Origin of the sequence: Streptomyces sp. NPDC004435, assembly GCF_042873895.1 — a bacterium.
Lineage (GTDB): Bacteria > Actinomycetota > Actinomycetes > Streptomycetales > Streptomycetaceae > Streptomyces.
Map to the genome: position 1 here is coordinate 229,698 of NZ_JBIAMB010000007.1, position 57,671 is coordinate 287,368.

Below are 57,671 nucleotides of genomic sequence, written 5' to 3' on the forward strand. Positions count from 1 at the left end.
TCCTCCGCCTGCCAGGGTTCCAGGGGCCTCAGCTCGGCTCCGTCGTCACCCAGCGATATCGCGAACATCCTCGTGCTCCTCCGTCGTCGGTGCCGTCAGGCGCTGCCCGGGGATCTTCGCACGGACGTCCGCGGCGGCACGGGATTCCGGCGGCTCAATGCTGATCCGGGGCAGGATCCGGTCGAGGCTCCGGGGCAGCCACCAGTTGGCGCCGCCGAGCATGTGCATGAGGGCGGGGACGAGGAGGGTGCGCAGGACGAAGGCGTCGAGGGCGACGGCGGCGGCGAGGGCGATGCCGAACATCGCGATGACCCGGTCGCCGGAGAGGACGAAGGCGAGGAAGACCGCGATCATGATCACCGCGGCGGAGTTGATCACCCGGCTGGTCTCGGCGAGGCCGACCCGGACCGCCCGCCGGTTGTCGCCCGTCTCCAGCCATTCCTCGTACATCCGGCTGACCAGGAAGACCTGGTAGTCCATGGAGAGGCCGAAGAGGACCGAGACCATGATCACGGGCAGGAAGGGCTCGATCGGCCCCGCGCTGCCGAGGCCGAGGAGCTCGGCGCCCCAGCCCCACTGGAAGATCGCCACGACGATGCCGAAGGCCGCGGCGACGGCGGCGATGTTCATGGCGGCGGCCTTGAGCGGGATGCCGATGGAGCGGAAGGCGAGCAGCAGGAGCAGGCAACCGAGGGCGACGACGACTCCGACGAAGAGCGGCAGCTTGCCGACGATGATCTCGGCGAAGTCGTCGTACGAGGCGGTGATGCCGCCGACGTGGACATCGAGGGAGGTGCCGCTCTCCGCGGCCGGGATCACGTCGTGGCGGAGCCGGTCGACGAGCTCGCTGGTGGCCTCGGACTGCGGGGAGGAGTCGGGCACGACGGTGAGGACCGCGGTGTCCCCGGAGCCGTTGTAGGTGACCGGGGAGACGGAGGCGACCCCCTTGGTGGCGGCCAGCGCGTCCGGGAGCTGGTCGAGGGCGACCCGGTCGTCGGCGCCGTCGAGCCCGGCGACGAGGGTCAGCGGGCCGTTGACGCCCGGCCCGAAGCCGTCGGCGAGCAGGTCGTACGCCTGCCGGGTGGTGGCGGAGGCCGGGTTGTTGCCCTGGTCGGAGGTGCCGAGGTGGAGCGAGAGGGTGGGCAGCGCGAGGACCGTCATCACGACGGCGGCGACCGCGCCGAGGAGCTTGGGGTGGCGCTCGACGAAGGCCGACCAGCGGGCGGCGAAGCCCGTGGGCAGCTCGGGCTGCGGCCCGTGCTCCGCGAGCGCCCGGCGCTCGCGCCGGGAGAGGGCGCGCATGCCGATGAGGGAGAGCAGCGCGGGCAGCAGGGTGACCGAGGCGGCGACGGTGAGGACGACGGTGAGGGAGGCCGCCAGGGCGACTCCGTTGAGGAAGCTGAGCCGGAGGATGAGCATGCCGAGCAGGGCGATGCAGACGGTGGCGCCGGCGAAGACGACGGCCCTGCCGGTCGTGGCGACGGCGGTCTCGGCGGCCTCCGCGACGCCCAGACCGCGTTTCAGTCCCTTGCGGTGCCGGGTGACGATGAAGAGCGCGTAGTCGATGCCGACGCCGAGGCCGATGAGCATGCCGAGCATGGGCGCGAAGTCGGCGACGGTCATCACGTGCCCGAGGAGCACGATCCCGGAGTAGGCGATGCCGACGCTGACCAGGGCGGTCGCGATGGGCAGCAGGGAGGCGGCGAGGGAGCCGAAGGCGAGGAAGAGGACCACGGCGGCGACGGCCACCCCGACGGCCTCGGCGATGTGCCCGCCGGGCGCCTCGGTGAGGGCGACGGCGCTGCCGCCGAGCTCCACCTGAAGCCCGTCGGCCCCGGCGGCCTTCGCGGTGTCGACGAGGGCCTGCGCCTGGGAGACGGGGATGTCGTCGGCCTGCTCGTGGAAGGTCACGGTGGCGTAGGCGGTGTGCCCGTCCTCGCTCACCTGGCCGCGCGCGGCGCCGTCCCCGTACGGGGAGGTGACGGCGGCGACGCCGGGAAGCCCGGCGACCTTCTCCAGCATCGGCCCGACCCGCTCCTGGACGGCGTCGGCGCGGACGCTGCCGCGCTCGGTGTGCCAGACGATGGTGTCCGTGTCGCCGCCGAGCCCCTCGAAGCCGCGGTCGAGGAGTGCGGTGGCCCGCCCGGACTCGGTGCCGGGCACCTCGTAGTCGTTGGAGTACGCGCTGCCGGCGAAGGCGGCGGCGCCGCCGACTCCGACGAGGGCGAGGACCCACAGGAGGACGGCGACGAGGCGGTGCCGGATGAACCACCGTGCGATGGCTGCCAAAGGACGTGCTCCCTGCCTGGATCGGTGCTCGCGGCCCACTGTCGCAGCCAAACGTGATCGTTTGCCCGTTTCGTGTCGATCCTCACAGATCGCGTGGGGTCGCTCCCGCTGGTGAAGGTGCCGTCCACAAGGACGATCGACGTATCGAAGGACGACGGCCGGTTCGCAGAAGCGATGGTCGGCCTCTGTCGCCCACCGCCCGGTCCCCGCCACGGCAGCAACGCGGGCGTCCCCTCCCTACGCGCCTCGCGCCCGTCCGTCCGGCGCGGCGGAGGCGATCCGGAAGACGGTTCGGCTGCGCTTCCGCGAACATTCGTGGACTTCCGTGCGAGTGCGGGATCCGCCTCTGTCGGGCGGGGTTTCTCCGGTTGACCACGGTGGTGGCCGGACGGCAAGCTGACTTCCTGTCATTCACTGTGCCTTGGGGGAAAGTTGAGCAAGTCGGCACACCACATCGGGCCTGACTCCGCACCGGACCGCTATCGGTTGCTGCGTTCCATCGGACGCGGTGGGGAGGCGGTGCTCTATCTCGCCGAGATCGAGCTCGCGGGCGGTACCGAACCTGTCGTCGTCAAGGTCCTGGACTCCAAGACGACGATCACGCCGGAGATCTTCGAGCGGGTCAGCCGCAAGTGGAACGAGCAGGCCGAGCTGCTGCGGTTCGTCAGCCGTCCCGGCGTCGTCGGCGTGCGGGAGCACTTCCAGGGCTCGCCCATCCACGCGCCCGGCGAGTCCGCCACCCTCACCGGCCGGGCCCTCGTCCTCGTCATGAACCACGTCGACGGCCTCGATCTGCGCGACTGGCGCGCCGAGCGGACCCTGGCGACCCCCGCCGAGCGGCGCGAGGTCATGCGGACGCTCGAACAGCTCGCGGACGTCCTCGACTGGCTGCACTCCGGCAAGGCCACGCCGTCGGGGCGGACCGTCGTCCACGGCGACCTCTCGCCGGGCAACGTGATGGTCGACGAGCACGGCCAGGCCACCCTCGTCGACTTCGGCCTCAGCAAGCTGACCGCCGACCACCAGACCGCCGAGGTCTGGTTCACGCCCGGGTACGCGGCACCGGAGATCTTCGAGGGCAAGCGGACGCCGGCCACCGACCGGTACGCCTTCGGCGCCATCGCCTACTTCCTGCTGAGCGGCCAGTCCCCGCCGGCGACGCCCGAGCAGCTCGCGGCCGCCTTCGCCGGCGTCCCGCAGATCGCCGGGCTCCCCGCCGACCAGCGGAGGAAGGTCCTGGCCATCACGGCGGCCGACGCGGACAAGCGCCCGCTGTCGCTGTCGTCGTGGGTCAAGGAGGTCCGGCACGGGGTGGTCTCCACCACGACCACCTCCCGCCCGGCGACACCGCAGGACGCGGTCCCGCCCCGCCCGGCCGGCGCCCCGGCCGTGCCGCCGGTCCCGAAGGCCCCGCCGGTGGGGCCCCCGCCGACCGAGGCGCCGTCCGTGGCGCCCCAGGACGCCGCACCACAGGACTCCGCACCACAGGACGTCACGCCTCAGGACGCGGCACCCCAGGACTCCGCGCCGCAGCCCCCGGCGTCCCAGCCGCCGGCCCCCGCGCCCGCCCCGGTTCCGGCTCCCGCTCCCGCTCCCGCGGCTCCGGTGCCCGCCGACACCGCCCCGACGGGCTTCGGCGCGCCCGCGCCCGTCCCGGCCGCCCCGGCGGGCTACGACGCCGGGCAGGGCGCGTACGGGCCGCCGACCGCCGGCGTACCGACGTACGGCGGACCGGGCCACGGCGGCCAGGGGTACGGGCCGCCGACGGCCGGGATGTCCACCGTCGGCGGTCCGGGCGGGCCGACCGGCCCCCGGCCGCAGCGGTCGCCCGCACCGCGCAAGCGCCGCAAGGGCCCGCTGATCGGCGCCGTCGCCGGAGTCCTCCTGATCGCCGTCCTCGCGGTGGTCGGGATCCAGCTGCTCGGCGACCGCGACGCGAAGGACACGAAGAACAACCAGGCGGCCGGCGCGAGCTCCTCCGCCCCGGCCACCTCCGAGACGCCCACCGAGGAACCCACCACGGAGGCGCCCACGGAGGAACCGACGACGGAGCCGACCACCGAGTCGCCGAGCCCGGAACCGACCCCGGAGGAGCCGACCGCGAGCGGCACCCCGACCGTCGACCCCGGCTCCGTGCCGGACGCGACCGAGGCCGACCTGACCACCCTCGCCTCGGTCAGCGAGCCCGACAACTTCGAGGTCGGCAGCGCCAAGATCAACACCAAGGAGCACGGCTCCGCGCTGATCGGCGACTGCTACTACGGCGCCTATGTCGAGTACGACCTCAACCGGGAGTGGAAGACCTTCGAGTTCACGGCGGGCGTCGACGACGGCTCCAAGGTCGAGACCGCGCGGGTCGTGATCTCCGTCGACGACAAGCCGGCCCTCTTCAACGAGACCGTCCGGCTGGGCAAGCCGATCACCGAGACCCTGGACATCAGCGGTGCCCTGCGGCTGCGCCTGAAGATCGAGGAGACCTGCACGGACTCAGGCAACGGTGTGATCGCGGCCCCGATGCTGAAGCGCTGACCCGGATCGGGAACGGGAAGGGCCCCGCACCGGAATTCCGGTGCGGGGCCCTTCCCGTGCTCGTTCCCGAGACCGGGGTCAGCCCTCGCTGACGCCCAGCTTCTCCAGGATGAGGTCCTTGACCTTCGCCGCGTCGGCCTGGCCACGGGTGGCCTTCATGACCGCGCCGACCAGGGCGCCGACCGCCGCGACCTTGCCGCCGCGGATCTTGTCCGCGATGGCCGCGTTGCCCGCGATGGCCTCGTCGACGGCCGTGCCGAGCGCGCCGTCGTCGGAGACGACCTTCAGACCGCGCTTCTCGACGACCGCGTCCGGGGTGCCCTCGCCGGCGAGGACGCCCTCGATGACCTGGCGGGCCAGCTTGTCGTTCAGGTCGCCGCCGGCGACCAGGGCCGAGACCCGGGCCACGTCCGCCGGGGTGATGGGCAGCTCCTCCAGGGAGACGCCCTTCTCGTTGGCGTTGCGGGCCAGCTCGCCCATCCACCACTTACGGGCAGAGGCCGCGTCGGCACCCGCCTCGACGGTGGCGACGATCGCGTCGACCGCGCCCGCGTTGAGGATGGACTGCATCTCCTGCTCGGAGACGCCCCACTCCTCGCGCAGCCGGTTGCGGCGCACGCGCGGCAGCTCGGGCAGGCCCTTCCGCAGCTCCTCGACCCACGCGCGGGCCGGGGCGACCGGGACCAGGTCCGGCTCCGGGAAGTAGCGGTAGTCCTCGGCGTTGTCCTTGATGCGGCCGGAGGTGGTGGAGCCGTCGTCCTCGTGGAAGTGACGGGTCTCCTGCACGATCGTGCCGCCGGACTCCAGGACCGCCGCGTGGCGCTGGATCTCGAAGCGCGCCGCCCGCTCGACCGAGCGGAGCGAGTTCACGTTCTTCGTCTCCGAGCGGGTGCCGAAGGTCTCGGAACCCTTCGGCATCAGCGACAGGTTGACGTCGCAGCGCATCTGGCCCTTGTCCATGCGCGCCTCGGAGACGCCCAGGGCACGGATCAGCTCACGCAGCTCGGCCACGTACGCCTTGGCGACCTCGGGGGCCCGCTCTCCGGCGCCGACGATCGGCTTGGTGACGATCTCGATGAGGGGGATGCCGGCCCGGTTGTAGTCGAGCAGCGAGTGCGAGGCGCCGTGGATGCGGCCGGTCGCGCCACCGATGTGGGTGGACTTGCCGGTGTCCTCCTCCATATGGGCGCGCTCGATCTCCACGCGGAAGACCTCGCCGTCCTCCAGCTGGACGTCCAGGTAGCCGTTGAAGGCGATCGGCTCGTCGTACTGGGAGGTCTGGAAGTTCTTCGGCATGTCCGGATAGAAGTAGTTCTTCCGGGCGAAGCGGCACCACTCGGCGATCTCGCAGTGCAGCGCGAGACCGATCTTGATGGCGGACTCGACGCCGATCTCGTTCACGACCGGCAGCGCGCCGGGCAGGCCGAGGCAGGTCGGGCAGGTCTGCGCGTTGGGCTCGGCGCCCAGCTCGGTCGAGCAGCCGCAGAACATCTTGGTCCGCGTGCCGAGCTCGACATGGACCTCCAGGCCCATGACGGGGTCGAACGAGGCCAGTGCGGCCTCGTACGACAGCAGTTCAGTGACAGTCACGGTGGAACTTTCCCTCTCAGCCCAGCAGGACGTCGTCGTCGCCGAGGCGCTTCAGCTCGCGGTACAGGATCGCGAGGCCGGTGACGATGGCGGCGGCGGACACCACGGCGTCGACGAGCTTCAGCGTGTCGTGGTCGGCGCGGGCCTTCTTGATCTGCTTCGTCACGGCGACGGCGCCGAACGCGGTGGTGCCCATGGACAGGTACGTGCCGGTCCTGGACTTCTTGAAGCCCTTGGCCTTCTGCAGTGCACTGGTACTCACAGCGACGGAGCCTCCTCGATCAGCGGGTGGCCCCACTTTTCCACGAAGGCGGCCTCGACGGCGGCACCGACCTTGTAGAGCCGGTCGTCCTGCATGGCGGGGGCGATGATCTGCAGCCCGACCGGGAGACCGTCCTCCGGTGCCAGGCCGCAGGGCAGCGACATGGCGGCGTTTCCGGCCAGGTTGGTCGGGATGGTGCACAGGTCCGCGAGGTACATCGCCATCGGGTCGTCGGCGCGCTCGCCGATCGGGAAGGCGGTGGTCGGGGTCGTCGGGGAGACGATCACGTCGACCTGCTCGAAAGCCTTCTCGAACTCGCGGGTGATGAGGGTGCGGACCTTCTGGGCCGAGCCGAACCACGCGTCGTAGTAGCCGGAGCTGAGCGCGTAGGTGCCGAGGATGATGCGGCGCTTCACCTCGGGGCCGAAGCCGGCCTCGCGGGTCAGGGCGGTGACGTCCTCGGCGGAGCGGGTGCCGTCGTCGCCGGCCCGCAGGCCGTAGCGCAGGCCGTCGAAGCGGGCCAGGTTGGACGAGCACTCGGACGGCGCGATCAGGTAGTACGCCGACAGGGCCAGGTCGAAGCTGGGGCAGTCCAGCTCCACGATCTCGGCGCCCAGCTCCTTCAGCAGCTCGACGGACTCGTCGAAGCGCTGCATGACGCCGGCCTGGTAGCCCTCGCCGCGGAACTGCTTGACGACGCCGACGCGCATCCCGGCCACCGAGCCGTTGCGCGCGGCCTCGACCACGGGCGGGACCGGCAGGTCGGCGGAGGTGGAGTCGAGCGGGTCGTGGCCGGCGATCGCCTCGTGCAGCAGGGCCGCGTCCAGGACCGTGCGGGCACAGGGGCCGCCCTGGTCGAGGGAGGAGGAGAAGGCCACCATGCCGTAGCGGGAGACCGCGCCGTAGGTCGGCTTGACGCCGACGGTGCCGGTGACGGCTGCGGGCTGGCGGATCGAGCCGCCGGTGTCCGTGCCGATGGCGAGCGGGGCCTGGAAGGCGGCGAGCGCGGCCGAGGAGCCGCCGCCGGAGCCGCCGGGGATCCGCGTGAGGTCCCAGGGGTTGCCGGTCGGGCCGTAGGCGCTGTTCTCGGTGGAGGACCCCATGGCGAACTCGTCCATGTTGGTCTTGCCGAGGATGACCACGTCGGCCGCCTTGAGGCGCTTGACCAGGGTCGCGTCGTACGGCGGGATCCAGCCTTCGAGCATCTTCGAGCCGACCGTGGTGGGCACGCCCCGGGTCGTGAAGATGTCCTTGAGGGCCAGCGGGACGCCGGCCAGCGGGCCGAGCTTCTCGCCGCGGGCGCGCTTCTCGTCGACGGCGCGGGCCTGCTCCAGGGCGCCCTCGCGGTCGACGTGGAGGAAGGCGTGGACCTTCTCGTCCACGGCCTCGATGCGGGCCAGGTGGGCCTCGGTGACCTCGACCGCGGTGAGCTCGCCCGAGGCGATCCTCGCGGCGATCTCGGCGGCGGTGAGCTTGATGATGTCCGTCATGGTCAGTCCTCCCCCAGGATCTGCGGCACCTTGAAACGCTGCTGTTCCTGGGCGGGGGCGCCGGAGAGCGCCTGCGCGGGGGTGAGCGAAGGACGGACCTCGTCCGCGCGCATGACGTTCGTCAGCGGCAGCGGGTGGGAGGTCGGCGGTACGTCCTGCTCGGCGACCTCGGAGACGCGGGCGACCGCGCCGATGATGTCGTCGAGCTGACCGGCGAAGTGGTCGAGTTCCTCTTCGGCGAGTTCCAGACGCGCCAGCCGAGCGAGGTGTGCGACCTCCTCGCGCGTGATGCCAGGCATGCAGCGATCCTCTGGGGTGAGTCTGATGATGTGGGCCCAATCCTATGGGGCCCGCACCGCTCCCCGTGAAACGGTCGGCCCGGGCCGGCCCCGGGACCGCCCGCCGCCGCCCCGCACCGGTCACTGCACGACGTGTCCGGGGGCCGGGTCCAGCTCGATCACGGGGGCGGTCTCGGCGGCCCTGCGCCAGCCGTGCTCGCCGCGGGCGAGCAGCCAGGCGGTGGTCTCGGCGGGCGGCATCGCGGCGGAGACCAGCCAGCCCTGGACGGCGTCGCAGCCCAGGTCGCGCAGCCTCTCCCAGGTCTCGTCGTCCTCGACGCCCTCGGCGACGACCAGCAGGCCGAGGGAGTGGGCCAGGTCGACGGTGCAGCGGACGATCTCGGCGTCCTCGGTGTCGACGGCGAGCCGGGCGACGAAGGAGCGGTCGATCTTCAGCTCGCTGACCGGGAGCCGGCGGAGGTGGACGAGGGAGGAGTAGCCGGTGCCGAAGTCGTCCAGGGACATCTTGACGCCGTGGCCGGTGAGGCCGTTGAGGGTGTCGGCGGCGCGCTGGGGGTCCTCCAGGAGGACGTGCTCCGTTATCTCCAGCTGGAGCGAGCCCGCCGGTACGCCGTGCCGGGCGAGCCGGGCGGCGACGGCGCCGGCGAAGCCGGGGGTGTGGACGTCGCGCGGCGAGACGTTGACGGCGACGGGCACCTCCAGTCCCTGGGCGCGCCAGCGGGCGACCTGGGCGAGGGCGGTCTCCAGGACGTACTCGGTGAGGTGCGGCATCAGGCCCGAGGACTCGGCGATGGCGATGAACTCGTCCGGTGGAACCTTTCCGCGCTCGGGGTGGACCCAGCGGACGAGGGCCTCCAGGCCGGCGACCTGGCCGTCGAAGCGGACCTTCGGCTGGTAGTGGAGCTCGACCTCGCCGGCGTCGAGGGCGCGGCGCAGGTCGCCCAGGAGGCCGAGCCGGTCGGGGGTGTTGGAGTCGCGCTTGGACTCGTACACCTCCACGCCGGTGCGGTCCCGCTTGGCCTGGTACATGGCGACGTCGGCGCGGCGCAGCAGGCCCTCGGCGTCGCCGGCGTGGTCGGGGTAGACGGCGACGCCCGCGCTGGCCTCCAGGACGAGGGTGAGCCCGTCGAGGTCGAGCGGGGAGGAGAGGGCGGCGACGAGGTGGCGGGCGACCCGCTGGGCGCTGGTGGTGGAGTCGGCGACGGGGAGCAGGACGGCGAACTCGTCGCCGCCGAGCCGGGCGGCCTCGGCGCCGCGGGGCAGGGCGAGCCGGAGCCGTTCGGCGATCTGGAGGAGGAGCCGGTCGCCGGCGAGGTGGCCGAGGGTGTCGTTGACCGAGCGGAAGCGGTCGAGGTCGATGAGGACGAGGGCGGCGCGCGCCTGCTCGCCCTCGGCGTCCTCCAGGGCGGTCCAGGTGCGCTCCAGCAGCCACTGGCGGTTGGGGAGGCCGGTGAGCGGGTCGCGGAGCTGTTCCTCGGCGCGGGCGCGGGCGATCCAGAGGGTGGAGTCGAGGGCGATCAGGGGGATCGCGAAGAGGGGCAGGAGGATCGGGAAGGCCGCGGCGACGACGCAGATCAGCGGCGCGATGCCGAGCAGGGCGACGGCGACCAGGCCCTGCCTCAGGAGGGCGGTGCGGGCGACGGTGGGCAGGCCGCGACCGGGCGGGGCGAGGGTGTACCACAGCAGCAGCCGGGTCGCGAGGAGGTAGACGCCGGCGGCGAGGACGACCTCCGGGACGTCGGCGATCCCCCAGTCGAGCGGGTGCCACGGGTCGGTGACGCTGGGGACGTCGTCGAAGACGGCGAGGACGAGCGCGGCGGCGCCGACGCCGAGGATGTCGGCGGCGCCGTGCAGCAGGCCCTGCCGCCAGCGGTGCCGGCGGGCGGCGCTGACGAGGACGACGACGGTGAGCGAGACGAGCCCGGCGGGCACCCAGCCGTACAGCAGGAGGACGGCGAGGGTGAGGGCGGCGCCGGAGCCGGTGCCGCCCCACCAGCGCTCGCGGCCGAGGGCCACGAGGTGGCCGACGATGAGGCCGGTGAGGACGGCGAGGGACCAGCCGGGGACCCCGCCCGGGAAGAGCGGGTCGCCGGTGCTCAGGGCGCGCTGGAGCCCGGTGACGAGCACGGCGGCGGCGGTGCCCACCACGGCGGCGGGCAGTCCGGTGAAGCCCGCGGGGAGCACCCGGCCGCGCGGCCGTGGCACCGGGGCGGCACTCTCGGGCGGTTCCATTCCCGTCCCTCTCACAGGCGGCGGTGCCGTCGCTGTCCGATGGGCCGCGGCGAGGCGGCCCGGGTGGCGTCCGGCTTCCGCTGGTGCGCCCCGCCGGTTTCGAGGGGCGGGGCGCAGGGCGCGGGGCCGTTCGTCCTGGCGCACGGCCGCGCAGAACCCTCGCGCGGCGGTGCGGGACGAGACGCACGGTCACCACACTAGGCCGCCGAGGGCGCCGAGGGGCAGCGCTCTCCCTCTCTTGCCCGAATGCGACCTGGCCACCCGTAACGATCTGGTATGCGCCGAACGGGTGAGCTTCCGGGGGCCGGAGAGGGGTGACCGGCGGTTACTCCTCGATCGGCTGTGCGGCTTCGCGGGCGGCCTCGGGACCCTGTTCGAGCAGGATCCTGAAGCCGTCCTCGTCCAGAACCGGAACCTTCAGCTGCATGGCCTTGTCGTACTTGGAGCCCGGGTTCTCCCCCACGACGACGAAGCTCGTCTTCTTCGAAACGGAACCGGTGACCTTCGCTCCGCGGCTCTGGAGGGATTCTTTTGCGCCATCCCGGGTGAACTGCTCCAGGGTGCCGGTCACGACGACCGTGAGGCCCTCCAGCGGGCGCGGTCCCTCGTCCTCCCCGGCGCCCTCGTCCTCCAGGGTGATGCCGGCGGCGCGCCACTTCCGCACGATCTCGCGGTGCCACTCCTCGGAGAACCACTGCTTCACGGCGGCGGCGATGATCCCGCCGACGCCGTCGACGGCGGCCAGCTCCTCCTCGGTGGCCTGCTCGATCCGCTCCAGGGAGCGGAACTCGCGGGCCAGCGCCTCGGCGGCGACGGGGCCGACGTGGCGGATGGAGAGGCCGTTGATGAACCGGGCGAGCGGGCGGGTCTTGGCGGCCTCGATGTTCGCCAGCATCGCGAGCGCGTTCTTCCTCGGCTCGCCCTTCTGGTTGGCGAAGACCGTGACGATCTTCTCCTCACCGGTCTTCGGATCCCGCTTGGGCAGCCCGGAGTCGGCGTCGAGGACGTACGCCTTGATGGGCAGCAGCCGCTCGATGGTGAGGTCGAAGAGGTCGCCCTCGTCCGTGAGCGGCGGCTCGGCCGGCTCCAGGGGCCGGGTGAGGGCGGCGGCGGCGACGGCGCCGAAGTTCTCGATGTCCAGGCACTGGCGGCCGGCGAGGAAGAAGAGCCGCTCGCGGAGCTGGGCGGGGCAGGTCCGGGCGTTCGGGCAGCGGAGGTCGATGTCGCCCTCCTTCATCGGCTTCAGCGCCGTGCCGCACTCGGGGCACTCGGCCGGCATCACGAACTCCCGCTCGGTGCCGTCCCGCAGGTCGACGACCGGGCCGAGGATCTCCGGGATGACGTCGCCGGCCTTGCGGAGCACCACGGTGTCGCCGATGAGGACGCCCTTGGCCTTCACCACCTCCTGGTTGTGGAGGGTGGCGAACTCGACCTCGGAGCCGGCCACGGTGACGGGCTCCACCTGCGCGTACGGGGTGACGCGGCCGGTGCGGCCGACGCCGACCTTGATGTCGACCAGCTTGGTGTTGACCTCCTCCGGCGCGTACTTCCACGCGATCGCCCAGCGCGGGGCGCGCGCGGTGGAGCCGAGCCGGCCCTGGAGGGGGATCTCGTCGAGCTTGACGACGACGCCGTCGATCTCGTGGGCGACGGAGTGCCGGTTCTCGCCGTAGTACGCGATGAACTCGCGGACCTCGGGCAGGGAGCCGACGACCTTGTTGTGCGTGGAGGTGGGCAGGCCCCACTCGCGCAGCAGCCCGTACGCCTCCGAGAGGCGGGCGATGTCGAAGCCCTCGCGGGCGCCGATGCCGTGGACCACCATGTGGAGCGGGCGGGTGGCGGTGACCTTGGGGTCCTTCTGGCGCAGCGAGCCCGCGGCCGCGTTGCGCGGGTTGGCGAAGGGCTTGTCGCCGGCCTCGACCAGGCGGGCGTTGAGCGCCTCGAACGCCTCCATGGGGAAGTAGACCTCGCCCCGGATCTCGACGAGATCCGGGATCCGGTCGCCGCGGAGGCGCTCGGGGATGTCGGCGATCGTGCGCACGTTGGGCGTGATGTCCTCGCCGGTGCGGCCGTCGCCGCGGGTGGCGGCGCGGGTGAGCCGGCCGTGCTCGTAGGTGAGGTTGACGGCGAGGCCGTCGACCTTGAGCTCGCACAGGAAGTGGAAGTCGGGGGTGCCGACGTCCCGGGCGACGCGCTCGGCCCAGGTGGCCAGCTCCTCGTCGTCGAAGGCGTTGTCCAGCGAGAGCATGCGCTCGCGGTGCTCGACGGCGGTGAACTCGGTCTCGTACTGCCCGGCCACCTTCTGGGTCGGCGAGTCGGGCGTGCGCAGCTCCGGGTACTCCTCCTCCAGCGCCTCCAGGGCGCGCAGGAGCCGGTCGAAGTCCGCGTCGCTGACGACCGGCTGGTCCTTCACGTAGTACCGGAAGCGGTGCTCCTCGACCTGCTCGGCCAGTTCGGCGTGCTTCTCGCGTGCCTCGGAGGGCACGACCGCCTCTTCACCGGGCAGGGCCCCCTGTTCGACTGCCACCTTCGTCCGTCCTCCCGTGCCTTCAGAACCCGGTCACTCTGGGTTGTCCGCGAGCGATCTCGCCGCCCGGGCGCAGTGGGCGAGCGCCGCCCGGGCGTAGGCGGGCGAGGCGCCCGCGAGCCCGCACGTGGGGGTGATGACCACGGACTCGGCGAGAGTCCCCGGATTCAGCCCCAGCCTGCGCCACAGCGTCCTGACACCCATGACGCTACCGCCCGGGTCCGACAATGCCGTGTCGGTGGAGGGCACCACACCGGCGAAGAGCTTCGTCCCGGCTTCCACGGCCTCGCCGATGGGCTCCTCGTCACGTTCGGTGAGCAGCCCGAAGTCGAACGAGACGCCGGCGGCTCCGGCCCTGCGGAGCAGGGCGAAGGGCACGCCGGGGGCGCAGGAGTGGACGGTCACGGGGCCGTCGTGGGCGGCGATCACGTCCCGCAGGGCGGCCTCGACGACCTGCCGGTCGACGGCCCGGTGGGTGCGGTAGCCGCTGGCGGTGCGGATCTGTCCGAGGAGGACGGCGGTGAGCGAGGGCTCGTCGAGCTGGAGCACGATCCGGGCGCCGGGGACGCGCTTGGCGACGTCGGCGAGGTGCTCGCGCAGGCCCTCGGCGAGGGAGGCGGCGAGGTCGCGGCAGGCTCCGGGGTCGCCGAGGGCGGCCTCGCCGCCGCGGAGTTCGAGGGCGGCGGCGAGGGTCCACGGGCCGACGGCCTGGACCTTGAGCGGGCCCTCGTAGCCCTGGGTGAACTCCTCCAGGGCGTCGAGGTCCTCGCCGAGCCAGGAGCGGGCGCGGCGGGTGTCGCGGCCGGGCCGGTCGCTGATCCGCCAGCCGCTGGGCTCCACGTGCGCGTACAGGTCGACGAGCATCCCGAGGGTGCGGCCGATCATGTCGGCGCCGGGCCCGCGGGCGGGGAGTTCGGCGAGGAAGGGGAAGTCCTCGAAGGAGCCGGTGACGGTCCTGGCGGCCTCGCGGGCGTCGCCGCCGGGCAGCGAGCCGACGCCGGTGGCGGGGCCCCACTGGGCGCTGTCGTTCATCGTCATCGCCCCGGACGGACCGTCAGGTCGTTGACCTCGGCGTCGCGCGGCAGGTCGAGGGCCATCACGATCGTGGTCGCGACGGACTCGGGGTCGATCCACTTCGCCGGGTCGTACTCCTTGCCCTCCTGCTGGTGCACCTTGGCCTGCATGGGGCTGGCCGTGCGGCCCGGGTAGACGGAGGTGACCCGGACGCCGTGGGCGTGCTCCTCGTGGCGCAGCGAGTCGGCGAGCGCCTTCAGCCCGTGCTTGGAGGCGGCGTACGCGCTCCACTCGGCGTGCGCGTTCAGTCCGGCGCCGGAGTTCACGAAGAGGACGTGGCCCTGGGTGAGGCGGAGCTGCGGCAGGAAGTGCCGGGTCAGCTCGGCTGGGGCGATCAGGTTGACGTTCAGCTGGTGGTGCCATGCCTTGGGGGTCAGCTCCCCCACGGTGCCGAGGTCGACGACGCCGGCGATGTGCAGCAGCGAGTCGACGCGGTCGGGCAGGCTCTGGTGCGAGAACGCCCAGGAGAGCCGGTCCGGGTCGCCGAGGTCTCCCACGAGGGTGCGGGCGCCGGGGAACCCGGCCGCCAGTTCCTTGGCGCGCCCCGCGTCGCGCGCGTGCAGCACGAGCTCGTCCCCGCGCGCGTGCAGCCGCCGCGCGACGGCGGCGCCGATGCCGGAGCCGGCCCCGGTGATCACATGAGTAGCCATGGTCACCATGGTCCCATCAGCGGGCGGCGATCTCGCTCTCCAGGTGGGCGAGGGCCGTCGCCCCGTCCTCGGCGAAGAAGGCGAGTTCGGTGAGGGGGCGGGGGAGGAAGCCTTCGGTCTCCATGCGCTGGAACTGGGCCCTGAGGCCGTCGTAGAAGCCGGCGGTGTTGAGGATGACGACGGGCTTGGTGTGCTTCGCGTGCTTCTTCAGTTCCAGGATCTCGGTGGCCTCGTCGAGGGTGCCGGTGCCGCCGACCATGACGACGATCGCGTCGGACTTGGCGAGGAGGAGGGCCTTCCGCTCGGCGAGGTCCCGGGTGACGGTCATCTCGTCGGCGTTCGTGCGGGCCTTGGCGGCGAGGAAGTCGACGGAGACGCCGATGAGCCGGCCCCCGGCCTCCTGCACGCCGTCCGCGACGACCTTCATCAGTCCGGTGTCGGAGCCGCCCCAGACGAGGGTGTGGCCGGCCTTGCCGAGGAGGCCGGCGAACTCGCGGGCGGGGGCGGTGTACCGCTCGTCGAGGTCGGCGGCGGAGAGGAAGACGCAGATGTTCATGCCGCCACCGTAGGCCACGAGCCTTTTCGGACTTCCCTGACCTGCGGTTTCCAAGATTCTTCGGGAAATCCCCGGGTGCGGCGATGAGTTCCGGCCCAGGCGCGGGTCTGCCCTGCCATGGACGAGGTGAGGACGGTCGTGTCGCGGGACGGGACGACGATCGCGTACGGGCGGTACGGGGCCGGGGACGGGCCCGCGGTGGTGCTGGTGAGCGGGGCGCCGGGGGCGGGGGCCGGGGAGGCGCCGCTGGCGCGGCTGCTGGCCCGGGACCTCCGCGTGCTGGTGTACGACCGCCGGGGGCGCGGCCACGCGCCCGAGCGGGAGTGGGAGGACCTGGCGGCGGTGCTGGCGGCGGCGGGGCCCGGCGCGGCGGTGCACGGCAGCGGGGCGGGCGGCGCGCTGGCGCTGGCGGCCGCGGCGGCGGGGCTGCCGGTGGCGGCGGTGTCGGTCTTCGAGCCGTCGTGCGACGCTCTCGGGGCCCTTCCGGAGGTCCACGCGCGCGTGCTGGTGGTCGACGGGGGCGCGAGCCCCGCGCCGGTGCGGCGGGCGGCCCGGGAGCTGTCGGCGCTGCTGCCCCGGGCCCGGCACCGGACGCTCACGGGCCAGACCCACGAAGTGGCGCCGCACGTGCTGGCGCCGGTGCTCGCGGAGTTCGTGGCGGAGTCGTCCGAGGCGGTGTGAGCCGGACCGCTCCCCCGCCCACGCCCGCTCCCCCGCCCGCTCCCGCTAGGCGGTGGCGGGGGCGGCGCGGCGTACCGTCGTCGCGATCGTCGCCGAGCCGACCACGCGGGTGCCGTCGTAGAGGACGATCGCCTGGCCGGGGGCGACGCCGCGGACGGGCTCGTCGAAGGTGACCTTCAGTTCGCCGTCCTCCAGGGCCGCGTCGACCGGCGTCTCGCCGCCGTGGGCGCGGAGCTGCGCCGTGTAGCGGCCGGGGCCCTCGGGGGCGGTGCCGCACCAGCGGGGCTTGATGGCGGTGAGGGCGGTGACGTCGAGGGCCTCGGCGGGGCCGACGGTGACCGTGTTGTTCACGGGCGAGATGTCGAGGACGTAGCGGGGCTTGCCGTCGGCGGCCGGGTGGCCGATCCGGAGGCCCTTGCGCTGGCCGATGGTGAAGCCGTAGGCGCCCTCGTGGGTGCCCAGCTTGGTGCCGGACTCGTCGACGATGTCGCCCTCCGCCTTGCCCAGGCGGGTGGCGAGGAAGCCCTGGGTGTCGCCGTCGGCGATGAAGCAGATGTCGTGGCTGTCGGGCTTCTTGGCGACGGCGAGGCCACGCCGCTCGGCCTCGGCCCGGATCTCGTCCTTGGTGGTGAGGGTGTCGCCGAGCGGGAACAGCGCGTGGGCGAGCTGCTGCTCGTCGAGGACGCCGAGCACGTACGACTGGTCCTTGGCCATGTCGGAGGCGCGGTGCAGCTCGCGGCTGCCGTCCTCGGTCAGCACCACGGTGGCGTAGTGGCCGGTGCAGACGGCGTCGAAGCCGAGGGCGAGCGCCTTGTCGAGCAGGGCGGCGAACTTGATCTTCTCGTTGCAGCGCAGGCAGGGGTTGGGCGTGCGGCCGGCCTCGTACTCCGCGACGAAGTCGTCGACGACGTCGGCGCGGAAGCGCTCGGCGAGGTCCCACACGTAGAAGGGGATGCCGATGACGTCGGCGGCCCTGCGCGCGTCGCGCGAGTCCTCGATCGTGCAGCAGCCGCGGGCTCCGGTGCGGAAGGACTGCGGGTTCGCGGAGAGCGCGAGGTGCACGCCGGTGACGTCGTGCCCGGCCTCGACGGCTCGGGCGGCGGCGACGGCGGAGTCCACTCCGCCGGACATGGCGGCGAGGACACGGAGGGGGCGCGGAGTCTGAGTCATAGCCCTACCAGGGTACGGGTCGGCGGGAACCGTGCGGCCGGGACCGGCGTTCTGGGGTGCATGGGGAGCGAGAACGGGAAGAAGCGGGGCGTCGGCCGGCGCGCCGTGCTGATCGGCGGCGGGGTCGCGGTCGTGGGTACGGGTGTGCTGGCGCGCGAGGAGCTGGCGCGGGCCTGGTGGCGGCTGCCGTGGATGGAGAAGCCGCGGGTGGACGGGGAGCTGGACTACCGGGCGGCCGCGTGGACGGCGGCGCACCAGGCGAACTCGCGGCGGGCGGACCGGCCGGACGACTACCGGATCGACCGGGTGGTGATCCACGTGGTGCAGGGCAGCTACGCCACCGCCCTGAAGGTCTTCAGGAACCCGCTGCACGAGGCCGCCACGCACTACGTGGTCGGCAAGGACGGGCGGGTGGCGCAGATGGTGCGGGAGCTCGACGTGGCCTACCACGCGGGCAACAGGGACATGAACGAGCGGAGCGTCGGCATCGAGCACGAGGGCTTCGTGGACCGGCCGAAGGACTTCACGAAGGCCATGTACGAGGCGTCGGCGCGGCTGACGGCGGACATCTGCGCGCGGCACGGGATACCGGTCGACCGGGAGCACATCATCGAGCACGCGGAGGTCGAGGGCACCGACCACACCGATCCCGGCCCGCACTGGGACTGGGACCGGTACATGGAGCTGGTCCGCCGGGAGCGGGCGAAGCTCCCGGCCTGATCCGCGGCGGCGGTCCGGGCCGGTCCTTTCGGACCGGGCGGGATCAGGAAGAAAGGCTCAGCTGAGGCCGGCGGTCCTGGCGCGTTCCACGGCGGGGGCGATGGCGTCCGCGACGGCTCGCACGTCCTCCTCGGTGGAGGTGTGGCCGAGGGAGAAGCGGAGGGTGCCGCGGGCGAGGTCGGGGTCGGTGCCGGTGGCGAGGAGGACGTGGCTGGGCTGGGCGATGCCGGCGGTGCAGGCGGAGCCGGTGGAGCAGGCGATGCCGGCGGCGTCCAGGAGGAGGAGCAGGGAGTCGCCCTCGCAGCCGGGGAAGGTGAAGTGGGCGTTGGCGGGGAGCCGGTCGACCGGGTCGCCGCCGAGGATCGCGTCGGGGACGGCCGTACGGACGGCGGTGACGAGGGCGTCGCGCAGGGCGCCGATCTCGCGGGCGAAGGCCTCCTGCCCGTCGGCCGCGGCGCGGGCGGCGGTGGCGAAGGCGGCGACGGCGGGGACGTCGAGGGTGCCGGAGCGGACGTGCCGCTCCTGGCCGCCGCCGTGCAGCACGGGGACGGGGGTGTGCTCGCGGCCCAGCAGCAGGGCGCCGATGCCGTAGGGGCCGCCGATCTTGTGGCCGGAGACGGTCATGGCGGCGAGCCCGGAGGCGGCGAAGTCGACCGGGAGCTGGCCGACGGCCTGGACGGCGTCGGCGTGCAGCGGGACGCCGAACTCGGCGGCGGTGTCGGCGAGGGCGCGGACCGGCATGACGGTGCCGATCTCGTTGTTGGCCCACATCACGGTGGCGAGGGCGACGGACTCCGGGTCGCGGGCGATCGCCTCGCGCAGCGCGTCCGGGTGGACGCGGCCGTGGGTGTCGACCGGCAGGTACTCGACCGTGGCGCCCTCGTGGCCGGCGAGCCAGTCGACGGCGTCGAGGACGGCGTGGTGCTCGACGGGGCTGGCGAGGACGCGGGTACGGCGGGGTTCGGCGTCGCGGCGGGACCAGTAGAGGCCCTTCACCGCGAGGTTGTCGGCCTCGGTGCCGCCGGAGGTGAACACCACCTCGCTGGGCCGGGCGCCGAGCGCGGCGGCGAGGGTCTCGCGCCCCTCCTCGACGGTCCGCCGGGCCCGTCGGCCGGCGGCGTGCAGGGAGGAGGCGTTGCCCGTGACGGCGAGCTGGGCGGTCATCGCCTCGATCGCCTCGGGAAGCATGGGCGTGGTCGCGGCGTGGTCGAGGTAAGCCATGGTGGGTCGATTCTACGAGCCCGGCCGGCGGCTCCCTCGACGAGCCCGGCCGACGGCCCGCGCGACCGGCCCGGGCGGGTCCGCGGCGTCCGGTGTCCCGTACGGACGCCTGATCCGTACCGCCCTGCGTCCCGTACGGCCGCCGGTCCGTGGCGCCCGCCGTCCCCGTACGGCCGCCGGGTCCGTACCGCCCGGTGACCCGCGTTCACCGGGTCCGTACCGCCCGGCGACCGTACGGCCGCCGGAGACGTGGCGTGCCGGCGATCAGCCGCGCGGGGCGCGGGCGAGCTGGCGGGACTGGGCGACGAGCCGGCCGGCGCCGTCCCAGACCTCGGCGTCCTCCTCCAGGAAGCCGCCGGCGAGGTTGCGGGTGGTGATGGAGACCCGCAGCGGGCCCGGGGCGGGGCGGCAGCGGACGTGGGCGGTGAGCTCCACGGTCGGGGTCCAGCCCTTGAGGCCCAGCTCGAAGGCGGTCGGCGGCAGGGCGTCGACGGCGAGGAGGAGGGAGAGCGCGTCGGGCTCACGGCCGTCGGCGAGGCCGAACCAGGCGCGCATCTCGCCCTTACCGGAGGGGGCGCCGATCGCCCAGCCGACGCAGGCGGGGTCGAGACGGAGGTCGAGGCGGTCGGTGATGGCGGAGGAGCCGGGGATCGGCGGGGCCGGGCCGTCGGAGGCGCTGAAGCACTGGTCGATCGGCGCGAGGGCGGGCGGGACCGCGCTGGTGCGGACGTCGTCCGCGAGGGCGTCGAGGTCGCCGTAGGAGGCGAGGACGCGGATCCGCTCGACCTCGGTGCCGTCCTCGGCGAACTGGTAGAGCGAGGCGGTGCCGGTGGACAGGGTCCGGCCGGTGCGGACGGTCTCGGTCCTGATGACCGCGGGTCCGGGCGCCGACGGCGTGAGGTAGTGCGCCGAGATGGTGAACGGATCGGAGTGCGGCAGGTGGTCGCCGAGGGCGCGGCCGAGCAGGGCGAGCAGATAGCCGCCGTTGACGGCGTGGATGATCGTCCAGCCGGCCGAGAGCTCCGCGTCGTAGACACCCGGCTCGCGGAGGGTGACGGCGGTGTCCCGGTCGAACTCGCTGAGCACCGCGGCGTCGGCGGCGGGGCTCGTCTCGGTGCTCGTGCTCATACGGCCGACGGTACCGCAGGAAACTACTGAGCGGTAGCTTTTTCGGGCTCCTCGCGGGCCGACGAGCGGCGGTTCCAGGCGCGCGGCGCCCGCCAGTGGTAGCGCATCGCGAGCAGCCGCAGCAGAAAGGCGGTGAGCACCGCCGCACCGCTGGTGTAGGCGTTCAGGACGTCGAAGCGGATGCACAGGACGACCATGGCCGAGCCGACGATCGCGGGCACGGCGTACAGGTCGCGGTCCCAGCGGAGCAGCGAGGGCACCTCGTTCGCGAGCACGTCGCGCAGCACGCCGCCGCCGACGGCGGTGGCGAGGCCGAGCGCCGCGGACGACGTGAGGCCGAGTCCGTAGTCGTACGCCTTCGTCGTCCCGGTCACACAGAAGAGACCGAGGCCGGCCGCGTCGAAGACGTTCACGGCGGTCTGGGTGCGCTCCACCTCGGGGTGGAGGAAGAAGACGAGGACGGTGGCGACCAGCGGCATCAGGAAGTAGCCGAGGTCGGTGAATGCGGCCGGGGGTACGGCCCCGATGATGAGGTCGCGCAGCAGCCCGCCGCCGAGGGCGGTGACCTCGGCGAGCACGGCCATGCCGAAGACGTCGAAGTTCTTCCGGACGCCGAGGAGGGCGCCGGAGATGGCGAAGACGAAGATGCCGACGAGGTCGAGCGTGTGTTGGACCGACGGGCTGAACAGATCGTGGAGCACCGGCCAATTGTGCCGTGTGTTCGGAAAGGGCCCGGCCGCCACACGGCGGCCGGACCCTCTCCGGGTGCGCTACTTGCCCTCGGGCGCGTCCTCGGCCTCCGGAGCCTTCTTCACGTCGGAAGCCACGTCGGAGGCCGCGTCGGGAGCCACCTCCGGAGCCGCGCCCGGCGCCTCCGCCTGGGCCGGGATCACCACGACGGCCGACCCGCCCGCCGGGGCGAGCGTGCCGTCCTGGATCTCCCGGGTGAAGTGGCAGGCCACCTTGTGGCCGCCGCCCACGTCGCTCAGTTCCGGGCGCTCCTCGGAGCACTTCGGCTGCGCCCACGGGCAGCGGGTGTGGAAGCGGCAGCCCGCCGGCGGGTTGGCCGGGGAGGGCAGGTCGCCGTGGAGGAGGATCCGCTCGCGCCGCTCCTCGACCTCCGGGTCGGGCACCGGCACGGCCGACATGAGCGCGCGGGTGTACGGGTGCAGCGGCTCCTCGTACAGCGTGTCGCTCGGCGCCTCCTCGACGAGGGAGCCGAGGTACATCACGCCGATGACGTCCGAGATGTGCCGGACGACGGCGAGGTCGTGGGCGATGACCAGGTAGGTCAGGCCCATCGACTCCTGGAGCTCTTCGAGCAGGTTGATGACCTGGGCCTGGATCGAGACGTCGAGCGCGGAGACCGGCTCGTCGCAGATGATCAGGTCGGGCTCCAGGACCAGCGCGCGGGCGATGCCGATGCGCTGGCGCTGGCCGCCGGAGAACTCGTGCGGGTAGCGGGAGAGGGCGTTGGCGGGCAGGCCCACCTTGGCGAGGATCTCCCGGATCCGCTCCCGGCGCTCGTCCTGGTTCGCGCCGATCCCGTGCGCGGCCATGCCCTCGCTGAGGATCGACTCGATGTTCTGGCGCGGGTTGAGGCTGCCCAGCGGGTCCTGGAAGACCATCTGGAGCCGGCGGCGGAAGGAGCGGAGCTCCCGCTCCGGCAGCTTGGCCACGTCGGTGCCGTCGAGGACGACGGAGCCGTCGGTGACGTCGACGAGCCGCAGCACGGCCCGCCCGAGCGTGGTCTTGCCGCAGCCCGACTCGCCGACCAGGCCGTACGTCTGGCCCGCCTCGACCTTCAGCGAGATGCCGTCCACGGCGTAGACGTGGCCGACCGTGCGGTCGAAGAGGATGCCCTTCTTGACGGGGAAGTGGACCTTCACCCCGTCGAGTTCGAGCAGGCTCATGCCGGTACCTCCGTCGTGGCGAGGACCGGGTTCGCGCAGCGGGCACCGTGGCCGGCCGCGCGCGGTTCGGTCAGTTCGGGCGTGCCGGTGAGGCACTCCATCTCGTACCGGTCGCAGCGGGGGGCGAAGGCGCAGCCGTCGGCCCAGGCGATCTGGTCGTTGATGGACCCGCGGATCGGGTGGAGCGGTTCGCCGCGCGGGGCGTCGAGCCGGGGGATGGAGCCGAGCAGGCCGTGGGTGTACGGGTGCGTCGGGTGGGCGAACAGCTCGCGGCGGCCCGCCGATTCGACGACCTTGCCGGCGTAGAGGACGTTCACCTGGTCGCAGAGGCCGGCGACGACACCCAGGTCGTGGGTGATCATCAGCAGCGCGGTGCCCTCCTGGTCGACCAGTTCCTTGAGGAGTTCGAGGATCTGGGCCTGGATGGTGACGTCGAGCGCGGTGGTCGGCTCGTCGGCGATGAGCAGGCGGGGGGCGCAGGCCACCGCCATGGCGATGAGCGCGCGCTGCCGCATGCCGCCGGAGAGCTGGTGCGGGTACTCCTTGAGCCGCCGGTCCGGGTCGGGGATGCCGACCCGGTCGAGCAGGTGCACGGCCTCCTTGCGGGCGGCCTCGCCCTTCAGGCCGCGGTGGCGCTGGAGGATCTCGGTGACCTGGACTCCGATGGGGATGACCGGGTTCAGCGAGGAGAGCGGGTCCTGGAAGATCATCGCCATGTCGCGTCCGCGCAGGTCGCGCATCTTCGACGGGGAGAGCGACAGGAGGTCCGTGCCGTCGAGGTCGGCGCGGCCGCCGAGGGTGACGCCCTTGCGGGGCAGCAGTCCCATGAGGGCGAGCGAGGTCACGGACTTGCCGCACCCCGACTCGCCGACGAGGCCGACGACCTGGCCCTGGTCGACGCTGAAGGAGACTCCGTTGACCGCCCGGACGTCCTTGCGGCCGCGGCCGCCGAAGGTGACGGTGAGTTCGTCCACGGTGAGCAGTGGCATGGTCAGCCTCGCAGCTTCGGGTCGAGGGCTTCGCGCATGGCCTCGCCGAGCAGGGTGAAGCCGAGGGCGGTGATGACGATGCCGACCGCGGGGTACATCGACATCATCGGCGCGTTGTCGAAGAAGCGCTGGGCCGCGGAGAGCATGACGCCCCACTCCGGGACGGACGGGTCGGGGTTGCCGAGTCCGAGGTAGGAGAGGGCGGCGGCCTCGATGATGGCGGTGGCGAGGCTGAGCGTCGCCTGGACGATCACCGGGCTCAGCGAGTTCGGCAGGATCTGGGTGAGCACGATCCGCCGCTTGCGGATGCCGAGCGAGCGGGCGGCGAGCACGTAGTCGCTGCCGCCCTGGGCGAGCATCGAGCCGCGCAGCAGCCGGGCGAAGACCGGGATCTGCACGACGCCGACGGCGATCATCACCGTGGTGAGCGACTGGCCCATCACGGCGGCGACGGAGACGGCGAGGAGCAGCGACGGCAGCGCCAGCAGGATGTCGGTGACGCGCATGATCGCGTCGTCGATCCGGCGGCCGGCCTTCCCGCCGAGGGTCGCGCAGGCGCCGGACAGGATGCCGACGACGGCGCCGATCAGCAGGCCGATGAGCATGGAGACGACACCGACGAGCAGCGTCTGGCGGGCGCCCACGAGCATCCGGGAGAACATGTCCCGGCCGAGGTGGTCGAGGCCGAACCAGTTCTCGCCGCGCGCGCCGACGAACTCGCCGCGGTTGGAGAACACCTCTCCGCGCCAGGTCTGTTCGGAGGGGCCGTGCGGGGCGATCCAGGGGCCGATGATCGCCAGCAGGACGAACCCGGCGATGATGACGCCGCCGATGATGGCCATCTTGCTGGCGCGCAGCCGGCGCAGCGCCTCGCGCCAGAGGCTGGCGCCGCTGGCGGTCTCGGTCTTCGCCGTGAGCTGGGCGAGCCGGTCGATCTTCGACGTGGTGGTGATCAGACTCATCAGTGCACCCGCACCCTCGGGTCGATGACGCTGTAGGCGAGGTCGACGAGCATGTTGATCAGCACGTAGATCATGGCGATGAACATGATGAAGCCGACGAGCACCGGGTAGTCGCGGGCGTCGATGGCGGTCCGGATGAAGGAGCCGATGCCACCGAAGGTGAAGACGGACTCGGTGAGCACCGCGCCGGAGAGCAGGCTTCCGGTGAGCAGGCCGATGGCGGTGACGACGGGGAGCAGCGCGTTGCGCAGGACGTGCCGGACGCGGACGACCCGGCGCTCCAGGCCCTTGGACTCGGCGGTGCGGATGTAGTCCTCGCCGAGCACTTCCAGGACGCTGGCGCGGGTCATGCGGACGATGACCGCGAGCGGGATGGTGGCCAGGGCGATGCCGGGCAGCACCAGGTGCATGAGGGCGTCCCAGGCGGCGTCGAGTTCGCCGGTGAGCACGCCGTCGAGGACGGCGAAGCCGGTGACGCTGGTGGCGTCGATGCCGGTGGACTGGCGGCCGAAGGTGCCGAAGATCCCGCCGAACGCGCCCTTGAGGAGCTGCGCCAGGAAGAAGACCGGGATGCAGATGCCGATGAGGGAGCCGGAGACGGAGGCCACGTCGATCCAGCCGCCGCGCTTGCGGGCGGCGATGTAGCCGAGCGGGATGCCCACGACGGTGGCGATGAGCATGGCCGCGAGGCTGAGTTCGACCGTGGCGGGGAAGCGCAGGACGAACTCGTCCCAGACGGGCTGGCCGGTCTGCACCGAGGTGCCCAGGTCGAGGTCGAGGAGCCGCTTGAGGAAGCGTCCGTACTGGACGTAGAGCGGCTGGTCGAGGCCCAGCGCGCGGTTGATGCGCGCCACGTCGGCTTCGGTCGCCCGCTCGCCCAGGATCGCTGAGGCGGGTCCGCCGGGCAGTCGGTTCAGCCAGATGAAGAGCAGAACCGACAGGCCGAGCAGGGTGGGTATGAGCTGGAGAAGTCGTCGTACGACGAGTCGCAACACCCCGCGTGCCCCTTTCTTGCGTGTGGAGGGTGGATGCGCGGACGCCCGGTCACGGCAGGAGCGCGTGACCGGGCGGACCGCTTACGGGGGTGTTACTTGAAGGAGACCTCGGCGAAGTTCTCCTGCGTCAGCGGGGAGACCTTCGGCGGGACCACGTTCTTGCCGAAGGCGATGGCCGGCGGGGAGGAGGTCAGCGGGAGACCCGGCAGGTACGCCATGATCGCCTCGTTGGCGGCCTTGTAGAGGTCCGTGCGCTTGGTCGGGTCGCCCTGGAGCGAGCCGGCCTTCACCGCGTTGAAGACCTTGTCGTCCTTGAAGCCCCACTGCTTGTCGTACCCGGCGAACCAGGTGCCGATGAAGTTGTAGCCGTCGTTGAAGTCACCGGTCCAGCCGAGCATGTGGAGGGCGCAGCCGCCCTTCTCCACGGCGTCGACGTAGTCCGGGTTCCACTTCTTCGGCTTCGGGGTGACCTTGATGCCGGCCTTCTCCAGGTCGGCCTTGACCAGCTCGAAGATGTCCTGCGGGGCAGGCATGTACGGGCGGGTGACCTCGGTCGGGTAGCAGAAGTCGACCGCGAGGTTGCTCGCGCCGGCGCCGGCGAGGAGCTGCTTGGCCTTGGCGGTGTCGAACGCGTACTTCTTCACGTTCTCCGAGTAGCCGGCGACGGTGTCGGGCATGAACTGGGTCGCGACCTTGCCGCCCTCGGGCAGCTGGGTCTTGACGATGTTCTCGCGGTCGACGGCGTGCGCGATGGCCTGGCGGACCTCGGGCTTCTTCAGTGCCGGGTTGGCCTCCTGCGTCATACCGAGGTAGAGCAGGTTGAAGACGTCACGGGTCGGGACCTGGAAGCCCGCGCCCTCGAGGGTCTTGATGTCGGCGGGGGCGACGAGGTCGTAGCCGTCGATGTCGCCGGCCTGGAGCGCCTGGCGGCGGCCGTCCTCGGTGTCGATCGTGCGGAAGACCAGGTTCTTCACCTTGGCCTTCTCGCCCCAGTAGTCGTCGAAGCGCTCCAGGGCGACTTCCTTGTTGCCCTTGTTCCACTTCGTGATCTTGTACGGGCCGGTGCCGGCGACCGTGCCGGCCTCCTGGCTGTACTTGGGGTACGTGATGGCGTCGCCGGCCTCGCTGACCTGCTGCTTCGCGTACTCCGCGATCGCCTTGGGCGAGTGGATCGCGAGGGCGTTCAGGGAGAAGCCGCCGGGCAGGTTCGCGGAGGGCTCGAAGACCTCGATGACCGCGGTGGCGTCGTCCTTGGCCGTGCAGGACTTGTAGTTCGCCTTGGGCGTCTCCTTGTCCTCGTTGGCCTTGAAGCCGCCCATGATGGTCTGCCAGTAGTACGAGACCGCGCTCGACTGGTAGGTGCCCTTCCAGTTGAACCAGTAGTCGTAGTTGGCGCAGACCGCCTTCGCGTCGAAGGCCTCGCCGTCGTGGAACTTCACGCCCTTGCGGAGGTTGAAGGTCCAGACGGTGCCCTCGGGGTTGCTCGACCACTTCTCGGCGAGCCCGCCCACCAGCTGGCTGCCGCCGGGCTCGTGCTCCAGGAGCGCCTCGAAGGCCTGCCGGGTGACCCGGAAGGTCTCGCCGTCGCTCGCGAGGGCCGGGTCGAGGGAGGCCGGGTCTCCCGGGGCGCCGAACACGAAGGTGTCCTTCGCCCCGCCCTTGTTGCCTTCCTTGTCCCGGTCGCTCGCGCAGCCCGTGGCGATGAGGCCGACCGCGATGGCCGCCGTCAGAGCCCGGGTCGACCGGGAATTGAGTATGCGCATGGGTCCACCCCTGGGTCGCCATGTGTGGTCTTGACCGGCCGAACGCTACTGGCGAGTGACGCGGCAGAGAACAGTCCGCATAGCGGTGATACCAACCTGAGACCCGGACACTCACCAAAACGGTCCGATGCCGGACATCGGCGGCGGGAGCGGGCCCAAGTAGACGCAAAACCCCGCCCTGGCAAGCAATTTCGGCCAGTGCGGGGCGTGGGGGCGGGGCGGTCGTCAGCGGTGCTGCGCGGGCGGGTAGCCGTATCCCGGACGGTGGGATCCCGCATGCTGGGACGGGGAGCCGTGGGCCTCACGGTCGTAGAAGGGCCGGGCGTGGGCCTTCAGCCAGAGCGCCACCGGGTCGTACGCGTCGGAGAGCGCGACCGTCGAGACGGGCAGCCCCTCGGGCACCGCGCCGATCGACTGGCGCATCATCGCCCGCACCTCGTCCACCGCCGCCGCCGAACCGTCGTACAGGTCCAGGCCGATGACCAGGTACGGGGTGCCGAGGGCGGGCTGCACCCAGCCGCGGCGGAGCGAGCGGACGGCGGGCGTCCGGTGCGCGTTCTGGGTCAGCTGGGCGTAGAACTGCGGGATCTCCAGGGAGGGTTCGGAGACCCGGAGCGGGCCGGCGGGCATCCGGTCGAGGCCGGTGGCGATCCGGCGCAGATCGACCCAGGGGATGCCGACGCCGCCGCCGGGGGCGTGCGGATTCAGCCAGACGCCCCAGCGCTCGGGGTAGAGGGCGCGGGCGATCTCGCGGCCGGTGACGCGCTCGTGGGAGCGGTGCCAGCCGGAGGCGGCGAGTTCGCCGGGCGAGGTGACGCAGGGGGCGTAGCCGTACCCGTCGACCTCCATGTTGCCGTACTGGGCCTCCGGCGAGCCCGCCGAGCCCTGCCAGAGCAGCATGTACAACTCGCCGTCGGCCAGGGCGTGCAGCAGTCCCTCGTACGCGTCGTAGCGTCCGGGCGCCACCTGGCGCAGCATGTGCTCGACCTGTCCGGTCGCGCCTGACGCGCTCACCCTGGGTTCCGCCCCTCTGTCTGGTACGGCTCGGTTCGGCCGTTCGGTCGTCTCGGTCGTGCGGTCGGTCCAGCTTAGACAGGGCCGGGGGTCATCCGGCGGTGCGCAGGTAGAAGGGGCGCACCTGTTCCAGCATCCAGTCGCCGACGGGGTCGGCGGCCATGTCCAGCAGGATGAGGTTGACCGGCCAGGCGACCTCGACGCGGCCGAGGGCGCGGCCGAGGGCGTCCAGCGGGGCGTTGCGGTCGATGCCGTCCCAGCCGGTGAGCTGGACGCCGATGAAGAGCGCCGGCTCGGTGCCCTCGACGCTGGCGAGGGTGCGGCGGGCGCTGGCGACGACGCCGGTGGCCTCGAACTCGGCGGAGGCCGCGGCGAGGAAGTCGACCGGGTCGTCCTGCCAGTCGGGCTCGAAGAGCCGGACCCGGCCGCCGGACGCGGGCCCGTCGAGGGCGGTGCGGCCGACCCGGCAGAGCTCGGCGACGGCCGGCGGGGGCAGCGGGACGCCGACGACGCCGCCGGGGTTCACGGCGATGCCGAGCTGCGGGGGCAGGCCGCGCGCGAAGTCACGGGCGGGGGCGACGGTGAAGGACATGTGGTCGCCGACGCAGGCCAGGAACTGCTCCTGCGAGCTGTAGACGGGGACGTAGGCGGCGCCGCCGATCTCCATGGTGGCGAGGTCCAGGTCGGGGCTGTCGGGACCGCCGCCGTTGGGCAGCGGGACCCAGACGGGGCTGCGGCCGAGCACCTCGATGAGCCGGCCTCCGGCCGCGGGCTCCCCGAGCGCGGCGGTCAGCGCCTCCTCCAGCTCGTTGCCCGGCCACGTCACGTCCACGGTGGTTCCGTCCCCTCCTCGCACGGCCCTGGTCCCGGCCGTCCCGCAGCACCCTAACGCCGCCCCGCCCCGGCTGTGACCAGAACCCGCACCCGGGCGCGCGCGGCCCTCAGCCGGCCTCCCGGAAGCCGAGGCGGCGCAGCGCGCCGGCGGCGTCCCGGTCGAGGAGGGTGGCGGAGGCGCAGCCCCGGGGCAGCCGGCCGGACTCGACGGCGGCGACGAGCCGGCCGACGGCCCTGCGGTGCCGGGCGAAGGCGTACGCGGACACGCCCCGGCCCCGCTCGCGCTGGCCGTCCATGGCGGTGGCCGGGTCGACGTCGAGGAGGACCAGGTGCAGGGCGCGGCCGCGGCGGACGGCGGAGCGGGCGAGCCAGCCGCGGACCCAGGACTGGGTGCCGCAGTCGTGGACGACGACGCCGGCGCCGGAGCGCAGCGCCCGGTACAGCCCGGCGTAGTGCGCGACCCGGACCAGCGGGCGGTAGAGCGCGTACGGCAGCAGGCGGGGCATCCGGGCCTCCCAGCGCTCCCGGGCGTCCTGTGAGTCGATCCCGCGGCCCTCGGCGGCCCGCCGCAGCAGGGTGGACTTGCCGCTGCCGGGCAGCCCGGAGACGACCACGACGTCACCGGCGGCGAAGGTGAGGGCGCGCGGCCCGCGCCCGCCGCGCTCGCGCAGGTCGCGCACGACGCGCCCGCCCGCGCGGGTTCTGGCGCGGGCCCGCGGAGCGGGTATGGCGGCGTCGGTCGCGAAGACGCCGGTGTGCTGGATCCTCATCGCTGCTCCCCCTGTCGGGTCCCCGGGGGACGTACCGGGAGACCTCACGGAGACCCTTGCCCACGAAGTGTAAAGAAACGGTAATCCGAGACAAGCGATTTGCGGCGCCGACACCGCGTGCGATGATGTGCGCGCCAGGCGCGCGCTGCGCCCTACAACCGCATACCGGCCGCTCGAATCCGCGCGGGAGAGTTCCGGACCGGCCTCGGCCGTCCGGGCGCCGAAGGAGCAAGACCCTCCCTTGAATCTCTCAGGCCCCGTACCGCGTGGATGAGGCAGATCTGAAAAGCGGGACACCTGTCGTGTCCCCACCCAAGGTGCAAGCCGGGGATGCCCCCGGTGAACCTCTCAGGTTCCATGACAGATGGGGAGGAACGTCCTTGCCTGTCATGTTTTCCGCCTTCGGGACCCGGGAGCCACGTCCATCATGAGCACCACCCCCCGTCTGACCGCCCTCGATGCCCTGCATCGTTCGCTGGGCGCGACCATGACCGACTTCGCCGGCTGGGACATGCCGCTCCGGTACGGCAGCGAGCGCGACGAGCACAACGCCGTCCGCACCAGGGCCGGCCTCTTCGACCTCTCCCACATGGGCGAGATCACCGTCACCGGCCCGCAGGCGGTCGACCTGCTCGACTTCGCCCTGGTCGGCAACATCTCCACGGTGGGCAACGGCCGCGCCCGCTACACGATGATCTGCCAGGAGGACGGCGGCATCCTCGACGACCTGATCGTCTACCGCCTCGGCGAGACCGAGTACATGGTCGTCGCCAACGCCTCCAACGCCCAGACCGTCCTGGACGCCCTGGTGGCCCGCTCCGGCGGCTTCGACGCCGAGGTCCGCGACGACCGCGACGCGTACGCCCTGCTCGCCGTGCAGGGCCCGGAGTCCCCCGGCATCCTGAAGCAGCTCACCGACGCCGACCTGGACGGCCTGAAGTACTACGCGGGCCTGCCCGGCACGGTCGCCGGCGTCCCGGCGCTGATCGCCAGGACCGGCTACACCGGCGAGGACGGCTTCGAGCTCTTCCTGAAGCCCGAGCACGCCGAGGCCGTGTGGACGGCGCTGACCGAGGCGGGCGCGGGCGTCGGCCTGATCCCGTGCGGCCTCTCCTGCCGCGACACGCTGCGCCTGGAGGCGGGCATGCCGCTGTACGGGCACGAGCTGACCACCTCCCTGACCCCCTTCGACGCCGGTCTCGGCCGCGTCGTGAAGTTCGAGAAGCCGGGCGACTTCGTCGGCCGCAAGGCGCTGGAGGCCGCCGCCGAGCGCGCCGAGACCGCCCCGCCGCGCAAGCTGGTCGGCCTGATCGCCGAGGGCCGCCGCGTCCCGCGCGCCGGCATGTCCGTCGTCGCCGGCGGCGAGGTCGTCGGCGAGATCACCTCCGGCGCCCCCTCCCCGACGCTCGGCGAGCCGATCGCGATGGCGTACGTCGACGCGGCGCACGCCGCCCCCGGCACCGAGGGTGTAGGGGTGGACATCCGCGGCACCCACGAGCCGTACAAGGTCGTGGCGCTGCCGTTCTACAAGCGCCAGAAGTAGGCGGGCGCCCGTCCGGGGACCGCTCCGGACGTGACGCATTCGTCCCGGGCCACGTCTCACCCCGCAAGACCGCCGTACATCCGCACTCCCCCGATCCAGGAGAATCAGGTCATGAGCAACCCCCAGCAGCTTCGCTACAGCAAGGAGCACGAGTGGCTGTCGGCCGTCGAGGACGGCGTCGCCACGGTCGGCATCACGGAGCACGCGGCCAACGCGCTCGGTGACGTCGTGTACGTGCAGCTCCCCGAGGTCGGCGCGACCGTGACCGCGGGCGAGTCCTGTGGCGAGCTGGAGTCGACCAAGTCCGTCAGCGACCTCTACGCCCCGGTGACGGGCGAGATCGTCGAGGCCAACCAGGACGTCGTCGACGACCCCTCGCTGGTGAACTCCGCCCCCTTCGAGGGCGGCTGGCTGTTCAAGGTGCGCATCTCGGGTGAGCCGGACGAGCTGCTCACCGCCGACGAGTACACCGCTTTCACCGCAGGCTGACCGAGACCCCTAGGGATCGCTTCATGTCGCTTCTGAACACTCCCCTCCACGAGCTGGACCCCGACGTCGCCGCCGCCGTCGACGCCGAGCTCGGCCGTCAGCAGTCCACCCTCGAGATGATCGCCTCGGAGAACTTCGCTCCGGTCGCGGTCATGGAGGCCCAGGGCTCCGTCCTCACCAACAAGTACGCCGAGGGTTACCCGGGCCGCCGCTACTACGGTGGCTGCGAGCACGTCGACGTGGCCGAGCAGATCGCGATCGACCGGGTGAAGGAGCTGTTCGGCGCCGAGTACGCCAACGTGCAGCCGCACTCCGGCGCCTCCGCGAACCAGGCCGCCCTCTTCGCGATCGCCCAGCCGGGCGACACGATCCTCGGTCTGGACCTGGCCCACGGCGGCCACCTCACCCACGGCATGCGCCTGAACTTCTCGGGCAAGCAGTTCGAGGTGGTCGCGTACCACGTGGACGAGGCCGGTCTGGTCGACATGGCCGAGGTCGAGCGCCTGGCCAAGGAGCACCGCCCGAAGGTCATCATCGCCGGCTGGTCGGCGTACCCGCGTCAGCTGGACTTCGCGGAGTTCCGCCGGATCGCCGACGAGGTCGAGGCGTACCTGTGGGTCGACATGGCCCACTTCGCGGGCCTGGTCGCGGCCGGTCTGCACCCGAACCCGGTCCCGTACGCGGACGTGGTGACCTCCACCACGCACAAGACGCTCGGCGGCCCGCGCGGCGGCATCATCCTCGCCCGGGGCAAGGAGTTCGCGAAGAAGCTGAACTCCGCGGTCTTCCCCGGCTTCCAGGGCGGTCCGCTGGAGCACGTGATCGCGGCCAAGGCCGTCTCCTTCAAGGTCGCGGCCTCGGAGGAGTTCAAGGAGCGCCAGCAGCGCACCGTGGACGGCGCCCGCATCCTGGCCGAGCGCCTGGTCCGGGACGACGTCGCCGCGCACGGTGTCGCGGTCGCCTCCGGCGGCACGGACGTGCACCTGGTCCTGGTGGACCTGCGCGACTCCGAGCTCGACGGCCAGCAGGCCGAGGACCGGCTTCACGAGGTCGGCATCACGGTCAACCGGAACGCCGTTCCGAACGACCCGCGCCCGCCGATGGTCACCTCCGGTCTGCGCATCGGCACGCCGGCCCTCGCCACCCGCGGCTTCACCTCCGAGGACTTCACCGAGGTCGCCGACATCATCGCCGAGACGCTGAAGCCGGGCTTCGACGCGGACAAGGCCGAGGCCCTGAAGGCCCGTGTGACCGCTCTGGCCGACAAGCACCCGCTGTACCCCGGCCTGAAGTAATTTCGTACGCTTTCGTTCCTGGGTTCGTTCGTTCGAAAGCTCCGGGGCACCGCGCACACTGGACAGTGCGGCGCGGTGCCCCGCCCCATGTCGTCACCTCTTCACGCTTTTCTGCTCCACCCCGGCAGACAACGGCGTCTAGCCCCCACAAGGAGTCCTCCCGTGGCCATCTCGGTCTTCGACCTGTTCTCGATCGGCATCGGTCCGTCGAGCTCCCACACGGTGGGCCCCATGCGCGCGGCCCGGATGTTCGCCCGCCGGCTGAAGAACGAGGGGCTGCTCGCTGGGACCGCGAAGGTCCGGGCGGAGCTGTACGGCTCGCTCGGCGCCACCGGTCACGGCCACGGCACCCCGAAGGCGGTCCTGCTCGGCCTGGAGGGGAACTCGCCCCGCACGGTCGACGTGGAGAACGCCGACGCCGAGTTCGAGCGGATCAAGGCGAGCGGCCGGATCAACCTGCTCGGCGCCCACGACATCCCCTTCGACTTCGACGCCGATCTGGTGCTGCACCGGCGCAAGGCGCTCCCGTACCACGCCAACGGCATGACGGTCTTCGCCTACGACGCCGAGGGCGCGCTCGTCCTGGAGAAGACGTACTACTCCGTCGGCGGCGGCTTCGTGGTCGACGAGGACGCGGTGGCGGGCGAGAACCCGATCATCCCGGACGACACCGTCCTGAAGTACCCCTTCCGCACCGGCGACGAGCTGCTCCGCCTCGCCAAGGAGACCGGCCTGTCGATCTCCTCCCTGATGCTGGAGAACGAGAAGGCGTGGCGCACCGAGGACGAGATCCGCGCCGGCCTGCTGGAGATCTGGCGGGTCATGCAGGCCTGCGTGTCGCGCGGCATGGCCCGCGAGGGCATCCTGCCGGGCGGTCTGAAGGTCCGCCGCCGCGCCTCGACCCTGGCCCGCAAGCTGCGCTCCGAGGGCGACCCGGCCATGCACGCGATGGAGTGGATCACCCTCTACGCGATGGCGGTGAACGAGGAGAACGCGGCGGGCGGCCGGGTGGTCACCGCCCCGACGAACGGCGCGGCCGGCATCATCCCCGCCGTCCTGCACTACTACATGAACTTCGTCCCCGGCGCCGACGAGGACGGCATCGTCCGCTTCCTCCTCGCGGCCGGCGCGGTCGGCATGCTCTTCAAGGAGAACGCCTCGATCTCCGGCGCCGAGGTCGGCTGCCAGGGCGAGGTCGGCTCGGCCTGCTCGATGGCGGCGGGCGCGCTGGCCGAGGTGCTGGGCGGCTCCCCCGAGCAGGTGGAGAACGCGGCGGAGATCGGCATGGAACACAACCTGGGCCTGACCTGCGACCCGGTCGGCGGCCTGGTGCAGATCCCGTGCATCGAGCGGAACGGCATGGCGGCGGTCAAGGCCGTCACGGCGGCGAAGATGTCGATGCGCGGCGACGGCAGCCACCTGGTCTCCCTCGACAAGGTCATCAAGACCATGAAGGAGACGGGCGCGGACATGAGCGTCAAGTACAAGGAGACCGCCCGCGGCGGGCTCGCGGTGAACATCATCGAGTGCTGAGCACGGGGCGGTGAGCCCCCGCGCCGGGCACGCGCGCGTACCGACGGCCGGTCCCGCCCCCGCAGGACCGGCCGTCGTGCGTCGCTCGGGTCAGAAGCGGACCCAGAGGACGTAGACGTCCGGGCGGGAGGGGTGGAAGGGCTCGCAGAAGTAGATCTTCCCCCACATCCACTCGCCGGCCTGGCCGGCGGCCTGGCACTCGGCGTACGAGGCGTGGTGGCTGCGGGCGTAGAAGCCCGGTCCTGCGGCCTCGGCCGTGCCGGCCGTGCCGAGGGCGAGGGCTGCGGCGGTGGCCGCGGTGGCCAGGGCGGCTGCGACGCGACGGTACATGGCATGTCCTCCTGAAATGAACGATGCGATGCGGTACGGGATGGTGCCGTGCGGTTCGTGCGGCTGCGCAGCCGGGACGAAACGTATCGGCGCGCCCTCCCCCCGGCAATAGGTCTAGGCCAATCCCTCGGACGGATGTCCGGATTCCCCGGTGGACGGCCGGATTCCGTCGCTAGGGTCCGATCATGACCATGACCACAGATGCCGAATGCGCCGCCCTGACCCGCACCCTGCGTCGCCGGGGGATCGTCGTGCTTTCCGTCTTCGCGGCGGTGTGGGCGCTCGCCGGCGGCTCGGGGCTGCCCGCGCCGGGGCTCCTCGTCGCCGGGGTGCTCGCGGCCCTCCTGACGGCCGGGACGCTGGCCGCGGGGTTCCGGGCGACGGCCCGCGAGGTGACCCGTCCGGTGCGGCTGCCGGAGCGGTGGAACCGGGGGGTCGGGATCGTCAACGCGATCGAGGCCGCCGCGATCGTCGCCGTGATCGCGGCCTCGAACGCGGCCGGGCACCAGGAGTGGATCCCGGTCGGCCTCTGCCTCGTCGTGGGACTGCACTTCTTCCCGCTGGCCCGCCTCTACGACCAGCGCCAGTACGGATGGCTGGCGGCGGCCCTGACGGCACTGGCGTCGATCGGCACGGGCCTGCTGGCCGCCGGCCTGTCGGCGGAGTCCGTACGGGCCTCCGTGGCGCTCCCCGCGGCCCTGGCCCTCTGGGGCACGGCGCTGCTGGTGGCGCGCGACTGACGTGCCGGGCCGGCCGGGAGCGAGGGGCGGGCGGCGGCTCGGTGCGAGCGCCGCCCGGCCCCGGGACCGGGGCCGGTCAGGCCCGGGTCACGCCTTGCTGAGGTGGGACCAGAACTCGTCCCACGACAGGCGGCCGTCGCCGTTGTCGTCGCGCTGCTTGATGAGGGCCTCGGCGACCGTCTCGGTGACGTTGAAGTCACCCAGCTGGGCCATGACGCTCTTGTACTCCGCGGCGGTGATGAAGCCGTCCCCGTCCACGTCGTACCGGTTGAATGCCGTGCGTGCCGACTCGATGTCCGCCACTGCTTCCGCCCCTTCTCGGTGCTGTCTTTGACGGTGGTCAGATTAGCGGGCGGAGCGGTGTCCGCCGATGGCGGTACCGAAGTGGGGGACGGAGCGGCACATCGGCGTCCACTATATGGACGATCGAGGGAAACAATCGGTGAACCGCATAGGCATTCACAGTTTGCAAGGTCAGTGCCGCACGTCACCAACGATTCACAGTTAAAACGTGCATATATGTCCGGATTGATAACGATGTGGGCGCTTGGCGATGGGCCCACCGTCTGTCATAGTCGAGGGAACGACTCCCCTTGACCCGGGCCAAGTCGTCCAAGCGGCCGTGGATACACCCCCCCGTCCACGGCGCATCACACGGAAGCCCCCAGCAGCCCCACCACGGCGCACGGGGGCTTTCGTGCGTTCAGCGGTCGGTGACCCGCATCTCGAACCAGGTCGTCTTGCCGCGCGGCCCGAGATCCACGCCCCACCGGTCGGAGAGCTTGTCGACGAGGAAGAGGCCCCGGCCGCTGACGTCGAGCTCGCCCACCGGCATCAGGCAGGGCAGGCCGCGCGAGGGGTCGCGCACCTCGATCCTGATCCGGCCGGGGCGCCGCTGGGCGCGGAGCGCGAAGACCCGGGCGCCGGTGTGCCGGACCGCGTTCCCCACCAGCTCGGAGACGAGCAGCACCGCGTGCTCGGCGAGGTTCGGGCCGAGCGCCCACTGGCGCAGCACCACGTACTGGGTCATCCGGCGGGCGATCCGGGCCGACTCGGGCTGCGACGGCAGACGGACGTCGACCTCCGCCGGGTTGCCGTACCGGTCCATCGCCGAGAGGGCCTCTTCGTCCTCGGGGGTCGGTGCCCACCGTGCGGCGGGCACACTCCCCTGCCGTGGTTGTTCCCTGCTCTCCAGGCCCGCCATGCCCACCATCATGGCCGCCGGAGACGACCCGCGGGGGCCGTTCCGGTGGAATGGCCCCCGCGGGTGGGCGCGTCGCCGTGACGGTCCGTCGGACGACGGTCCGGCCGGCGGCGGGTCAGGCGAACTTGGCCTTGCCCGGGCCCTCCTCGACGAAGCTGCGCATGCCGGTCTCGCGGTCCGCGGTGGCGAACAGCGCGGAGAACCAGGTGCGTTCGAGGGCGAGGCCGGTGTCGATGTCGGCCTCCAGGCCCTGGTCGATCGCCTCCTTGGCGGCGCGCAGCGCCACCGCCGGGCCCTGCGCCAGCTTCGCGGCCCAGGCGTGCGCCTGCTCGTACACCTCGGCGGCCGGGACCACCCGGTCGACCAGGCCGAGGGTGAGCGCCTCCTCCGCCCGCACCATCCGGCCGGTGAAGATGAGGTCCTTGGCCTTCGACGGGCCGACCAGGCGGGAGAGCCGCTGGGTGCCGCCGGCGCCGGGGATCAGGCCGAGCAGGATCTCGGGCTGGCCGAGCTTCGCGTTGTCGGCGGCGATCCGGTAGTCGGCGCAGAGCGCGAGCTCGCAGCCGCCGCCGAGGGCGTACCCGGTGATCGCGGCGACGACCGGCTTCGGGATACGGGCCACGGCCGTGAAGGAGTCCTGGAGCGCGCGCGACCGCTCGACCATGGCCACGTGGTCCATGACCTGCATCTCCTTGATGTCCGCGCCGGCCGCGAAGACCTTCTCGCCGCCGTAGAGGACGACGGCGCGCACGTCGTCGCGGTCGGTGGCCTCCTGGGCCAGCTCGCGCAGCCGGTCCTGGGTGGCGACGTCCAGGGCGTTCATCGGCGGGCGGTCGAGGCGGATCGTGCCGACGCCGTCGGCGACTTCGAGGTTCACAGTCATGGGACAGAGGTTAGTGCGCGTTAACGCGGACGGGCCCGGTGCTGTTGCTCACAGCACCGGGCCCGTCCAGGACGGCGGGGATCTAGGCGATCCACTCCGACCAGGACATGTTCCAGCCGTTCAGGCCGTTCTCCGGCTTGATCTGCTTGTCCTTCGAGTTCTTCACGACGATGACGTCGCCGATGATCGAACGGTCGTAGAACCAGGCGGCCGGCGTGGAGCTGTCGCCCGCGCCCCGGGTGTCCGAGAGGCCGACGCAGCCGTGGCTGACGTTCTGCGAGCCGAAGGTGGACTTCGGGGCCCAGTAGTTGCCGTGCACGAAGGTGCCGGAGGTGGACAGGCGCATGGCGTGCGGCACGTCCTTGATGTCGTACTCGCCGCCGAAGCCGACCGTGGCGCCGTTCATCCGGGTCACCTTGTACTTCTCGCTGATGACCATCTGACCGTTGTACGTGGTCGTCGACGGGGCGCCCGCGGTGATCGGCAGGGTCTTGATGATCGTGCCGTCGCGCTCGACCTTCATCGTCTTGGCGCTCGCGTCGACCGTGGAGACCTGGCGGCGGCCGATGGTGAAGGAGTACGTCTTCTTCTGCTTGCCGTAGACGCCCGGGCGACCCTCGACGCCGTCCAGGTTGAGCTCGACGGTGACCTTCGTCCCGGCCTTCCAGTACTCCTCGGGACGGAAGTCGAGGCGGTCGTTGCCGAACCAGTGGCCCTCGATCTCGACGGCCGGCTCGGCCGTCACCTTGACGGCCTTCTCCACGGCCTCGGGGTCGGTGATGCCCCGGGTGAAGTTGATGGAGACCGGCATGCCGACGCCGACGGTCGTGTCGGCCTCCGGCGTGTAGTGGCCGATGAAGGTGTTCTTCGGGACCAGCGTGGTGAAGGTGGTGTCCTTCGCCGACTCGCGCCCCTCGGCGTCCTTCGCGCTCGCGTGGACCTTGTACTGGGTGCCGGCCGACAGGTGGGCCAGCGGCTCCCAGCTCGCGCCGTCCGCCGAGATCTTCCCCTCGACCGCGGCGCCCTTGGAGTCGGCGACCGTCACGGTCGTCAGCTTGCCCTGCTCGGCGGTGACCTTGAGGGCCCCGCTGGTGGCGACCGAGTCGGCGCCGTCCTTCGGCAGGATGGTCACGACCGCCTGGGAGGCGGCGTTGTCGGGCGCCGCGGTCCCCTGCCCGGCGCCGCCGGCCCCGGTCCCGCCGGTCTTCGACGGCTCCTCACCGCCACAGGCGGTCAGGACCAGCAGCAGCGCCCCCGTCGCCAGGGCCCCGAGGCGGAGACTCCGCCGCCGCGCCGACCGCCCCGATATCGGCTGCCCGTTCACTATGGTCTTCTCCCCTCGCACGACCCGGCCGCCGGCCGGGCCCCACCCCCTGTACGCACGTCCCGCGCACGGCGCTAGATAATCACACCGGAAGACACGAAAGTTCCACGTGAATGTCACCGTTCAGTCCCAGTCGGGGCCGGGCCGGAGGCGAGCGGGGAGCGGCTCGCGTCCGGCCCGGGCGGCCGGGCGGGGTCAGCGGAGCGCGGATCCGGCCTTCCAGCCGTCCCAGTCGAGGTTCCAGCCGCCGAGGCCGTTGTCCGGAGCGACCTCGCGGTCCTGGGAGTTGACCACCTCCACGACGTCGCCGACGAGGCTCCGGTCGTAGAACCAGCCCGCCGGGGTGTCGGCGCCGCCGCCCTTCACGTCCCGCAGCCCCACGCAGCCGTGGCTGACGTTGGCCGAGCCGAAGGTCGAGGGGTCGGCCCAGTAGTTGCCGTGGATGAAGGTGCCGGACTCGGTGAGCCGCATGGCGTGCGGCACGTCCTTGATGTCGTACTCGCCGCCGAAGCCGACCGTGGCGCCGTTCATCCGGGTCACGTCGTACAGCTCGGTGACCACCATCTTCCCGTTGTACGTGGTGGTCTTCGGCGCGCCGGCGGTGATCGGCAGCGTGGCCAGGACCCGCCCGTCCCGACGCACCTCCATGGTGTGCGCGGCGGCGTCCACCAGGGAGACCTGGGAGCGGCCCACCGTGAAGCCGACCGTCTTGCGCTGGATGCCGTAGACGCCGGGGGCGCCCTCGACGTCCCGCAGCCCCAGCTCGACCGTCACCTTCGTGCCGGCCGCCCAGTACCGGGCGGGGCGGAAGTCGAGCCGCTCCTTGCCGAACCAGTGGCCGACGACCTCGACCGGCGGGTCGGCGGTGATCCGGATCGCCCGCTCGACCTCGGCCCGGTTCTCGATCGGGCGGTTGAAGCCGAAGGAGACGATCATGCCGGCGCCGACAGTGGAACGGTTCTCCGGAGTGAAGTAGCCGATGAAGCGGGACTCCGGGACCACCGTGGTGAAGGTGGTGTGCCGGGCCGAGCGGCGCCCGTGCTCGTCGAGCGCCACCGCGTCCACGCTGTACTTCGCGGCGAGCGCGAGCCGGCTGCCCTCGGCGGGCCGCCAGCGCAGCCCGTCGGCGCTGACCTCTCCGGCGACGGCCGACCGGCGCCCGTCCGCCACCTGGGTCACGCTCACCCGTTCGAGCCGCCCGCTGTCCACCCGTACCTCCAGCGGACCTTCCGGTGGCACCGCCCGGCTGCCGTCCTCCGGGCTGACCCGGATGACGTCGCCGGGGGCCCGCGCCTTGCCCGGAAGTCCCAGGCCGACGCCTCCTTCCCCGTCCGATCCGGTGCAGCCGGCGAGACCCACGAGGAGCCCCGCGACCGCGAGGAGTTTCCCGGCCCGTTCCCATACACGTGTCACGCGTGGCCCAACGACGACCCCCCTCCAGGGGAAACGTGCGCGCGGGCCATGTTGGGCGGACGGCCCTGCGGGCAGAACAGGGGGGACGACCGGGAGTACACGAGGGTGCGGGAGGACGCGCGGGGGCCGGGGCCGGGACGCCCCTCCCCCGGCCGCGGGCCCGCCGGAGCCGCGGGAGGCCAGGGCGGTGTCGAGCACAGCCGAACAGCAGGCGGTACCGGAGCATGCCCCGGAACGGATGGCGCCCCCGGTGTGGCCGGGGGCGCCCACCCCGCTCGGGGCCCGCTGCCGGGTCGGCCCGGACGGGACCCGGGGCACCAACTTCGCCCTCTGGGCGGGCGGCGCGGAGGCGGTGGAGCTCTGCCTCTTCGCGCCGGACGGCACCGAGACCCGGCTGCCGCTGACCGAACTCACCCACGAGATCTGGCACGGCTTCGTGCCCGGCATCGGCCCCGGCCAGCGGTACGGCTACCGGGCGCACGGCCGCTGGGACCCGTGGACGGGCGCCCGGTGGAACCCGGCGAAACTCCTCCTCGACCCGTACGCGCGGGCCGTGGACGGGGACTTCACCCTGCCCCCCGAGGTGTACGGGCACGTCCGCGACTGGCCGCAGCAGCACGTCGCCGACACCGTCCGCGACGAGCGGGACTCCGCCCCGTTCGTGCCCAAGGGGGTCGTCGTCCTGGACGACGACGACTGGTCCGACGACCGCAGGCCCAAGACGCCCTGGCAGGACTCCGTCATCTACGAGGTCCACGTCAAGGGCTTCACCGCCCGGCACCCCGGCATCCCCGAGCACCTGCGGGGCACCTACGCGGGGCTCGCCCACCCGGCCGCGATCGACCACCTCGTCCGGCTCGGGGTGACGGCGGTCGAGCTGCTGCCCGTCCACCAGTTCGCCCACGAGGACCACCTGCTCCGCCGCGGCCTCGTCAACTACTGGGGCTACAACTCGATCGGCTACTTCGCCCCGCACGCCGGCTACTCCTCCTCCGGCACCGCGGGACAGCAGGTCGGCGAGTTCAAGCGGATGGTCAGGGCCCTGCACGAGGCCGGCATCGAGGTCATCCTCGACGTCGTCTACAACCACACCGCGGAGGCCGGCGAGCTCGGCCCGACCCTGTCGCTGAAGGGCATCGACAACCGCGGCTACTACCGGCTCCAGTCCGACGCCCGCCGGTACGCCGACTACACCGGCTGCGGCAACACCCTGCACGTCGTCCAGCCGCAGGTGCTCCGGCTCATCACCGACAGCCTGCGCTACTGGGTCACCGAGATGGGCGTCGACGGCTTCCGCTTCGACCTGGCGGCGGCGCTGGCCCGCTCGATGCACGACGTCGACATGCTCTCGCCGTTCCTCGCCGTCATCGCCCAGGACCCCGTGCTGCGCCGGGTCAAGCTCATCGCCGAACCCTGGGACGTCGGCAACGGCGGCTATCAGGTCGGCGCCTTCCCGCCGCTGTGGACCGAGTGGAACGACCGCTACCGGGACGCCGTGCGGGACTTCTGGCGCGGCGCCCTGCCCGACGTGCGCGACCTCGGCTACCGGCTCTCCGGCTCCAGCGACCTGTACGCCTGGGGCGGCCGCCGCCCGTACGCCTCCGTCAACTTCGTCACCGCCCACGACGGGTTCACCCTGCGCGACCTCGTCACGTACGAGCGCAAGCACAACGAGGCCAACGGCGAGGGCAACCGGGACGGCACCCACGACAACCGCTCCTGGAACTGCGGAGCCGAGGGCGAGACCGACGACCCGGAGATCGGCGCGCTCCGGCTGCGGCAGCTCCGCAACCTCCTCACCACGCTGCTGCTCTCCACCGGCGTGCCGATGCTGGTCGCGGGCGACGAGATGGGCCGCACCCAGGGCGGCAACAACAACGCCTACTGCCAGGACGACGAGACGAGCTGGCTCGACTGGTCCCTCCCCGAGGACCCCGGCCGCGCCCAGCTCCTCGCCCTCACCCGGCGGCTGCTCGCCCTGCGCCACCGCCACCCGGTGCTGCGCCGCCGCGCCTTCTTCTCCGGACGGCCGCAGGGCGCGGACGGGCTGCGGGACCTCGCCTGGTTCGGTCCCGACGGGACGGAGATGACCGAGCGGGACTGGTACGCGCCCTCGGCCACGCTCGCGCTCTATCTGTCGGGGCGGGACATACCGGGCCGGGACGAGCGCGGCGAGCAGGTCCTCGACGACAGCTTCCTCGCCGTGCTCCACGCCGGCCCGGCCCCGCTGGACTTCCGGCTGCCCGGCGCGCCCTGGGCCCAGACGTACGAGCGGGTCCTCGACACCGCCCTCGACGACCAGACCGCGCCCCCGGGGACGCTCCACCCGGGCGGGGAGGTGTTGCCGGTGGGCGCGCGGTCGGTGGTGCTGCTGAGGGTGGCGGGGTGAGCCGGCGCCGCGGCGGGAGGGCCCCGGCCCGGCCACCGCGGCGCCACGGCGGCGGCCGGGGCGGGACGGGACGGGACGGGACGGCGGCGACGGCGGTGGGCGGGGCGGCGGCCGGGAGCGTGTCGGCAATGGCGGGGACGGGGCGGCGGTGGCCGGGACCGGGCGGCGGTGGCCGAAATTCGGATGAGACGTGTCAGTGGTGACTCGTAGGGTCGGACCTGATGCCTGAGAACCCCGCACCCCCCGAGTCCGCCCCCGCCCGCCGTTCGGCCGTGCGGGTGCTGCTGCGGCTCTGGCCGTACGTCCGGCCCGTGCGCGGGCGGTTCCTCACCGCCGCCGCCGTCGCGATCGTCGCCTCCTGTCTGTCGCTGGTCATCCCCCTCGTCCTGAAGTGGCTGGTCGACGGACCGGTCGCGGACCGGGACCCGGGCGGGGTGTGGCTGGGGGCCCTCTACCTGCTGCTGCTCGGCTTCACCGAGGCCGTGCTGTTCGGTCTGCGCCGGTGGCTGGTGGCCCGGCCGCTCTCCTCGGTGGAGGCCCGGATGCGGGAGGACCTGTACGGGCGGCTCCAGCGGCTGCCGGTCGCCTTCCACGACCGGTGGGCCTCCGGGCAGCTGCTGTCGCGCGGCACCACGGACCTGATGATCATCCGGATGTTCCTGGCCTTCCCGCTGACCTTCCTGCTGGTCAACGCGGTGACGATCGTGGCCGGCTGTGCGCTGCTGCTCGCCCAGGACGCGGCGCTAGCCCTGGTGCTGCTGACGCCGGTGGTGCCGGTGATGGTGCTGTGCTCGTACTTCGAGCGGCGGTACGGGGTGGTGGCGCGGCGGGCGCAGGACCAGGTGGGCGATCTGACGACGGTGGTCGAGGAGAGCGTCCTCGGCATCCGGATCGTCAAGGGCTTCGGGCGGCACCGCAGCCAGGCGGAGGCGTTCCGCCGGCTCGCGGCGCTGCTGCGTTCCACGGAGCTGTCCAAGGCGCGGCTGCTCGCCACGATCTGGGCGCTGATCACGGTCCTGCCGGAGCTGGCGATCGGCGCCGCGCTGGTGCTGGGCTCGGTGCGGGTCGCGGACGGCGGGCTGTCGGCGGGCACCCTGGTGGCCTTCCTGTCGACGGCGCTCGCGCTGCGCTGGCCGGTGGAGTCGATCGGCTTCCTGCTCGCGATGAGCCAGGAGGCGGTGACGGCGACGGAGCGGTACTTCGAGGTGATGGACGCGCAGGAGGAGCGGGACGCGGTCGCTCCGGGCGGCGACGGCCCGGCGGTGCGGGGCGCCGCCGGGCTGCGGTTCGAGGGGGTGTCCTTCCGGTTCCCGGACGCGCCGGACGGCACCGCGCCCGTCCTGGACGGCATCGACCTGCACGTGCGGCCGGGCGAGACGCTGGCGCTGGTCGGGGCGACCGGCTCCGGCAAGACGACGCTGACGGCGCTGGTGCCGCGGCTGCACGAGGCGAGCGGCGGGCGGATCCTGCTGGACGGCGAGGACATCGCGCTGATGGCACGGGAGCGGCTGCGGACCCTGGTGTCGGTGGCGTTCGAGGAGCCGACCCTGTTCTCGGCGAGCGTCGGGGAGAACGTGCTGATGGGCGCCGAGGCGGCCGCCGGGGCGCCGGACCTGGACCGGGCGCTCGGGATCGCGCAGGCGGACGGCTTCGTCGGACGGCTGCCGGAGGGGGCCGGCACACAGGTCGGTGAGCAGGGGCTGAGCCTGTCGGGCGGTCAGCGGCAGCGGCTCGCGCTGGCCCGGGCGGTGGTCGGCCGGCCGCGCTTCCTGGTGCTCGACGACCCGCTGTCGGCGCTGGACGTGCACACCGAGGCGCGGGTGGAGGCGGCCCTGCGCGAGGTTCTGAGGGAGACGACGGCGCTGGTGGTGGCGCACCGGCCGTCGACGGTGATGCTGGCCGACCGGGTGGCGCTGCTGTCGGGCGGGCGGATCGCGGCGGTCGGCACCCATCAGGAACTGCTGCGGAGCAGCGCCGAGTACGCCTGGCTGATGTCGGGCGGTTCCGCGGGCGAGGGGTCCGTGGGGACGGGAGACGGGGAGCGATGACGGAGACCGTGCTCGCGCGGCCCGAGCGGCCGGAGCGGGAACCGGAGGGCGCGGGTCCCGGCGACCCGTTCGACCGGGACGACCTGCCGGCGCCGCGCGGGGCGACCGGGGCGCTGCTGCGTTCGCTGCTGGCCGCGCACCGGTTCCGGGTGACGGTGGCGGCGCTGGTGCTGCTGGTGAAGGAGGCGGCGGTCCAGGCGGGCCCGCTGCTCGTCGCGTACGCGATCGACCGGGGGGTGCCGGCCTTCCGGGCCGGGGACCACGGTCCGCTGGTCGCGGTGGCGGCCGGGTACCTGCTGTGCGCGGTGGGCGCGGGGGCGCTCCAGTACGCCTTCGTGCGGGGTGCGGCGCGGATCAACCAGGACGTGCTGCTCGACCTGCGGGGGCGGATCTTCCGGCACGCGCAGGTGCTGAGCGTGGACTTCCACGAGCGGTACACCTCGGGGCGGCTGATCTCGCGGTCGACGACGGACGTGGAGTCGCTGCGGGAGCTGCTGTCGGAAGGGCTCCAGGAGCTGATCGGGGTGGTGCTGTCGTTCGTGTCGATCTCCCTGGTGCTGCTCTGGCTGGATCTGGGGATCGGGGCGGTGGCGGTGGCCTCGTTCGGTCCGCTGTACCTGCTGGTGCGGATGTACCGGCGGCGGGCGGGCGCGGTGTTCGCGGAGCGGTCGACGGCGATCGCCGGGGTGATCGTGAAGTTCGCGGAGACGATGAACGGGATCCGGCCGGTGCGGGCGTTCCGCCGGGAGCGGGTGAACGACGCGGAGTTCGCGGGGCTGAACCACCGGCATGAGCGGAGCAACGGCGACGCGCTCCTGGAGATGGCCCGCTACGTGGTCGGTTCGCGGCTCGTGGCGAACACGGCGGTGGCCGGGATGTGCCTGTGGGGCGCGTACCGGGTGGCGGGCGGATCGCTGGAGCTGGGCGTGCTGGCGGCGGCGGTGCTGTACGTGCGGCGGCTGTACGACCCGATCGACCGGCTCGGGATGTTCCTCAACTCGTACGAGTCGGCGGCGGCGTCGCTGACCAAGATCGCGGGGCTGCTCGCGCAGGAGCCGGGCGTGCCGGAGGCGGTCGCTCCGCGCGAGCTGCCGGAGCGGGCCGGGGCTGCGCCGGGCCGTGAGGTGGTCTTCGACGGCGTGCGGTTCGCGTACCGGACCGGCGGCGAGGTGCTGCCCCGCTTCTCCCTGCGGATCCCGGCGGGCCAGACGGTGGCGGTGGTCGGGGCGACCGGTGCGGGCAAGTCGACGCTGGCGAAGCTGCTGGCGCGTTTCTACGACCCGACGGAGGGCCGGGTGCTGCTCGACGGGGTCGACCTGCGGGAGCTGGCGACGCCGGAGCTGCGGCGCGGGGTGGTGATGGTCACCCAGGAGGCGTTCCTGTTCTCCGGGACGGTCGCGGAGAACATCGCGATCGGGCGTCCGGACGCGACCCGGGAGGAGATCGAGCGGGCGGCGAAGGCGATCGGCGCGCACGAGTTCATCGCCGGGCTGCCGGACGGCTACGACACCGACGTACGGAAGCGGGGTGGCCGGATCTCGGCGGGTCAGCGCCAGTTGGTGGCCTTCGCGCGGGCGCTCCTCGCGGACCCGGCGGTGCTGATCCTGGACGAGGCGACGAGCTCGCTGGACGTGCCGGGCGAGCGGGCGGTGCAGCACGCGATGGACACGGTCCTGGCGGGCCGTACGGCGGTGGTCATCGCCCACCGCCTGTCCACGGTCGAGGTCGCGGACCGGGTCCTGGTCATGGAGGCGGGACGCGTCGTCGAGGACGGCACCCCCGCCGAACTGGTCGGCGGCGAAGGCCGCTACGCGGGCCTCCACCGCGCCTGGCGGGACTCCCTGACGGGCTGACGGCCGACGGGCCGACGGGCCGACGGGCCCCGGGCCGGCGCACCTCGCGCCCCGGGGCCCGGGAGTTCCCGGTACGCCGGCGGTCCCGGGGGCCCGGTGTCCCCGGGGTCCCCGGGGTCCCCGCGACCGGCCGAGGCCCGCGATGCCGGTGGTCACCGGCGTCCCCTCCCGCCGCGCCCCGGCGGCGCGGACGTCCGCAGGATGACGCCAGGGGCGATCCGGCGGGCAAGCCGTGCCGCCGCCGAGCGGAACGCGCGCTTCACGCCGACAGGTTTCGGCCATCGGTTCGGTAAAGGCGGCCGGTGTCCGAAGGGCGGGACGCGGGGCGGAGGGTGGCGGTCCGGATCCGCGGCCGTGCGGGGATCGCCGCACGGAGAACGGCGTGTGACCGGCCGTTCATGATCGATGAAACGTTCGCTTAACGAACACGTCCGTACGCGCAGCGGACGACTTCCGGCCAAGTTGTTGACGCGCCCCTGACAGATACCGCCGGTAGCTGCCAGTCTCTCCCCCGGTTCCTCGCAACCGCGTTCGTCGATTCACCCGATCGTGCGCCACCGCTCTGCTTGCTCCGCCCGGCCCGTCCACCCAGCGGCCGGTACCCCCCTCGCAAAAGGAGTTCGCGTGAGATCCACGCCCAGCCGCCGCGCCACCGCGACCGGCGCGCTCATCGCCGCCGCCGCCATGCTCGCCGTCGGCGTCCAGGCCGGCAGCGCCTCCGCCGACAACGCCGGGACGACCGCCCCCCAGGCGCAGGCCGCGGGGAAGGCCGACCCGGGCAAGCTCCCCGCCGACCTCTCCCCCGCCCAGCGCACCGCGCTGATCAAGGCCGCCGACGCCGACAAGGCAGAGACGGCCGAGGAGCTCGGTCTCGGCACGCAGGAGAAGCTGGTCGTCCGCGACGTGGTCCAGGACCGCGACGGCACCACCCACACCCGCTACGAGCGCACCTACGGCGGACTCCCCGTCCTCGGCGGCGACCTGATCGTGGCCGAGTCCCGCGCCGGGGCCACCACCGCGGTCTCCAAGTCCTCCCGCGCGGAGCTGAAGAACGTCGACCTCGCCGCGACCCTCGCCCCCGCCGCCGCGGAGAAGCAGGCCGTCGGCCTGGCCGCCGCCGAGGGCTCCAAGGCCACCAAGAGCGAGCGCGCCCCGCGCAAGGTCGTCTGGATGGGCCACGGCGGCGCCCCCGTCCTCGCCTACGAGACCGTCGTCGGCGGCCTCCAGCACGACGGCACCCCGAACGAGCTGCACGTCGTCACCGACGCCAAGACCGGCGCGAAGCTGTACGAGTGGCAGGCGGTGCACAACGGCACCGGCAACACCCAGTACAGCGGCCAGGTCACGCTCGGCACGGCGCCCTCGTACTCGCTGACCGACACCACCCGGGGCAACCACAAGACGTACAACCTCAACCGGGGGACGTCCGGCACCGGCACGCTCTTCTCCGGCGCGGACGACGTCTGGGGCGACGGCACCCCGCAGAACGCGGAGACCGCTGGCGCCGACGCCCACTACGGCGCGGCGCTCACCTGGGACTACTACAAGAACGTGCACGGCCGCAGCGGCATCCGCGGCGACGGCGTCGGCGCGTACTCCCGGGTCCACTACGGCAACGCCTACGTCAACGCCTTCTGGCAGGACTCCTGCTTCTGCATGACCTACGGCGACGGCGCGGGCAACACCAAGCCGCTCACCTCCATCGACGTGGCCGCGCACGAGATGACCCACGGCCTCACCTCGGTGACGGCCAAGCTCGTCTACAGCGGCGAGTCCGGCGGCCTCAACGAGGCCACCTCCGACATCTTCGCGGCGGCCGTCGAGTTCTACGCCAACAACCCGCAGGACCAGGGCGACTACCTCGTCGGCGAGAAGATCGACATCCGCGGCAACGGCACCCCGCTGCGGTACATGGACAAGCCGAGCAAGGACGGCTCCTCCAAGGACTACTGGTACTCCGGCATCGGCAACGTCGACGTCCACTACTCCTCGGGCCCGGCGAACCACTTCTACTACCTGCTCTCCGAGGGCAGCGGCGTCAAGACGGTCAACGGCGTCACCTACGACTCGCCGACCTCCGACGGCCTGCCCGTCACCGGCATCGGCCGGGACAAGGCCTCGCTGATCTGGTTCAAGGCGCTCACCACGAAGTGGACCTCGTCCACCAACTACGCGGGTGCCCGCACCGGCACGGTCGCCGTCGCCACCGAGCTGTACGGTGCGAACAGCCCCGAGGTCGCGGCCGTCGAGCACGCCTGGGCCGGCGTCAACGTCGGTTCCCGCCCCGGTGGCGGCAACCCCGGCGGCAAGGTCTTCGAGAACACCGCCGACGTGGCCATCCCGGACTCCCCCGGCGCCGCGGTCACCTCGACCGTGAACGTCACCGGCGTCACCGGCAACGCGCCGAGCAACCTCTCCGTCGGCGTGGACATCGTCCACACCTACAAGGGCGACCTCGTCGTCGACCTGGTCGCGCCCGACGGCTCGGTCTACAACCTCCACAACCGCACCGGCGGCAGCGCCGACAACATCGTCCAGACCTACACCGTGAACGCCTCCTCCGAGGTCGCCAACGGTGCCTGGAAGCTGCGCGTGCAGGACAAGGCCGGCGCCGACACCGGCTACATCAACGGCTTCAAGCTGACCTTCCCGTAACCCGGGAGGCGAGAGCCGGAAGCACCCGTGACGGACGCCCGGAGGGACCCATCCCTCCGGGCGTCCGCCCGTTCACCCCACCTCGTCCCTGGCTACCAGCCGGCCCGCCGCGAAGCACAGCCGGTAGACCGGCCGCTCCGCGAACACGGTCGCCCGGTAGTACCGGCACTCGTCCGCCCCGTCCGGTTCCGCCGGCAGCCCCGGCGGCCTCGCCTCCAGCGCGTGGTCCGGCAGGTCCTCCACGAGTTCCTCGTACTTCTGGCCGACCAGCAGCCGCGCGTAGTTGTCCGGCTCCAGGTACGAGCGGGCCTGCGACCACACCGCGACCCCCGCCGTCAGCACCGCCAGCGCGGCCAGCAGCGCCAGCGGGATCCAGATCGCCCGCACCAGATCCTGGCGCACCCGCCGCCGGGCGCGGTCCAGCTCGCGCGCCGAGGTCGGCGCGGCGGGCACCGACGCCGGCGCCCGCCGGGGCAGCTCCGCCGCCAGCGCGAAGCCGCCGCCCCGCACCGGGCCGTGGGTCAGCGTGCCGCCCGCGAGCCGCACCCGCTCGTCGAGACCGACGAGGCCGGAGCCCCCGGTGGCGGCCGGCCCCGCCACGGTGCCGGGCCCGCTCTCCACCCGTACGCTCACCCGCTGCCCGGTCTCCCGGACCTCGACCGAGACGGCGGCGCCCGGGGCGTGCTTCGCCGCGTTCGTCAGCCCCTCCCGCACCACCCGGTGCAGCGCCCGGCCCGCCATCCCCGGCAGCTCCGGCGGGACGCCGACGAGCGTCACGTCGAGCCCCGAGGACCGCGCCCGCTCCACCAGCTCGCCGGCCGTCTCGTCGGACGGGGTCGTCGGCGCCCCGGCGCCCTCCTCCCGCAGCACCCCGATGACGTCCCGCAGCCGCTCGGTCGCCTCCGCCGCCGCGAGGCGCAGCTCGCCCGCCGCGCGCTGCTGCTCGGGCCCGAGCCCCGGATCCACCTCCAGGGCGCCCGCCCGCACCGCGATCAGCGCCAGGTCGTGGCCGAGGGAGTCGTGCATGTCCCCGGCGATCCGGGACCGCTCCCGCAGCCGCTCCCGGTCGGCCACCGCCGCCTGCTCGCGCTCCATCCGGTCCGCCAGCTCCCAGCCGCTGCGCACCAGCCGGTCGTACTGGCGCACGTACCGGCCGACCAGCCAGGGCGCCACGATCGCCAGCGCGAGGGCGAGGAGCAGGGTGAACCAGGGGCCGAGGGAGGTGCCGGTGAGCCGGGTGAGGAGCAGCCCGACGGCCGCGACGGCGCCGAAGAGCCAGAGCGAGCCGCGGGTGTGGTCCTGCCGCCGCCCGGCGAGGTAGCCGAAGGCGACGAGGGCGAGGCTGTACGAGGGGGTGAAGAGCTCCAGGGTGGCGGGCAGGCTCGCCGCGACCGTCACCGCGAGCGGCAGCAGCGGCCACCGGCGGCTGACGGCGACGCAGCCGCCGAGGACGGTGATCCCGGAGGCGACCTGGAGCCAGGAGCCGCCGTCGTTCGGGTCGGAGCGGAGCAGCACGGGGACGGAGAGCAGCAGCCACAGCGCGAGGTCGAAGAGGCGGCGGCGCGCCGGGGAGGTCTCAGGCACCGTCCGGGTCCCGCCCGTCCGGTCCGGGGCCGTACCCGTGCGGGTGCGCGTCGCCGACGAGTCCCGCCTCGTGGGCGAGGACGGCGAGCTGGACCCGGTTGCGCAGGCCGAGCCGGCCGAGGACCGCGCTCACATGGGCCTTGACCGTGCCCTCGACGACGTACATCCGGGCGGCGATCTCCTGGTTGGAGCAGCCGGCGGCGAGCAGCGAGACGACCTCCCGTTCGCGGCCGGTGAGCGGGGCCAGCCGGGCGCGGGCGGCGGCGGCGCGGGTGAGCCGCTCGCCGCCGAGGGTGTCGATGACGCGGCGGGCGACGGTGGGCGAGAGCGCGGCGCCGCCGGCGGCGACCGCGCGGACCCCGGCGATCAGCTCGCGCGGGTCTCCGGACTTGAGGAGGAAGCCACCGACGCCGCCGCCGAGGGCGCGGGCGATGTAGTCGTCCTCGGAGAAGGTGGTGAGCATGACGACCGCCGTTCCCGGCTGGGTGCGGCGCAGGGCGTCGGCGGCGGCGAGGCCGTCGAGGCGGGGCATCCGGATGTCGAGGAGGGCCACGTCCGGCCGGTGCAGCCGGGCCAGCTCCACCGCCTCGTGACCGTCGCCCGCCTCGGCCACCACCTCGATCCCCGGGTCGGTGGTGAGGATGGCCCGCACCCCGGCACGGATCATCGCCTCGTCGTCGGCGAGCAGCACTCTGATCATGCGGTCCAGCCTAGGGCGGGGCCGGTGGCACCCGGGGCCCCGCGGGAGCCCCGGGTGTCCGGGGGCTACCTCAGGAGCACTCCGGCGCCCTCGCCGGCCTCGCCGGTGCCGTCCTCCGGCAGGGCCAGGAGGCCGAGCTCGGCGGGGTGGGCGAGGCGGGGGTGGGCGGGCAGGACGCGGACGGTGCAGCCGAAGGGGCCGGTGCGGTCGAGCTCCAGGGTGCCCGCGTAGGGCTGCCGGCCCTCCAGGTCCGGGCCGCCGGCGGGCTTGAGCGTGACGGCGCGGGTGTCGGTGAGGGTGTCGTCGGCGGCGGCGCGGCCGGTGACCGCCTGCACCTCGACGTCATCGGGGGTGAGGCCGCCGAGCGCGACCCCGACCCGGACGACCGGGGTGGCGCCCAGTTCGGCGCCGGCCTCCGCGAGGTCGTCGCCGATCTCCACGTGGTCGACCGAGACGCCCGGCCAGGCGGACCGGACCCGTGTCTTCCAGGCGGCGAGCTCGCGGGCCCGGTCCGGGGTGAGCGCCCGGCGGGCGGTGGCGGCGGGGACGTACAGCCGCTCCACGTACTCCTGGACCATCCGGTCGGCGAGGACCTTGGGGCCGAGTTCGGCGAGGGTGCGGCGGACCATGGCGGTCCAGGCGGCGGGGACGCCGTCGGGGCCGCGGTCGTAGAAGCGGGGGGCGACCCGGCGTTCGATCAGTTCGTAGAGGGCGGCGGCCTCCAGGTCGTCGCGCCGCTCCTCGTCGGCCGCGGCGGCCCCGTCGGCGGTGGGGATCGCCCAGCCGAACTCGGGCTCGAACCACTCGTCCCACCAGCCGTCGAGGACGGAGAGGTTGAGGCAGCCGTTGAGCGCGGCCTTCATCCCGCTGGTGCCGCACGCCTCCAGGGGGCGGAGGGGGTTGTTGAGCCACACGTCGCAGCCGGGGTACAGGCCGCGGGCCATCTCCATACCGTAGTCGGGCAGGAAGACGATCCGGTGCCGGACCCGGGGGTCGTCGGCGAAGCGGACCAGCTCCTGGACGAGCTTCTTGCCGCCGTCGTCGGCCGGGTGGGCCTTGCCGGCGACGACCAGCTGCACCGGGCGCTCGGGGTGGAGCAGCAGGGCGCGCAGCCGGTCCTTGTCGCGGAGCATCAGGGTGAGCCGCTTGTACGAGGGGACCCGGCGGGCGAAGCCGATGGTGAGGACCTCGGGGTCGAGGACGGTGTCGGTCCAGCCGAGTTCGGCGCCGGCGGCGCCGCGCTGGCGCCAGGAGGCCCGCACCCGGTCGCGGACGTCGGCGACGAGCCGGGTGCGCAGGGTGCGGCGCAGCTCCCACAGCTCGCGGTCGCTCGCGTCGGGGCCGAGGCGGCCGACCTCGGGGGCGGTCCAGGTGGGGGCGTGGACACCGTTGGTGATGGAGGTGATCGGCACCTCCTCGGCGTCGAAGCCGGGCCAGAGCCCGGCGAACATGGCGCGGCTGACGGCGCCGTGGAGGGTGGAGACGCCGTTGGCGCGCTGGGCGAGGCGCAGGCCCATGGCGGCCATGTTGAAGACGGTGGGGTCGCCGCCGAGCGGGGTCTCGTCGCCGAGGGCGAGGATCCGGCCGGTGTCGAGGCCGGGCAGGGCGCCGTCGTCGCCGAGGTGGCGGGCGACGAGCCCTCGGTCGAAGCGGTCGATGCCGGCGGGGACGGGGGTGTGGGTGGTGAAGACGGTGCCGGCCCGGACGGTCTCCAGGGCGGCTTCGAAGTCCATTCCCTCGCCCTGGAGTTCGCGGATCCGTTCGAGGCCGAGGAAGCCGGCGTGGCCCTCGTTGGTGTGGAAGACCTCGGGTGCGGGGTGGCCGGTGAGGCGGGTGTACGTGCGGACCGCGCGGACACCGCCGATGCCGAGCAGCATCTCCTGGAGGAGCCGGTGCTCGCTGCCGCCGCCGTAGAGCCGGTCGGTGACGGCCCGCTCGCCGGGGGCGTTCTCCTCGACGTCCGAGTCGAGCATGAGCAGCGGGACCCGTCCGACCTGGGCGATCCACAGGTGGGCGTGGAGGCTGCGGCCGCCGGGCAGGGCGAGGGTGATGCGGGCGGGGGCGCCGTCGGCCTCGCGGAGCAGGGTGACGGGCAGCTCGCCGGGGTCGAGGACGGGGTACTGCTCCTGCTGCCAGCCGTCGCGGCCGAGGGACTGCCGGAAGTAGCCGTGCCGGTAGAGGAGCCCGACGCCGACGAGGGGGACGCCGAGGTCGCTGGCGGACTTGAGGTGGTCGCCGGCGAGGATGCCGAGCCCGCCGGAGTACTGGGGCAGGGCGGCGGCGACGCCGAACTCGGGCGAGAAGTAGGCGAGGGCGGCGGGCCCGTCGCCGGCTGCGCGCTCCTGGTACCAGCGGGGCCGCTCCAGGTAGGCGTCGAGGTCGTCGGCGGCGGCGGTGAGCCGGGCGAGGAAGTCCCGGTCGGCGGCGAGCGCGGCGAGCCGGGGGGCCTCCAGGGCGCCGAGGACCCGCACCGGGTCGGCCCCGGCGAGCCCTTCGGGGGCGAGGGAGTCGAAGAGGGCGCGGGTCGGTTCGTGCCAGGACCAGCGCAGGTTGCGCGCCAGGGCGGCGAGGGGTCGGAGGGTGTCGGGGAGGACAGGACGCACGGTGAATCGACGGATTGCCTTCACGTGTCCCACCTTCGCAGGCCGGTGACGGAACGGAGCGGACGCACCACGCTGTGCGCCCGGCGTGCCGCACCGAGCGTAGGGCCTGGATCCGGGCGCGGACGGGGCGCCCGGGGGCGCGGACGGAGCGTCAGGGGGCGCGCCCGGCACGGGTCCGGTCCGTCGCGCCCCGCCTCCGGGGCGTCACGGGCCGGTCCGTGCCGCCTCCGGAGCGCCCCGCCTCCGGTCCGTCAGGGCGCTTCGCCGATGCCCAGGGCCTGTACGTCGACGAGGTTGAACGCCTCGTGGACGTAGACGTTGGTCAGCCGCGGGTTGCGGTAGTTGAGGACCTTCTCGGCGCTGAACGGCAGGTAGTACGCGCCGTCGGTGACGCGGTGGTTGGCCTCCTGGTAGAGGCGGGTCGCCGCGTCCTCGTCGGTCTCCGCCGACGCCCGGTCGAACAGTTCGTCGATCTGGGGGTCGTTCACCCGGGCGTAGTTGCTGTTGGCCTGGGTCCTGCCCGGGGTGCTGTCGGCGAGGGGCTGGAGGAAGCCGGCGCCGGTGGGGAAGTCGGCCCCCCATCCCAGGACGAGCATGCCGATCCCCTTGTCCTTCAGGGTTCCGGGAGAGCTCAGGGCGGCGAAGTAGGCGGAGACGTCGTCGAACCGCTCGATGTCGAGCGTGATGCCGGCGGCCTTCAGGTCGCTCTGGAGGGCGGTGACCACCTGGACGTCCTTGTGGTTGCCGCCGTTGACGGCGATCTTCACGGTGAAGCCGTCGGGCTTGCCGCACGCCCGCAGCGCGTCCTTCGCCTCCTGCCGCCGGGGCGCGCCCCCGGTCAGGCCGAAGGGGTCGTAGGAGTCGGCGCCCCGGACGGTCGGGGGCAGCATGCTGCCCTGCGGCGAGGAGAACGTGTCGCCGCCGCGCGCGGTCCGCAGGGCCTTGGTGCCGGTCGCGTACACCACCGCCTTGCGGCAGTTGACGTTGTTCAGCGGGGCGGTGTCGGAGATCATCCCGGCCATCCGGAGGTATCCGCTGTACGGGTTGTCCGTCTGGGCCTTGAGCTTCGGATCCGACAGCGCCCTGGGTGCCGCCTCCTGCCCCAGGCCGACCTGGGAGGCGTCCAGGTCGGCGGTGCCGGCGAGCAGCCGCTGGTCGGCCTTGTCCTGGTCGGGCTCGATGGTCAGCTCGACGCGGTCCGGCAGCGCCTTGCGGAGCGGGTCGGTCGCGGGGTCCCAGTTCTCGTTGCGGACGAGGACCAGCGACCTGTCCTGCCGGTACGTGGAGAAGCGGTACGGGCCCGAGGAGAGGGGCTTGGTCCCGTAGTCGGCCTTGGTGTCGCGCTCCCGGGGCACGGGGGCCGTCGCGCCCATGGTGAGCAGGTACGGGAACCGGGAGTCGGCCTCGGCCAGCCGGAAGACGAGCGTGCGGTCGTCGGGTGTCTCGACGGACCGCAGGCCCGTCCTCCCCGTGTCCTTGTACGGGCCCTGGTACTTCTGCTTCTGGTCGAGGACGTCGACGAGGTACGTGGGTCCGCCGGCGATCTCCGGCGCGAAGGTGCGCTCGATGCCGTACTTGACGTCGGCGGCGGTGATCGACGAGCCGTCCTCGTACTTCAGACCGCTCTTCAGCCGGAACGTGTAGGTCCGGCCGTCGGAGGACACCTCGGGCTGTGCCTCGGCCAGGTCCGGGACCACCGAGAGGCCGTCCGCGCCCGGTGCGGCCGCGTAGGTCATGAGGGTGCGGGTGTAGAGCCGCTGCATGTTCCACACCCACCCCGAGTAGGAGCGGGCCGGGTCCCAGGAGTCGGCGTCCATCCAGCTCACCAGGCGCAGGGTGCCGCCCTTCTTGTCGGAGGGGTTGACGATCTTGCCGATCGCGCCGTTGAAGCCCCCGTCGGACGTGGGAGAGCCCTTCCCCTGGCCCTGCCCCTTCCCCTGGCCCTGCTGCTGCCCCTGCTTCCCGGACGGGTCGTCCTTCTGGGAGAGGACCACGGCGGTGGTGCCGCCTCCCGCCACCAGGGCGACGCCGAGGGCGATCGCCGCGATCCTGCGGCCCCGGGTGCGACCGGGCGCGCGGACCGGACCGCCGCCGGGACCGGGGGGATACGGGGCGGGGGCGGGGCCGGGGGCGGTGGCCGCGTACGGGTTGCCGGGGTACGGGGTGCCGGCGGGGTACGTGGCCGGCATCGCGGGCGGAGGCGTCGGCGGCATCGCGGGCGGAGGCGTGGACGGGGTCGCGGGGGGCGGCGTGGACGGCGTCGCGGGAGGCGGCGTGGCCGGCATCGCGGGCGGTGCGGCGGGGCCCTTCGCGAGCGGGACGCGGGGGTCCGGCCTGGGCTCCGCGCCGGCCTGGTGTGCCGGTGAGGTCCACGCGTGCGGCGCCGGCCCGGGAGCGGGAGCGGCGGGAGTCGGGGCCGGCGGCGCGGGAGTGGCACCGGCCACCGGTCCGACGACGCCCGCCACGTCACCGAGGGCCGTCACCACCGCCTCCGGCAGCCAGTGGGTCTCCGTCGCCGGCCCTCCCCCGTAGGTGTGGCCGCTGCCCTCGCCGAGCAGCGCCGCGAACTCCGCGAGCAGCTCCGGCACGGTGGGCCGAACGGCGGGGTCCTTGGCCAGGCACCGGGCGACGAACTCCACTCCCGGCGGCAGCAGGCGCAGGTCGGGTTCCCCGTACACGGCCCGGAAGTTCACGGAGTGCGCGGAGCCGGTCCCGAACGGCCCGGCGCCGGTGGCGGCGAAGGCCAGCACCGCGCCCAGCGCGAACACGTCGGTCGCCGGGCCGACGGCGGTTCCCGCGACCTGCTCGGGCGACATGAAGCCGGGGGTGCCGATCACCGTCCCCGTCTGCGTCAGGACGTGCGACTCGGCGATGAGCGAGATGCCGAAGTCGATCACCCGGGGGCCGTCGGGGGCGATCAGCACGTTCGACGGCTTCAGGTCGCGGTGGACGAGACCCGTGCCGTGGATGGCCTCCAGGGCTTCGACGAGCCCCGCTCCCAGGTAGAGCAGCGAGCGCAGGGGCCAGGCGCCGTGCGCGCGCACCGCCGTCTCCAGGGGCAGCCCGGGGACGTAGGCGGTGGCGAGCCAGGGCGGCGAGCCGAGCGGGTCGGCGTCGACCACGGCCGCGGTGAAGAAGCCGGTGACCCGCCGCGCGGCCTCCACCTCGCGGACGAACCGGCGCTGGAACTCGGGGTCCTCGGCGAGTTCGGCGCGCACCACCTTGACGGCGACCATCCGGCCGCTCGTGGAGCGCCCCAGGTAGACGCGTCCCATGCCGCCCGCCCCGAGGCGCGCGAGAATCCGGTACCGCCCGACCTGCCGCGGATCCGACCCGTCCAGCGCTTGCAAGACCGCCCCCGTCCCCGGCGCCGCATCCCCTGGGCGCCGTGACGATTAGATCAGATCGGCCGCCGGGCCCCGCGGTC

General features: G+C 73.1%; 46 protein-coding genes and 1 riboswitch (2 of these 47 cut by a window edge). Of the genes, 12 read left to right on the plus strand and 34 right to left on the minus strand.

Going from position 1 to position 57,671, the window contains the following annotated elements; all coding sequences use genetic code 11:
* On the minus strand, positions 1-68 hold the 5' portion of the coding sequence (locus tag ACFYT9_RS15040; RefSeq protein WP_389163630.1) for a GNAT family N-acetyltransferase. It extends 490 nt beyond the left edge of the window; the window shows 68 of its 558 coding nt (coding positions 1-68); the start codon lies at positions 66-68; its stop codon lies beyond the left edge, outside the window.
* Entirely contained in the window at positions 46-2,289 is a 2,244-nt protein-coding gene (locus ACFYT9_RS15045) for an MMPL family transporter (protein WP_389163632.1), read from the minus strand. The genes ACFYT9_RS15040 and ACFYT9_RS15045 overlap by 23 nt, the downstream gene beginning before the upstream one ends.
* Positions 2,290-2,721: 432 nt before the next feature.
* Between ACFYT9_RS15045 and ACFYT9_RS15050 the strand changes: the two genes are divergently transcribed.
* Positions 2,722-4,818, plus strand: a complete 2,097-nt coding sequence (locus tag ACFYT9_RS15050; RefSeq protein ID WP_389163635.1) for a protein kinase — start codon at positions 2,722-2,724, stop codon at positions 4,816-4,818.
* A gap of 78 nt (positions 4,819-4,896) precedes the next feature.
* Here ACFYT9_RS15050 and gatB read toward each other — a convergent pair whose 3' ends face one another.
* From gatB to ACFYT9_RS15095, 9 genes are all read right to left on the minus strand, one after another.
* Entirely contained in the window at positions 4,897-6,408 is a 1,512-nt protein-coding gene (gene gatB, locus ACFYT9_RS15055; protein WP_376599492.1) for an Asp-tRNA(Asn)/Glu-tRNA(Gln) amidotransferase subunit GatB, read from the minus strand.
* A 16-nt stretch (positions 6,409-6,424) separates the two neighbouring features.
* A complete protein-coding gene (locus ACFYT9_RS15060; protein ID WP_376599490.1) occupies positions 6,425-6,670 on the minus strand; it encodes a hypothetical protein in 246 nt (81 codons plus the stop codon).
* Positions 6,667-8,160 (minus strand): Asp-tRNA(Asn)/Glu-tRNA(Gln) amidotransferase subunit GatA, encoded by a 1,494-nt coding sequence (gene gatA, locus ACFYT9_RS15065; protein ID WP_376599489.1) that lies wholly within the window; start codon positions 8,158-8,160, stop codon positions 6,667-6,669. Before gatA ends, ACFYT9_RS15060 begins: the two co-directional genes overlap by 4 nt.
* A gap of 2 nt (positions 8,161-8,162) precedes the next feature.
* Positions 8,163-8,459 (minus strand): Asp-tRNA(Asn)/Glu-tRNA(Gln) amidotransferase subunit GatC, encoded by a 297-nt coding sequence (gatC, locus tag ACFYT9_RS15070; RefSeq protein WP_030750846.1) that lies wholly within the window; start codon positions 8,457-8,459, stop codon positions 8,163-8,165.
* A 120-nt stretch (positions 8,460-8,579) separates the two neighbouring features.
* The gene (locus ACFYT9_RS15075) at positions 8,580-10,808 is read right to left on the minus strand and encodes a putative bifunctional diguanylate cyclase/phosphodiesterase (protein ID WP_389163870.1); all 2,229 of its coding nucleotides are present in this window, start codon (positions 10,806-10,808) and stop codon (positions 8,580-8,582) included.
* Positions 10,809-11,016: 208 nt separating this feature from the next.
* Positions 11,017-13,218: an NAD-dependent DNA ligase LigA gene (ligA, locus tag ACFYT9_RS15080; RefSeq protein WP_389163640.1), complete on the minus strand. Its 2,202-nt coding sequence runs from the start codon at positions 13,216-13,218 to the stop codon at positions 11,017-11,019.
* A gap of 33 nt (positions 13,219-13,251) precedes the next feature.
* Entirely contained in the window at positions 13,252-14,250 is a 999-nt protein-coding gene (locus tag ACFYT9_RS15085) for a methionine synthase (protein WP_376599487.1), read from the minus strand.
* A gap of 2 nt (positions 14,251-14,252) precedes the next feature.
* Positions 14,253-14,951 carry an SDR family oxidoreductase gene (locus ACFYT9_RS15090; RefSeq protein WP_376599486.1) on the minus strand — a complete coding sequence of 233 codons (699 nt, stop codon included), beginning with the start codon at positions 14,949-14,951 and terminating at the stop codon, positions 14,253-14,255.
* Positions 14,952-14,958: 7 nt separating this feature from the next.
* Complete coding sequence (locus ACFYT9_RS15095; protein WP_389163643.1) at positions 14,959-15,498, minus strand: TIGR00730 family Rossman fold protein; 540 nt, start codon at positions 15,496-15,498, stop codon at positions 14,959-14,961.
* 117 nt (positions 15,499-15,615) lie between these two features.
* On the opposite strand from ACFYT9_RS15095, the gene ACFYT9_RS15100 reads away from it, so the two are divergent.
* Positions 15,616-16,179, plus strand: a complete 564-nt coding sequence (locus ACFYT9_RS15100; protein ID WP_387279096.1) for an alpha/beta fold hydrolase — start codon at positions 15,616-15,618, stop codon at positions 16,177-16,179.
* Between the two features lie 45 nt (positions 16,180-16,224).
* On the opposite strand, the gene mnmA is transcribed toward ACFYT9_RS15100, so the two are convergent.
* Positions 16,225-17,349, minus strand: coding sequence for a tRNA 2-thiouridine(34) synthase MnmA (gene mnmA / locus ACFYT9_RS15105; protein WP_389163647.1), 1,125 nt, complete (start codon positions 17,347-17,349; stop codon positions 16,225-16,227).
* Between the two features lie 60 nt (positions 17,350-17,409).
* On the opposite strand from mnmA, the gene ACFYT9_RS15110 reads away from it, so the two are divergent.
* Positions 17,410-18,069 carry an N-acetylmuramoyl-L-alanine amidase gene (locus ACFYT9_RS15110; RefSeq protein WP_389163650.1) on the plus strand — a complete coding sequence of 220 codons (660 nt, stop codon included), beginning with the start codon at positions 17,410-17,412 and terminating at the stop codon, positions 18,067-18,069.
* Positions 18,070-18,126: 57 nt separating this feature from the next.
* Here the strand turns inward: ACFYT9_RS15110 and ACFYT9_RS15115 are convergent, their stop codons facing one another.
* The 11 genes from ACFYT9_RS15115 to ACFYT9_RS15165 form a co-directional block, all read right to left on the minus strand.
* On the minus strand, positions 18,127-19,290 hold the full coding sequence (locus tag ACFYT9_RS15115; RefSeq protein WP_389163653.1) for a cysteine desulfurase family protein: 1,164 nt from the start codon (positions 19,288-19,290) through the stop codon (positions 18,127-18,129).
* Between the two features lie 264 nt (positions 19,291-19,554).
* Positions 19,555-20,418 carry a thioesterase family protein gene (locus tag ACFYT9_RS15120; protein WP_389163656.1) on the minus strand — a complete coding sequence of 288 codons (864 nt, stop codon included), beginning with the start codon at positions 20,416-20,418 and terminating at the stop codon, positions 19,555-19,557.
* 23 nt (positions 20,419-20,441) lie between these two features.
* The gene (locus ACFYT9_RS15125; RefSeq protein WP_387279088.1) at positions 20,442-21,119 is read right to left on the minus strand and encodes a trimeric intracellular cation channel family protein; all 678 of its coding nucleotides are present in this window, start codon (positions 21,117-21,119) and stop codon (positions 20,442-20,444) included.
* A gap of 69 nt (positions 21,120-21,188) precedes the next feature.
* Positions 21,189-22,331 (minus strand): ABC transporter ATP-binding protein, encoded by a 1,143-nt coding sequence (locus ACFYT9_RS15130; protein ID WP_389163660.1) that lies wholly within the window; start codon positions 22,329-22,331, stop codon positions 21,189-21,191.
* Positions 22,328-23,320 (minus strand): ABC transporter ATP-binding protein, encoded by a 993-nt coding sequence (locus ACFYT9_RS15135; RefSeq protein ID WP_376599981.1) that lies wholly within the window; start codon positions 23,318-23,320, stop codon positions 22,328-22,330. The genes ACFYT9_RS15130 and ACFYT9_RS15135 overlap by 4 nt, the downstream gene beginning before the upstream one ends.
* Before the next feature lie 2 nt (positions 23,321-23,322).
* On the minus strand, positions 23,323-24,282 hold the full coding sequence (locus ACFYT9_RS15140; protein ID WP_387273005.1) for an ABC transporter permease: 960 nt from the start codon (positions 24,280-24,282) through the stop codon (positions 23,323-23,325).
* Positions 24,282-25,277, minus strand: coding sequence for an ABC transporter permease (locus tag ACFYT9_RS15145; protein ID WP_376599977.1), 996 nt, complete (start codon positions 25,275-25,277; stop codon positions 24,282-24,284). Before ACFYT9_RS15145 ends, ACFYT9_RS15140 begins: the two co-directional genes overlap by 1 nt.
* 92 nt (positions 25,278-25,369) lie before the next feature.
* On the minus strand, positions 25,370-27,040 hold the full coding sequence (locus ACFYT9_RS15150) for an ABC transporter substrate-binding protein (RefSeq protein WP_387273001.1): 1,671 nt from the start codon (positions 27,038-27,040) through the stop codon (positions 25,370-25,372).
* Positions 27,041-27,265: 225 nt separating this feature from the next.
* Positions 27,266-28,054, minus strand: a complete 789-nt coding sequence (locus ACFYT9_RS15155; protein WP_376599974.1) for an enhanced serine sensitivity protein SseB C-terminal domain-containing protein — start codon at positions 28,052-28,054, stop codon at positions 27,266-27,268.
* A gap of 91 nt (positions 28,055-28,145) precedes the next feature.
* Positions 28,146-28,886 (minus strand): enhanced serine sensitivity protein SseB, encoded by a 741-nt coding sequence (locus ACFYT9_RS15160; protein ID WP_389163667.1) that lies wholly within the window; start codon positions 28,884-28,886, stop codon positions 28,146-28,148.
* A gap of 109 nt (positions 28,887-28,995) precedes the next feature.
* A complete protein-coding gene (locus tag ACFYT9_RS15165; RefSeq protein ID WP_389163670.1) occupies positions 28,996-29,658 on the minus strand; it encodes an AAA family ATPase in 663 nt (220 codons plus the stop codon).
* A gap of 174 nt (positions 29,659-29,832) precedes the next feature.
* A riboswitch (glycine riboswitch) is annotated at positions 29,833-29,933 on the plus strand.
* 152 nt (positions 29,934-30,085) lie between these two features.
* Between ACFYT9_RS15165 and gcvT the strand changes: the two genes are divergently transcribed.
* The 4 genes from gcvT to ACFYT9_RS15185 all read left to right on the plus strand — a co-directional run bounded on the left by gcvT (position 30,086) and on the right by ACFYT9_RS15185 (position 34,518).
* On the plus strand, positions 30,086-31,201 hold the full coding sequence (gene gcvT, locus ACFYT9_RS15170) for a glycine cleavage system aminomethyltransferase GcvT (RefSeq protein ID WP_376599970.1): 1,116 nt from the start codon (positions 30,086-30,088) through the stop codon (positions 31,199-31,201).
* Positions 31,202-31,312: 111 nt separating this feature from the next.
* Positions 31,313-31,690 (plus strand): glycine cleavage system protein GcvH, encoded by a 378-nt coding sequence (gene gcvH / locus ACFYT9_RS15175; RefSeq protein WP_376599968.1) that lies wholly within the window; start codon positions 31,313-31,315, stop codon positions 31,688-31,690.
* Positions 31,691-31,713: 23 nt separating this feature from the next.
* Complete coding sequence (glyA, locus tag ACFYT9_RS15180; protein WP_389163673.1) at positions 31,714-32,985, plus strand: serine hydroxymethyltransferase; 1,272 nt, start codon at positions 31,714-31,716, stop codon at positions 32,983-32,985.
* 162 nt (positions 32,986-33,147) lie between these two features.
* The gene (locus ACFYT9_RS15185; protein ID WP_376599965.1) at positions 33,148-34,518 is read left to right on the plus strand and encodes an L-serine ammonia-lyase; all 1,371 of its coding nucleotides are present in this window, start codon (positions 33,148-33,150) and stop codon (positions 34,516-34,518) included.
* A 90-nt stretch (positions 34,519-34,608) separates the two neighbouring features.
* Here ACFYT9_RS15185 and ACFYT9_RS15190 read toward each other — a convergent pair whose 3' ends face one another.
* Positions 34,609-34,848: a hypothetical protein gene (locus tag ACFYT9_RS15190; protein WP_376599963.1), complete on the minus strand. Its 240-nt coding sequence runs from the start codon at positions 34,846-34,848 to the stop codon at positions 34,609-34,611.
* A gap of 185 nt (positions 34,849-35,033) precedes the next feature.
* Between ACFYT9_RS15190 and ACFYT9_RS15195 the strand changes: the two genes are divergently transcribed.
* Positions 35,034-35,588 (plus strand): DUF7010 family protein, encoded by a 555-nt coding sequence (locus ACFYT9_RS15195; RefSeq protein ID WP_376599962.1) that lies wholly within the window; start codon positions 35,034-35,036, stop codon positions 35,586-35,588.
* Positions 35,589-35,675: 87 nt separating this feature from the next.
* Here ACFYT9_RS15195 and ACFYT9_RS15200 read toward each other — a convergent pair whose 3' ends face one another.
* From ACFYT9_RS15200 to ACFYT9_RS15220, 5 genes are all read right to left on the minus strand, one after another.
* Entirely contained in the window at positions 35,676-35,891 is a 216-nt protein-coding gene (locus ACFYT9_RS15200; RefSeq protein WP_015036303.1) for an EF-hand domain-containing protein, read from the minus strand.
* A gap of 400 nt (positions 35,892-36,291) precedes the next feature.
* Positions 36,292-36,792: an ATP-binding protein gene (locus ACFYT9_RS15205; RefSeq protein WP_389163677.1), complete on the minus strand. Its 501-nt coding sequence runs from the start codon at positions 36,790-36,792 to the stop codon at positions 36,292-36,294.
* 115 nt (positions 36,793-36,907) lie between these two features.
* Positions 36,908-37,675, minus strand: a complete 768-nt coding sequence (locus tag ACFYT9_RS15210) for an enoyl-CoA hydratase/isomerase family protein (RefSeq protein WP_387272987.1) — start codon at positions 37,673-37,675, stop codon at positions 36,908-36,910.
* Positions 37,676-37,757: 82 nt separating this feature from the next.
* The gene (locus ACFYT9_RS15215) at positions 37,758-38,999 is read right to left on the minus strand and encodes an Ig-like domain-containing protein (protein WP_387272985.1); all 1,242 of its coding nucleotides are present in this window, start codon (positions 38,997-38,999) and stop codon (positions 37,758-37,760) included.
* A 195-nt stretch (positions 39,000-39,194) separates the two neighbouring features.
* Positions 39,195-40,412: an Ig-like domain-containing protein gene (locus tag ACFYT9_RS15220; RefSeq protein WP_389163680.1), complete on the minus strand. Its 1,218-nt coding sequence runs from the start codon at positions 40,410-40,412 to the stop codon at positions 39,195-39,197.
* 238 nt (positions 40,413-40,650) lie between these two features.
* Between ACFYT9_RS15220 and glgX the strand changes: the two genes are divergently transcribed.
* From glgX to ACFYT9_RS15240, 4 genes are all read left to right on the plus strand, one after another.
* A complete protein-coding gene (gene glgX, locus ACFYT9_RS15225; RefSeq protein WP_387273031.1) occupies positions 40,651-42,801 on the plus strand; it encodes a glycogen debranching protein GlgX in 2,151 nt (716 codons plus the stop codon).
* Between the two features lie 221 nt (positions 42,802-43,022).
* Positions 43,023-44,849: an ABC transporter ATP-binding protein gene (locus ACFYT9_RS15230; RefSeq protein ID WP_389163683.1), complete on the plus strand. Its 1,827-nt coding sequence runs from the start codon at positions 43,023-43,025 to the stop codon at positions 44,847-44,849.
* Positions 44,846-46,702 (plus strand): ABC transporter ATP-binding protein, encoded by a 1,857-nt coding sequence (locus tag ACFYT9_RS15235; RefSeq protein ID WP_389163686.1) that lies wholly within the window; start codon positions 44,846-44,848, stop codon positions 46,700-46,702. Before ACFYT9_RS15230 ends, ACFYT9_RS15235 begins: the two co-directional genes overlap by 4 nt.
* Positions 46,703-47,326: 624 nt before the next feature.
* A complete protein-coding gene (locus ACFYT9_RS15240) occupies positions 47,327-49,357 on the plus strand; it encodes a M4 family metallopeptidase (RefSeq protein WP_389163689.1) in 2,031 nt (676 codons plus the stop codon).
* A gap of 72 nt (positions 49,358-49,429) precedes the next feature.
* On the opposite strand, the gene ACFYT9_RS15245 is transcribed toward ACFYT9_RS15240, so the two are convergent.
* The 5 genes from ACFYT9_RS15245 to ACFYT9_RS15265 form a co-directional block, all read right to left on the minus strand.
* Positions 49,430-50,941: a sensor histidine kinase gene (locus tag ACFYT9_RS15245; RefSeq protein WP_389163693.1), complete on the minus strand. Its 1,512-nt coding sequence runs from the start codon at positions 50,939-50,941 to the stop codon at positions 49,430-49,432.
* The gene (locus ACFYT9_RS15250) at positions 50,934-51,641 is read right to left on the minus strand and encodes a response regulator transcription factor (RefSeq protein WP_389163695.1); all 708 of its coding nucleotides are present in this window, start codon (positions 51,639-51,641) and stop codon (positions 50,934-50,936) included. Before ACFYT9_RS15250 ends, ACFYT9_RS15245 begins: the two co-directional genes overlap by 8 nt.
* A 65-nt stretch (positions 51,642-51,706) precedes the next feature.
* Positions 51,707-54,268 (minus strand): alpha-glucan family phosphorylase, encoded by a 2,562-nt coding sequence (gene glgP, locus ACFYT9_RS15255; protein ID WP_389163698.1) that lies wholly within the window; start codon positions 54,266-54,268, stop codon positions 51,707-51,709.
* Positions 54,269-54,495: 227 nt separating this feature from the next.
* Positions 54,496-57,594, minus strand: a complete 3,099-nt coding sequence (locus ACFYT9_RS15260) for an ABC transporter substrate-binding protein (RefSeq protein WP_389163701.1) — start codon at positions 57,592-57,594, stop codon at positions 54,496-54,498.
* Positions 57,595-57,639: 45 nt separating this feature from the next.
* Positions 57,640-57,671, minus strand: partial view of an AraC family transcriptional regulator gene (locus tag ACFYT9_RS15265; protein ID WP_389163703.1) — the final stretch only. 808 nt of this gene lie beyond the right edge of the window; only the last 32 of its 840 coding nucleotides appear in the window; the start codon falls outside the window, past its right edge; its stop codon occupies positions 57,640-57,642.

Excerpts from the sequence above, each read along its gene's own strand:
- gatA (WP_376599489.1), bottom strand. The coding sequence starts at position 8,160 with ATGACGGACATCATCAAGCTCACCGCCGCCGAGATCGCCGCGAGGATC.
- gatC (WP_030750846.1), bottom strand. The coding sequence starts at position 8,459 with ATGCCTGGCATCACGCGCGAGGAGGTCGCACACCTCGCTCGGCTGGCG.
- ACFYT9_RS15085 (WP_376599487.1), bottom strand. The coding sequence starts at position 14,250 with ATGAACGACAGCGCCCAGTGGGGCCCCGCCACCGGCGTCGGCTCGCTG.
- ACFYT9_RS15090 (WP_376599486.1), bottom strand. The coding sequence starts at position 14,951 with ATGGTGACCATGGCTACTCATGTGATCACCGGGGCCGGCTCCGGCATC.
- ACFYT9_RS15095 (WP_389163643.1), bottom strand. The coding sequence starts at position 15,498 with ATGAACATCTGCGTCTTCCTCTCCGCCGCCGACCTCGACGAGCGGTAC.
- ACFYT9_RS15100 (WP_387279096.1), top strand. The coding sequence starts at position 15,616 with ATGGACGAGGTGAGGACGGTCGTGTCGCGGGACGGGACGACGATCGCG.
- mnmA (WP_389163647.1), bottom strand. The coding sequence starts at position 17,349 with ATGACTCAGACTCCGCGCCCCCTCCGTGTCCTCGCCGCCATGTCCGGC.
- ACFYT9_RS15110 (WP_389163650.1), top strand. The coding sequence starts at position 17,410 with ATGGGGAGCGAGAACGGGAAGAAGCGGGGCGTCGGCCGGCGCGCCGTG.
- ACFYT9_RS15115 (WP_389163653.1), bottom strand. The coding sequence starts at position 19,290 with ATGGCTTACCTCGACCACGCCGCGACCACGCCCATGCTTCCCGAGGCG.
- ACFYT9_RS15120 (WP_389163656.1), bottom strand. The coding sequence starts at position 20,418 with ATGAGCACGAGCACCGAGACGAGCCCCGCCGCCGACGCCGCGGTGCTC.
- ACFYT9_RS15130 (WP_389163660.1), bottom strand. The coding sequence starts at position 22,331 with ATGAGCCTGCTCGAACTCGACGGGGTGAAGGTCCACTTCCCCGTCAAG.
- ACFYT9_RS15135 (WP_376599981.1), bottom strand. The coding sequence starts at position 23,320 with ATGCCACTGCTCACCGTGGACGAACTCACCGTCACCTTCGGCGGCCGC.
- ACFYT9_RS15140 (WP_387273005.1), bottom strand. The coding sequence starts at position 24,282 with ATGAGTCTGATCACCACCACGTCGAAGATCGACCGGCTCGCCCAGCTC.
- ACFYT9_RS15150 (WP_387273001.1), bottom strand. The coding sequence starts at position 27,040 with ATGCGCATACTCAATTCCCGGTCGACCCGGGCTCTGACGGCGGCCATC.
- ACFYT9_RS15165 (WP_389163670.1), bottom strand. The coding sequence starts at position 29,658 with ATGAGGATCCAGCACACCGGCGTCTTCGCGACCGACGCCGCCATACCC.
- gcvT (WP_376599970.1), top strand. The coding sequence starts at position 30,086 with ATGAGCACCACCCCCCGTCTGACCGCCCTCGATGCCCTGCATCGTTCG.
- gcvH (WP_376599968.1), top strand. The coding sequence starts at position 31,313 with ATGAGCAACCCCCAGCAGCTTCGCTACAGCAAGGAGCACGAGTGGCTG.
- glyA (WP_389163673.1), top strand. The coding sequence starts at position 31,714 with ATGTCGCTTCTGAACACTCCCCTCCACGAGCTGGACCCCGACGTCGCC.
- ACFYT9_RS15190 (WP_376599963.1), bottom strand. The coding sequence starts at position 34,848 with ATGTACCGTCGCGTCGCAGCCGCCCTGGCCACCGCGGCCACCGCCGCA.
- ACFYT9_RS15195 (WP_376599962.1), top strand. The coding sequence starts at position 35,034 with ATGACCATGACCACAGATGCCGAATGCGCCGCCCTGACCCGCACCCTG.
- ACFYT9_RS15205 (WP_389163677.1), bottom strand. The coding sequence starts at position 36,792 with ATGGCGGGCCTGGAGAGCAGGGAACAACCACGGCAGGGGAGTGTGCCC.
- ACFYT9_RS15210 (WP_387272987.1), bottom strand. The coding sequence starts at position 37,675 with ATGACTGTGAACCTCGAAGTCGCCGACGGCGTCGGCACGATCCGCCTC.
- glgX (WP_387273031.1), top strand. The coding sequence starts at position 40,651 with ATGGCGCCCCCGGTGTGGCCGGGGGCGCCCACCCCGCTCGGGGCCCGC.
- ACFYT9_RS15230 (WP_389163683.1), top strand. The coding sequence starts at position 43,023 with ATGCCTGAGAACCCCGCACCCCCCGAGTCCGCCCCCGCCCGCCGTTCG.
- ACFYT9_RS15235 (WP_389163686.1), top strand. The coding sequence starts at position 44,846 with ATGACGGAGACCGTGCTCGCGCGGCCCGAGCGGCCGGAGCGGGAACCG.
- ACFYT9_RS15250 (WP_389163695.1), bottom strand. The coding sequence starts at position 51,641 with ATGATCAGAGTGCTGCTCGCCGACGACGAGGCGATGATCCGTGCCGGG.